This window comes from Nitrospira sp. (assembly GCA_005116745.1).
Classification (GTDB): Bacteria; Nitrospirota; Nitrospiria; order Nitrospirales; family Nitrospiraceae; genus Nitrospira_D.
The window spans coordinates 182912-240582 of the sequence record SWDS01000008.1 but is presented as its reverse complement, the minus strand read 5'-3'; the positions used below and the strand labels follow the sequence as shown (position 1 = coordinate 240582).

Annotated in this window: 59 protein-coding genes and 2 tRNA genes (1 of these 61 cut by a window edge); 42 read left to right on the top strand and 19 right to left on the bottom strand. The window is 53.9% G+C overall.

Annotated elements, in window-relative coordinates; translation table 11 throughout:
* From smc to E8D52_12965, 27 genes are all read left to right on the top strand, one after another.
* Positions 1-1130 carry the end of a chromosome segregation protein SMC gene (gene smc, locus E8D52_13095; GenBank protein ID TKB67502.1) on the top strand. The gene continues 2623 nt to the left of window position 1, outside the view, so only the last 1130 of its 3753 coding nucleotides appear in the window; the start codon falls outside the window, past its left edge; it ends in the stop codon at positions 1128-1130.
* A 493-nt stretch (positions 1131-1623) separates the two neighbouring features.
* Positions 1624-1872: a hypothetical protein gene (locus E8D52_13090; GenBank protein TKB67501.1), complete on the top strand. Its 249-nt coding sequence runs from the start codon at positions 1624-1626 to the stop codon at positions 1870-1872.
* A 792-nt stretch (positions 1873-2664) separates the two neighbouring features.
* Positions 2665-4848, top strand: a complete 2184-nt coding sequence (shc, locus tag E8D52_13085) for a squalene--hopene cyclase (GenBank protein ID TKB67500.1) — start codon at positions 2665-2667, stop codon at positions 4846-4848.
* A gap of 38 nt (positions 4849-4886) precedes the next feature.
* Entirely contained in the window at positions 4887-5672 is a 786-nt protein-coding gene (locus tag E8D52_13080; protein ID TKB67499.1) for a hypothetical protein, read from the top strand.
* A 2-nt stretch (positions 5673-5674) separates the two neighbouring features.
* Complete coding sequence (locus E8D52_13075; protein ID TKB67541.1) at positions 5675-6442, top strand: ABC transporter permease; 768 nt, start codon at positions 5675-5677, stop codon at positions 6440-6442.
* Positions 6443-6444: 2 nt separating this feature from the next.
* The gene (locus E8D52_13070; protein ID TKB67498.1) at positions 6445-7203 is read left to right on the top strand and encodes an ATP-binding cassette domain-containing protein; all 759 of its coding nucleotides are present in this window, start codon (positions 6445-6447) and stop codon (positions 7201-7203) included.
* A gap of 12 nt (positions 7204-7215) precedes the next feature.
* Complete coding sequence (gene mlaD, locus E8D52_13065; GenBank protein TKB67497.1) at positions 7216-7659, top strand: outer membrane lipid asymmetry maintenance protein MlaD; 444 nt, start codon at positions 7216-7218, stop codon at positions 7657-7659.
* Between the two features lie 73 nt (positions 7660-7732).
* On the top strand, positions 7733-8374 hold the full coding sequence (locus E8D52_13060) for an ABC transporter substrate-binding protein (GenBank protein ID TKB67496.1): 642 nt from the start codon (positions 7733-7735) through the stop codon (positions 8372-8374).
* 16 nt (positions 8375-8390) lie between these two features.
* Positions 8391-9599 (top strand): hypothetical protein, encoded by a 1209-nt coding sequence (locus tag E8D52_13055; GenBank protein ID TKB67495.1) that lies wholly within the window; start codon positions 8391-8393, stop codon positions 9597-9599.
* A 219-nt stretch (positions 9600-9818) separates the two neighbouring features.
* Positions 9819-11762: a 1-deoxy-D-xylulose-5-phosphate synthase gene (dxs, locus tag E8D52_13050; GenBank protein ID TKB67494.1), complete on the top strand. Its 1944-nt coding sequence runs from the start codon at positions 9819-9821 to the stop codon at positions 11760-11762.
* Positions 11763-11809: 47 nt separating this feature from the next.
* A complete protein-coding gene (gene ispG / locus E8D52_13045) occupies positions 11810-12994 on the top strand; it encodes a flavodoxin-dependent (E)-4-hydroxy-3-methylbut-2-enyl-diphosphate synthase (GenBank protein ID TKB67493.1) in 1185 nt (394 codons plus the stop codon).
* 67 nt (positions 12995-13061) lie between these two features.
* A complete protein-coding gene (locus E8D52_13040) occupies positions 13062-14450 on the top strand; it encodes a DUF2029 domain-containing protein (protein ID TKB67492.1) in 1389 nt (462 codons plus the stop codon).
* A gap of 124 nt (positions 14451-14574) precedes the next feature.
* Positions 14575-14649 (top strand) — tRNA-Cys (locus E8D52_13035).
* Between the two features lie 445 nt (positions 14650-15094).
* Positions 15095-16111, top strand: coding sequence for an adenosyl-hopene transferase HpnH (gene hpnH, locus E8D52_13030; GenBank protein ID TKB67491.1), 1017 nt, complete (start codon positions 15095-15097; stop codon positions 16109-16111).
* Between the two features lie 108 nt (positions 16112-16219).
* Entirely contained in the window at positions 16220-16612 is a 393-nt protein-coding gene (locus tag E8D52_13025) for a hypothetical protein (protein TKB67490.1), read from the top strand.
* A gap of 249 nt (positions 16613-16861) precedes the next feature.
* Positions 16862-17332, top strand: a complete 471-nt coding sequence (locus E8D52_13020) for an FxsA family protein (GenBank protein TKB67489.1) — start codon at positions 16862-16864, stop codon at positions 17330-17332.
* 213 nt (positions 17333-17545) lie between these two features.
* Positions 17546-18034: a c-type cytochrome gene (locus E8D52_13015; GenBank protein ID TKB67488.1), complete on the top strand. Its 489-nt coding sequence runs from the start codon at positions 17546-17548 to the stop codon at positions 18032-18034.
* 360 nt (positions 18035-18394) lie between these two features.
* A complete protein-coding gene (locus E8D52_13010; protein ID TKB67487.1) occupies positions 18395-20107 on the top strand; it encodes a hypothetical protein in 1713 nt (570 codons plus the stop codon).
* Between the two features lie 39 nt (positions 20108-20146).
* A complete protein-coding gene (locus E8D52_13005) occupies positions 20147-20947 on the top strand; it encodes a cytochrome c (protein ID TKB67486.1) in 801 nt (266 codons plus the stop codon).
* Entirely contained in the window at positions 20947-21882 is a 936-nt protein-coding gene (locus E8D52_13000; protein ID TKB67485.1) for a ubiquinol-cytochrome c reductase iron-sulfur subunit, read from the top strand. Before E8D52_13005 ends, E8D52_13000 begins: the two co-directional genes overlap by 1 nt.
* A gap of 11 nt (positions 21883-21893) precedes the next feature.
* Positions 21894-23021 carry a cytochrome bc complex cytochrome b subunit gene (locus E8D52_12995; GenBank protein ID TKB67484.1) on the top strand — a complete coding sequence of 376 codons (1128 nt, stop codon included), beginning with the start codon at positions 21894-21896 and terminating at the stop codon, positions 23019-23021.
* 18 nt (positions 23022-23039) lie between these two features.
* Positions 23040-24044, top strand: a complete 1005-nt coding sequence (locus E8D52_12990; GenBank protein ID TKB67483.1) for a hypothetical protein — start codon at positions 23040-23042, stop codon at positions 24042-24044.
* 43 nt (positions 24045-24087) lie between these two features.
* Entirely contained in the window at positions 24088-25920 is a 1833-nt protein-coding gene (locus E8D52_12985) for a hypothetical protein (protein ID TKB67482.1), read from the top strand.
* 79 nt (positions 25921-25999) lie between these two features.
* On the top strand, positions 26000-26623 hold the full coding sequence (locus E8D52_12980) for a cytochrome c (GenBank protein TKB67481.1): 624 nt from the start codon (positions 26000-26002) through the stop codon (positions 26621-26623).
* A gap of 15 nt (positions 26624-26638) precedes the next feature.
* Positions 26639-27355, top strand: a complete 717-nt coding sequence (locus tag E8D52_12975) for a cytochrome c (protein ID TKB67480.1) — start codon at positions 26639-26641, stop codon at positions 27353-27355.
* A gap of 52 nt (positions 27356-27407) precedes the next feature.
* Positions 27408-28235: a hypothetical protein gene (locus E8D52_12970; GenBank protein TKB67479.1), complete on the top strand. Its 828-nt coding sequence runs from the start codon at positions 27408-27410 to the stop codon at positions 28233-28235.
* Positions 28236-28237: 2 nt separating this feature from the next.
* Entirely contained in the window at positions 28238-29263 is a 1026-nt protein-coding gene (locus E8D52_12965) for a c-type cytochrome (protein TKB67478.1), read from the top strand.
* Here E8D52_12965 and E8D52_12960 read toward each other — a convergent pair.
* The gene (locus tag E8D52_12960) at positions 29260-30150 is read right to left on the bottom strand and encodes a 4-hydroxybenzoate octaprenyltransferase (GenBank protein TKB67477.1); all 891 of its coding nucleotides are present in this window, start codon (positions 30148-30150) and stop codon (positions 29260-29262) included. The genes E8D52_12965 and E8D52_12960 overlap by 4 nt on opposite strands.
* A gap of 85 nt (positions 30151-30235) precedes the next feature.
* Here E8D52_12960 and E8D52_12955 point away from each other — a divergent pair, with 85 nt between their 5' ends.
* Both E8D52_12955 and E8D52_12950 read left to right on the top strand, forming a co-directional pair.
* Entirely contained in the window at positions 30236-32278 is a 2043-nt protein-coding gene (locus E8D52_12955; protein TKB67476.1) for a hypothetical protein, read from the top strand.
* 98 nt (positions 32279-32376) lie between these two features.
* A tRNA-Thr gene (locus E8D52_12950) sits at positions 32377-32452 on the top strand.
* 617 nt (positions 32453-33069) lie between these two features.
* On the opposite strand, the gene E8D52_12945 is transcribed toward E8D52_12950, so the two are convergent.
* The 5 genes from E8D52_12945 to E8D52_12925 all read right to left on the bottom strand — a co-directional run bounded on the left by E8D52_12945 (position 33070) and on the right by E8D52_12925 (position 35998).
* On the bottom strand, positions 33070-33255 hold the full coding sequence (locus tag E8D52_12945) for a hypothetical protein (GenBank protein ID TKB67475.1): 186 nt from the start codon (positions 33253-33255) through the stop codon (positions 33070-33072).
* Between the two features lie 37 nt (positions 33256-33292).
* A complete protein-coding gene (locus E8D52_12940; GenBank protein TKB67474.1) occupies positions 33293-33562 on the bottom strand; it encodes a hypothetical protein in 270 nt (89 codons plus the stop codon).
* A 61-nt stretch (positions 33563-33623) separates the two neighbouring features.
* The gene (locus E8D52_12935) at positions 33624-34010 is read right to left on the bottom strand and encodes a hypothetical protein (GenBank protein ID TKB67473.1); all 387 of its coding nucleotides are present in this window, start codon (positions 34008-34010) and stop codon (positions 33624-33626) included.
* A gap of 572 nt (positions 34011-34582) precedes the next feature.
* Positions 34583-34879 (bottom strand): hypothetical protein, encoded by a 297-nt coding sequence (locus E8D52_12930; GenBank protein TKB67472.1) that lies wholly within the window; start codon positions 34877-34879, stop codon positions 34583-34585.
* 399 nt (positions 34880-35278) lie between these two features.
* A complete protein-coding gene (locus E8D52_12925) occupies positions 35279-35998 on the bottom strand; it encodes a response regulator transcription factor (GenBank protein TKB67471.1) in 720 nt (239 codons plus the stop codon).
* 644 nt (positions 35999-36642) lie between these two features.
* Between E8D52_12925 and E8D52_12920 the strand changes: the two genes are divergently transcribed.
* Together E8D52_12920 and E8D52_12915 are read left to right on the top strand one after the other, a co-directional pair.
* On the top strand, positions 36643-36885 hold the full coding sequence (locus E8D52_12920; GenBank protein ID TKB67470.1) for a hypothetical protein: 243 nt from the start codon (positions 36643-36645) through the stop codon (positions 36883-36885).
* A 53-nt stretch (positions 36886-36938) separates the two neighbouring features.
* Positions 36939-37283: a hypothetical protein gene (locus E8D52_12915; GenBank protein ID TKB67469.1), complete on the top strand. Its 345-nt coding sequence runs from the start codon at positions 36939-36941 to the stop codon at positions 37281-37283.
* 100 nt (positions 37284-37383) lie between these two features.
* Here E8D52_12915 and E8D52_12910 read toward each other — a convergent pair whose 3' ends face one another.
* Positions 37384-37716: an RNA-binding protein gene (locus E8D52_12910; GenBank protein TKB67468.1), complete on the bottom strand. Its 333-nt coding sequence runs from the start codon at positions 37714-37716 to the stop codon at positions 37384-37386.
* A gap of 387 nt (positions 37717-38103) precedes the next feature.
* Here E8D52_12910 and E8D52_12905 point away from each other — a divergent pair, with 387 nt between their 5' ends.
* On the top strand, positions 38104-38595 hold the full coding sequence (locus E8D52_12905) for a hypothetical protein (protein ID TKB67467.1): 492 nt from the start codon (positions 38104-38106) through the stop codon (positions 38593-38595).
* A gap of 553 nt (positions 38596-39148) precedes the next feature.
* Here E8D52_12905 and E8D52_12900 read toward each other — a convergent pair.
* Together E8D52_12900 and E8D52_12895 are read right to left on the bottom strand one after the other, a co-directional pair.
* Positions 39149-39736 carry a class D sortase gene (locus E8D52_12900; protein ID TKB67466.1) on the bottom strand — a complete coding sequence of 196 codons (588 nt, stop codon included), beginning with the start codon at positions 39734-39736 and terminating at the stop codon, positions 39149-39151.
* Between the two features lie 86 nt (positions 39737-39822).
* The gene (locus tag E8D52_12895; GenBank protein ID TKB67465.1) at positions 39823-40665 is read right to left on the bottom strand and encodes an OmpA family protein; all 843 of its coding nucleotides are present in this window, start codon (positions 40663-40665) and stop codon (positions 39823-39825) included.
* Positions 40666-41278: 613 nt separating this feature from the next.
* Between E8D52_12895 and E8D52_12890 the strand changes: the two genes are divergently transcribed.
* Together E8D52_12890 and E8D52_12885 are read left to right on the top strand one after the other, a co-directional pair.
* Complete coding sequence (locus E8D52_12890; protein ID TKB67464.1) at positions 41279-41815, top strand: hypothetical protein; 537 nt, start codon at positions 41279-41281, stop codon at positions 41813-41815.
* A 177-nt stretch (positions 41816-41992) separates the two neighbouring features.
* A complete protein-coding gene (locus E8D52_12885; protein TKB67463.1) occupies positions 41993-43456 on the top strand; it encodes an IS1380 family transposase in 1464 nt (487 codons plus the stop codon).
* Between the two features lie 356 nt (positions 43457-43812).
* Here the strand turns inward: E8D52_12885 and E8D52_12880 are convergent, their stop codons facing one another.
* From E8D52_12880 to E8D52_12865, 4 genes are all read right to left on the bottom strand, one after another.
* Positions 43813-44139 (bottom strand): hypothetical protein, encoded by a 327-nt coding sequence (locus tag E8D52_12880; GenBank protein ID TKB67462.1) that lies wholly within the window; start codon positions 44137-44139, stop codon positions 43813-43815.
* 543 nt (positions 44140-44682) lie between these two features.
* Complete coding sequence (locus E8D52_12875) at positions 44683-45021, bottom strand: type II toxin-antitoxin system PemK/MazF family toxin (GenBank protein TKB67461.1); 339 nt, start codon at positions 45019-45021, stop codon at positions 44683-44685.
* On the bottom strand, positions 45006-45227 hold the full coding sequence (locus E8D52_12870; GenBank protein TKB67460.1) for a DUF3018 family protein: 222 nt from the start codon (positions 45225-45227) through the stop codon (positions 45006-45008). The genes E8D52_12875 and E8D52_12870 overlap by 16 nt, the downstream gene beginning before the upstream one ends.
* 325 nt (positions 45228-45552) lie before the next feature.
* A complete protein-coding gene (locus E8D52_12865) occupies positions 45553-46056 on the bottom strand; it encodes a hypothetical protein (protein TKB67459.1) in 504 nt (167 codons plus the stop codon).
* A 502-nt stretch (positions 46057-46558) separates the two neighbouring features.
* Here E8D52_12865 and E8D52_12860 point away from each other — a divergent pair.
* Positions 46559-47044, top strand: a complete 486-nt coding sequence (locus E8D52_12860; GenBank protein TKB67458.1) for a hypothetical protein — start codon at positions 46559-46561, stop codon at positions 47042-47044.
* Between the two features lie 157 nt (positions 47045-47201).
* Here the strand turns inward: E8D52_12860 and E8D52_12855 are convergent, their stop codons facing one another.
* The 5 genes from E8D52_12855 to E8D52_12835 all read right to left on the bottom strand — a co-directional run bounded on the left by E8D52_12855 (position 47202) and on the right by E8D52_12835 (position 49798).
* Positions 47202-47762 carry a hypothetical protein gene (locus E8D52_12855; GenBank protein ID TKB67457.1) on the bottom strand — a complete coding sequence of 187 codons (561 nt, stop codon included), beginning with the start codon at positions 47760-47762 and terminating at the stop codon, positions 47202-47204.
* Between the two features lie 186 nt (positions 47763-47948).
* Positions 47949-48356 (bottom strand): hypothetical protein, encoded by a 408-nt coding sequence (locus tag E8D52_12850; GenBank protein ID TKB67456.1) that lies wholly within the window; start codon positions 48354-48356, stop codon positions 47949-47951.
* 161 nt (positions 48357-48517) lie between these two features.
* On the bottom strand, positions 48518-48934 hold the full coding sequence (locus tag E8D52_12845; GenBank protein ID TKB67455.1) for a hypothetical protein: 417 nt from the start codon (positions 48932-48934) through the stop codon (positions 48518-48520).
* Positions 48935-49054: 120 nt separating this feature from the next.
* Positions 49055-49357 (bottom strand): hypothetical protein, encoded by a 303-nt coding sequence (locus E8D52_12840; protein TKB67454.1) that lies wholly within the window; start codon positions 49355-49357, stop codon positions 49055-49057.
* A 93-nt stretch (positions 49358-49450) separates the two neighbouring features.
* The gene (locus E8D52_12835; protein TKB67453.1) at positions 49451-49798 is read right to left on the bottom strand and encodes a 4Fe-4S dicluster domain-containing protein; all 348 of its coding nucleotides are present in this window, start codon (positions 49796-49798) and stop codon (positions 49451-49453) included.
* A 531-nt stretch (positions 49799-50329) separates the two neighbouring features.
* Between E8D52_12835 and E8D52_12830 the strand changes: the two genes are divergently transcribed.
* Positions 50330-50593, top strand: coding sequence for a hypothetical protein (locus E8D52_12830; protein TKB67452.1), 264 nt, complete (start codon positions 50330-50332; stop codon positions 50591-50593).
* 110 nt (positions 50594-50703) lie between these two features.
* On the opposite strand, the gene E8D52_12825 is transcribed toward E8D52_12830, so the two are convergent.
* Positions 50704-52392 (bottom strand): hypothetical protein, encoded by a 1689-nt coding sequence (locus E8D52_12825; protein TKB67451.1) that lies wholly within the window; start codon positions 52390-52392, stop codon positions 50704-50706.
* A gap of 617 nt (positions 52393-53009) precedes the next feature.
* Between E8D52_12825 and E8D52_12820 the strand changes: the two genes are divergently transcribed.
* The 6 genes from E8D52_12820 (at position 53010) to E8D52_12795 (ending at position 57620) form a co-directional block, all read left to right on the top strand.
* Positions 53010-54044, top strand: a complete 1035-nt coding sequence (locus tag E8D52_12820) for a sel1 repeat family protein (GenBank protein ID TKB67450.1) — start codon at positions 53010-53012, stop codon at positions 54042-54044.
* A gap of 89 nt (positions 54045-54133) precedes the next feature.
* Positions 54134-54673: a hypothetical protein gene (locus tag E8D52_12815; GenBank protein TKB67449.1), complete on the top strand. Its 540-nt coding sequence runs from the start codon at positions 54134-54136 to the stop codon at positions 54671-54673.
* 109 nt (positions 54674-54782) lie between these two features.
* Entirely contained in the window at positions 54783-55058 is a 276-nt protein-coding gene (locus tag E8D52_12810; protein TKB67448.1) for a hypothetical protein, read from the top strand.
* Positions 55059-55341: 283 nt separating this feature from the next.
* Positions 55342-56304 (top strand): hypothetical protein, encoded by a 963-nt coding sequence (locus tag E8D52_12805; protein ID TKB67447.1) that lies wholly within the window; start codon positions 55342-55344, stop codon positions 56302-56304.
* Positions 56305-56373: 69 nt separating this feature from the next.
* On the top strand, positions 56374-57117 hold the full coding sequence (locus E8D52_12800; GenBank protein TKB67446.1) for a hypothetical protein: 744 nt from the start codon (positions 56374-56376) through the stop codon (positions 57115-57117).
* Entirely contained in the window at positions 57117-57620 is a 504-nt protein-coding gene (locus tag E8D52_12795) for a DUF3574 domain-containing protein (GenBank protein ID TKB67445.1), read from the top strand. The genes E8D52_12800 and E8D52_12795 overlap by 1 nt, the downstream gene beginning before the upstream one ends.
* Positions 57621-57671: the final 51 nt, after the last annotated feature.

Below are 57671 nucleotides of genomic sequence, written 5' to 3'. Positions count from 1 at the left end.
CTCGTGTGACACAACAGATCCAAGAGACGGAAGATCGGCATCGTGCATTGGGTGAGCACCTGAACAGTCTGAAGGGGCTCATTGAGCAGAGCCAGACAGAACAAACTCGTCAGGAGGGCCTCTGCCAAGAATTCAGTGTCACCGCTGGGCGGGTGAAGGGAGAATTGGTCGCAGCTCAAGAGCGACAGGCGCAACAAATGGCGGCGAGTCAAACGCGTGAGTCCGGTCTGGAAGAGTTGCGACGAGGGATTTCAGTCCTGCGAGATGCTCGAATGAGCGTTGAGGTTCGTCGAGCGGAAATCCGCACCCAATTGGGAACTGTCGAAGGAACATTGTCGGGGACCTATCAGCTTGACCCCCTCACATTGATCGTTGATCCTACGCAGTCGAGCGACTCTATGAACGAGGCTGAGGCCATGGCCGTAGAGGAGCCCGCGCCGCGCTCTGATGCCGAGTTGAAAGAGCAGTTGCAGAAGCTCCGTGACCGGATGGATCGAATGGGACCCATCAACTTAGCTGCGATCAGCGAACACCAAGAGCTGGAAGAGCGCCATACATTCTTGTCTGCCCAAGAGCAGGATCTGTCAAATTCGATCGCTTCACTGAAGGAAATCATTCAGCGGATTCACCAGACGACGAAAGAGATGTTCTCAGCTACGTACCAAGAGTTGCAGCAGAAGTTCACCGAGGTCTTCGGTCAGTTCTTCCCTGGAGGAAGGGCCGAGCTGCAGTTGGTCGATGAACCTCCTGCTGAAAATGGAGAACCTTCCGGTAATCAAGAGCCAGGTATTGAAATTGTGGCGCAACCGCCTGGGAAACGGCTGAAGAGCATCACCATGCTGTCAGGCGGAGAAAAGACGCTTACGGCGATGGCACTGTTGTTTGCGAGTTTTCTGATCAGGCCGACACCGTTCTGCCTGTTGGACGAAATCGACGCCCCACTAGACGAGGAAAATATCGGACGGTTTACAGGGGTCTTGAAGGAGTTGGCGCAGACTGCGCAGTTCCTCGTCATTACGCACAATAAGCGGACGATGAGCATCGCTGATTCTCTCTTCGGCGTCACCATGGAGGAGCCAGGGGTGTCCAAATTGGTGTCCGTCAGACTCGGCGATTTGCAACCAGTGTAGGGGCGGCCGTCTGGCGCCACAAGCTTCTGCTCAACGTAAGGATTAAGAGTTCTCGCACCTTTCTTCACTGTCCTGGTTAGACTCGTTTCGGGACGGTCTTACCGTCAGCCGTGACCTGTCTCCAGGTGACGGACACGGTTTTCTGCTTACCGCCATAGCCTCTTTTGTCTCTGCAGTGCCAATTCCCGTAGGTAGTTTGACATTTTAGTGTTCAGGAATGTCCAGGTCATATGCCGGGAAATGCTCTGGTCATCCGAAAGGGCTGCAGAGTTGTGAGGCGAGCTCCCATCACGCACTGAGAAGTGGATGCATTTATTGAATTAAATCTTAATTTGTCAAATACTTATGGGGGTGTCCGCTCTTATGTGCCAATAGTGGATGTGTAGTCAAGAAAAGTGGTTTTGCTATGAAATGGCGAATGACTCACGGTATCGTTGTTGCTTTAGCAAGAGTGTGAAAGCTGCTTCACAGCCTGCATCAACGAGGAGGGATCATGGCGCTTTCAAAAATCCAGGATAGAGGGCTCCACCCACAGTCGGTTGCTCTTGCCCATGTGACCTTGGAAGCACTGCTCAGGCCCAACTGCAAAGCGGCGGAGGGGCCATTTCAGGTGGCGTGGGGCGAGCGGAAGGAAGAGTTGGAGCATGATCCTTTGGCGTCTGCCAGAGGCATTGTCAATGGACTACGCCTGTCAGTCACGTTGTGGAGTTTCGTTACTCTCGTTGTCCTCTTGACGCGGTAACCCTTTTCCCGTCTTGTCGCACTTACTTTTCTGCGCACATCTTTTTCAGGCCCAGACCCACCGTGTCTTTGGTGAGGGCATGTTGCGAATAGCAGCATAAGTCACCAGTCGAACCAGAATCTGTTACCCTAAAAACCCATGAGCCGGTTCAGCCAGAAGATTACTCAGAAGTCAGCAATTTGAACAACAGTACATCCAGCATCCATGCGGGTTACAGGGCTGTTTGTGTTGTCTAAGTTACTGACCACTGAGTAAGGTGAACACTGGCAATGTCGGAACCACCAGCTAGGGTTCAACGTGTCTTGGCGTTAACTCTCGCCACGACGACGATAACAATGCAAATCTCAACGAGAGTCACGACTGGCCCAGTGACTGCGACGGTTGGGGACTGCCTCGAACAGCCTGAATTTCCGCATCGTTACTGCTGGGCCTATCAGCACTGATCGTGGTATCGATCAACGACAGCTTCGTGCAGGGTGGGCTGTCCACTTACCATCTGTAGCTTTGGCGGTAGAGTGGTGACGTTCCTCTCATATGTCATCAATGGGCTTTAGTAACGCCGTGACGTTCAGTTATGGATACAGTAGAAGCGGTGTTCTCAATCACCTACATCGATAAAATATATAGATACTTCAGGCACTTCTCCCACCACTCGCTTGACTCGTTTCAAATCGTCTGTTATAAGCCTTCGGAGCATCCACAGGGAGTATTGGAAAGGTTTACGAAGGGAGACCATTGCAAGATGCCGGTCTTTCACCCTCCTCAGTCCTGTCGGTCAAGTCATAAAGATTCATGAATATCATCAAGGCGTTGTTCAACCGCCTCTCTGACAGCCTGCTCTCGACTGTTCAAGGGCGACTCGATCCTGCTACGGAGTTGACTCCTGGCGCGTCGCTTCGTTTGGTTTCTGATAAACCGGTTATCCTGGCCTCATTAGATTCTTCGGCTGCTCGCCGACCCATCGGTCATGCCGTGAGCCAACCTGATGCGGTGGATGATGCAATCAGGCGGAGTCAATCATGGTTCTTCAACCGTCAACATGCCGAAGGGTATTGGGTTGCCGAGCTGGAAGCGGACACCACGCTGACCTCTGAATACGTCATGCTGCGTCGGTTTCTCGATCGGGTCGATCCTGACCGAGAGGTGAAGGCTGTCCGGTATCTCCAGGCGACACAACTGCAGGACGGTGGATGGCCGATTTATTATGGTGGCCCCGCGGAGATCAGTGCATCGGTCAAAGCATATTTTGCACTTAAGTTATGCGGGGTGTCGGCGGACGAACCGTTCATGGTGCGGGCAAAAGAACGGATTCTGGCCATGGGTGGTGTTCTGCAAGCCAACGTGTTTACCAAAATTACGCTGGCTCTGTTCGATCAGTATGATTGGGAAGGTGTTCCCCATATGCCCGTCGAACTGATGTTGTTGCCGAAAAAGTTCTACTTCAGTATCTATGCGATCTCCTATTGGTCCCGGGCCGTGCTGATTCCCTTACTCATTGTATTTGCGCATCGCCCGGTCTGCCGGATCCCATGTGAACAAGGTATCGATGAGTTGTACCCCATCCCGCGCCTGGAGGTTCGCTATTGGAAATACCCTCCGTTCAACAAGGATCAGGCCTGGTTCACCCCGCATAACTTTTTCGTGGCATTAGATGTGATGCTGAAGCTGTATGATCGGATGCCCATGCGGGCGTTACGGGAAAAAGCCCTGCACAAAGCTGCTTGCTGGATGGTGGATCACCTTAAAGGGGACGGCGGACTCGGTGCCATCTATCCGGCGATGGCTAACTCCATCATGGCACTCCAATGCTTAGGGTACGATGCCAATGATCCCCTGGTCGTCAAGGCGCTTCGCGAGATCGAGGCGTTGGAAGTCTACGATTCCACGATGGTCGATGGTGAGTCCGTTCCCACGCTCCATCTCCAGCCCTGTTTTTCTCCCGTTTGGGATACGGCGTTGCTTATGAATGCGCTGGTTGAAGCGGGAGTGCCGCAGGATCATCCTGCGCTCCAAAAAGCAGGCCGGTATCTTATGTCCCGGCAAACCAAGGCTGTCGGTGACTGGATCATCTCCTCACCGAACGCGGAGCCAGGTGGATGGTACTTTCAGTTTGAGAATGAATCGTATCCGGATGTTGACGATTCCGCTGTGGTCATCATGGCGCTCTCTAAATTGAAGATTCCCGGTCATGAGGACGAGCTGAACGAGTCTATTGGCCGCGGGATGCGCTGGGTCTTGGCGATGCAGGGATCCGACGGCGGCTGGGGTGCCTATGATAAAGACAACAACCGAGTCGTCTTCAACTATATCCCCTTCGCCGATCATAAAGCGCTCTTGGACCCGAGTACCTCCGATCTAGCCGGGCGTTGTCTGGAAATGCTCGGCGCATTGGGATACGACATGACGCATCCAGCTGCCGGACCTGCACTAGCGTTCCTCAAGAAAGAGCAGGAGGAAGATGGTAGTTGGTACGGTCGCTGGGGCGTCAATTACATCTACGGGACGTGGTCTGTCTTGGCAGGACTCAGGGCTATCGGGGAAGATCTCTCGGCACCGTATATTCGTCGAGCGGTTACCTGGTTGGAATCAAAACAGAATCCTGACGGTGGGTGGGGTGAGTCCTGTCTCTCCTATAGGGATGATAGTGAGGTTCACGGAAAAGGGGAGAGCACAGCCTCGCAAACAGCATGGGCGTTGATGGCTCTAATGTCGGCTGATGCGGTTGATTCTTTCAGTGTTGCGCGTGGGGTGCAATTTCTCCTTCGCTGGCAGATGAAGGATGGATCGTGGGAGGAAATTAGTCATACCGGCACGGGGTTTCCACGCGTGTTTTATCTTCGGTATCATTGGTATTGTCAGTACTTCCCCCTGTGGGCTCTGGCGATGTACCGTAATCTCCGTTCCCGTGGGAAGATACGGGCCGACGAACTGCGTCATCACATTCAAGGAACTGACTTGTATCGGTCCAAGCATTGACCCACGCCGATTCCTTTTCTCCACGTGCATCTGGTGCTGTGCCATCAAAACGAATCGTCATTTTTTCCGCCACCCCTTGGGAAATGAGCGCCGTTCAGTCGGCGTTCCCTCCTGGCGTTGAGCGTCGAGTCGGCGGTCGTACTGTTTTCGTGTGCACTGTAGGCGACAGTGAGTATTGGCTAGTTCAAACCGGCGTCGGTCTTGAAAAAGCGGGTCGAAGCGCTGCCCAAGTGCTTGACAACCAATCGTTCAGCCTTGTGGTATCGACGGGGTTTGCCTGTGCGCTCATCGCAGCGGATATCGGGGCACTCTTGGTAGGCCGTGAAGTGGTGTATTGCAGAAATCATGGCGACGAGCCGTCAGCGGTTCTCGATGTGCCGGGTGATGAACGGGACCTCGCCGTGACGTCTGTCGAGCCCCTGGTGCCGTCCGAACACATTGGGCGGTTTGTCTCGACCGATCACATCATTGGCAGTGCCCGAGAAAAGCAACGGTTTGCGTTGAGCACTCAGGCCATCGGCCTCGACATGGAGAGCTTCGCTTTGGCTGTCCAAGCACAACGGGCGCAGGTTCCCTTTGTGATCATCCGATCCGTTTCGGATCGTCTGGACGAAGATCTTCCACTTGACTTCAATCTGTTTCTCAGGCCCACTGGGTGGCTGAAAGGGATCGAGACGATCTTGGCCGCCCCTTCATGCCTCTTGGGTCTTGGCCGGCTCCGTCGACAGAGTCTGGTCGCAGCAGAAGCCTTAACGGCCTTTTTCAGGAGCTATGTGGCGGCGATGGTGACCGAGCGACCAAAGAAGGCACTCTCGCCGACTTGACCATGACGCTACTCGCACTCATGGGCCGATGGGCTCTTACCTATGTGGCGGAAATGGGCCGGATGTTGATCTTCATGGTGGCATCCTTCGCCTGGTTGGCACGTCCACCGCTACGGGGCATGCAAATCATCAAGCAACTCCACTTCATCGGCTACAAGTCGACGTTTGTTGTCGTGCTGACGGCTGCCTTTACAGGGATGGTTCTGGCGCTGCAAGGCTACTATACGTTACGAAAGTTTGGGTCTGAAGGACTGTTGGGTTCCGCAGTCGCGATCAGTATGATTCGCGAGCTTGGGCCGGTCTTGGCTGCGCTCATGGTGACGGCGCGCGCTGGTTCCGCGATCACGGCGGAGATCGGTATTATGCGGATCACGGAGCAGATCGATGCGCTCGACACCATGGCCATCAATCCGCTCCAATACCTAATTACGCCGAAACTTGTCGCCGGGTTGATCGGTGTGCCTCTGTTGGTCGCCATCTTCGACGTGGTGGGAATCTATGGAGGCCATCTGGTCGGGGTGGAACTGCTTGGTGTGAATGCGGGTTCGTATTGGAACTCCATCGAGTCCGCAGTGGAATGGAAAGACGTCTATGGCGGCATTCTCAAGTCTGTTAGTTTTGGTCTGATCGTGAGCTGGGTCTGTTGCTATAAAGGCTTTTACACCAAGATGAGTGCCGAGGGGCTCGGCACCGCCACGACAGAGGCGGTCGTGTTGTCGTCGGTCTTGATTCTCATCTGGGACTATTTCCTGACATCATTGTTTATGTAACCATGCTGAAGCTCGTCGGTGTGACAAAGATGTTGGGAGGACAACCGGTGCTGCGAGGTATCGACCTTGACGTACCAGAAGGGAAACTCACGACGATCATTGGACGCAGTGGGGAAGGCAAGAGCGTGTTGCTCAAGCACATGATCGGCTTGCTCCAGCCTGACTCTGGAGAAGTGTGGGTCGATGGAGTCGAGATTTCTCGGCTCCGCGGCCATGCACTCAATGAAGTGCGCAAACGGTTCGCGATGTTGTTTCAGGGCGCGGCGCTGTTCGATTCACTGACGGTTTTCGAAAACGTGGCCTTTCCACTCCGAGAACGACTTCGAATGAAAGGGCCGGATGTGGCCAGCCGTGTCGATGAAAAGCTGGAACAGGTAGGTTTGGCTGGAATGGGACACAAGTTTCCAGCGGAATTGAGCGGAGGGATGCGGAAACGTGCAGGTCTAGCCCGTGCGTTGGTGATGCAACCGGAGATTATCCTCTTCGACGAACCGACGACGGGGCTCGATCCGCTCATGGCCAAGTCAATCCATGATCTGATTACAAGCATGCAGCGGAAGTTTGGGTTTACCGCCGTGATGGTGAGCCATGAGATTCCAGAGATATTTGGGATTTCAGATTATATTGCGATGTTGAAACATGGGAAAATAGCCGTGATGGCAGAGCCGGCAGAATTTCAACGGACGTCTGATCCTGAAATCAGAGAATTCATTTCAGTTGGCGGGACGATGCCGCTCACCAAGGTGGTGTCTGCGGGCTAGAGGAGTGCCATAATGGAGAAAAGCAGATTGGAGCTGATTGTCGGTGTGTTTGTGCTGGTTGGGATTGTCTGTCTGGGCTATCTCTCGATAAAACTTGGCAAGTTGGAACTCATCGGGGGAGATGTCTACGAAGTGGATGCGCTGTTCAATTCAGCCACAGGGCTGAAGTCCGGGGCGGCTGTGGAGGTTGCCGGCGTTGAGGTTGGCCGAGTCAAGGCAATCAGACTGAAAGAGGACCGGGCGATGGTGAGGCTGGCGGTTCAAAATGGGACGAAGCTCTATTCCGATACTATTGCCTCGATTAAAACTAGAGGGATCATCGGTGAAAAATACCTTGCGCTCTCGCCGGGAGGAGGGGGAGACCCTCTGAAACCGGGAGATGCCATTCGTGATACGGAATCAGGCCTCGACTTGGAGGAGTTGGTGAGTCAATACGTTCATGGTAAGGTCAACTAACCAGACTCTGTCTGTTGGGTGTGGCGGGAAAGACGAACATAAATATATAATTGGTGGCGGAGAGAGGGGCGCGATGATAGCGATCGGAAATACGTGGACTAAGTGGAGAGGCCGCAGCTCGTGGTTCACGGTGCTTATGATGGTCATCTGCATCGGAGTGGTGGCGGTACCAGGGTATGCTGGGCCTCCTACCGATTCCATGAAATCGACGATCGATGAAGTGCTTCGTATTGTAAAGGAAAAGGAACTTAAGCAGCCGGCGAAGTCAGAGGAACGGCGACACCTACTTGAGAAGGTGGTGTCGGCTCGATTTGACTATACGGAAATGTCCAGACGGGCGCTTGGAGCTCCCTGGAACCAGCTGACTGATCAGCAAAAACAGGAATTTGTCGATCTCTTTCAGACGCTGCTGACTAATTCGTACGCGGACAAGGTCGAAACCTATTCTGGCGAAGGCGTGCAGTATCTCAATGAACGAACGGAGAAAGAGTACGCGGAAGTCAGGACCAAAGTGCTTTCGGGAAAGACGGAGATCCCGCTTGACTATCGCTTGGTCAATAAGGCAGATGATTGGCGGGTCTATGACGTCGTCGTGGACGGAGTCAGTCTGGTGAACAACTATCGCGGGCAGTTTACGAAGATTCTTCGTGCCTCTTCTTATTCAGATCTCGTCGATCAGCTCCGCAAAAAATCCGACAAGCTCAAGGCGCCATAACGTCGTTTGCGGAATCATGAGTACGTGTATGCGTAGCCTTGTCTTTTGGATTGTTTTTCTGCTGTTGTGGAGCCTCTTCCCTATTTTCTCCGACCGCGCTGGGGCGGAAGTAAAGTATTTTCCGATCCCCGCCGTCAGTTCCAGTAAAAACGACGGCAATGACATCGGAATGATTGTGCCGGCCCTGATCACGGGACCGGACGGGGATCTCAAGTATTTAGTTGCGCCGATGGTGGTCTACAATTCGATCGTGGGCACCCGTGGAACCGTCAATCTGTTCCGTTATGAGCCGGGTGGAAAGGAGCTTCGAGGTATTGCGTCCTGGACGGAAATAATCGAGCGGAAATTCTTGCTGAGCTATGTCGACCCTGGTTTCAGTAATGGTCGGTATAGCATTGGGTTCAGTGCCATGCATTTCAAGAATGCCACCGTGCGTTTTTTCGGGCTTGGTCCAACCACGGTAGAGGGGCAAGAGACCAACTACACGGCCTCTGAGACGAGGTTGAACTGGAAATTCGGTGTCTATGCGAACGAGGTCACGCAAATCGCGGTCAGTCAGCGGTTGCGGCACATGCAATCGATTCAACAGGGCGCCACGGAACTTCCCTTTTCCGGAGATCTGTTTCCCGATGCCCCAGGTGTGGGAGGGGCAACGATTCTCGGCCAGCGGATCAGTTTTCATTATGACACGCGGAACAATTTAGTGACTCCCACAGATGGGATGGCGATTACGGCGTACGCCGAACTGAACTATAACTTTAAAAATGGAGCCGACCCTCTGTATTCTCGGTATGGTCTCGAGATCAAAAAGATGTTTGCGAGTGAATCAAAACGAGCGATTTTGGTGATTCGCGGCGATCTGCAAGCCACGCTTGGCACGGATGTTCCATTTTATGAGCAGAGCTCGTTGGGCGGACAGAATAATCTGCGCGGTTTTGGTTTTGATCGGTACATTGATAAGCAGCTGATTGCGTTCAGTATTGAAGAGCGGATTCATATCGTACGAACGCGTCTGGCCGGGGTCATGGCGGATTTTGAGATCGCACCGTTCATCGATACCGGACAAGTCTTTAACTCATTTAAGAATGTGAGTTTCAAAGACTACCGCATTACCCCAGGAATCGGATTTCGAGGAATCATCCGGCCCAATGTTGTGGGGCGGATCGATTATGGGTTCAGTAAAGAAGGGGGAGCTATTTTTGCTGGGCTCGACTTTCCGTACTAACCGGCACCATCCGGTGTCCGTACCAACATAGGACAGTCCAGTTCATGTATATCAAGGTCTAGAAGAGAGGACGCTCGCCAAGGCACATTTCATAAGTGCTTGACTTCATAAGGTTCATGTGTGAAAATCCGCTCAAATTTAGCACATGGACACACAGGTGTCTATTGGTCCTGTGCGTAGGACTGCTGCCGATGGGGCAGCGAACGAAGGAGACCATCTATGTCCCTACTGAAGACGATCCATAGTCCTGCTGATCTGAAGCGGTTGTCTCCGGACAAGTTTCCAGCGTTATGCCAGGAGATTCGTGAACAGATTATCGGGGCGGTCTCCAATGTGGGCGGACACCTGGCCTCAAATTTAGGCGTCGTCGAACTCACAGTTGCGTTGCAATACCTACTCGATACACCGACCGACAAGATTGTTTGGGACACCAGCAATCAGTCATACACCCACAAACTCCTCACTGGTCGACGTGAACAGTTTCATACGCTTCGCCAGTACGGTGGATTAAGTGGATTTTGTAAGCGGGAAGAGAGTGAGTACGATACCTTCAACGCTGGGCATGCGGGGACCGGTGTGTCTGCTGCCTTTGGCATGGTCGAAGCTAGAGAGCAGTTAAAACAAAGGAACAAGGTTGTCTGTGTCGTCGGTGACGGCGCTATGACGGCGGGGATGACGCTTGAAGGGCTGCATCATGCCGGAGGGCTCGGAAAAGATTTTCTCGTGATTTTGAACGACAATCAAATGTCGATCTCGAAAAATGTCGGAGCCATTTCTGCCTATCTGAGTCGAACCATTACCGGCGAGTTCTATGGGAAGATGCGTGAAGAGACTGGTCAGCTATTGGGGAAGATTCCTCACATCGGCTCCGACATGCAGAAGCTCGCCCGCCGAGCCGAAGAGCTCGCGAAAGGCGTGATTCTTCCCGGATTGCTCTTTGAAGAACTTGGGTTCCAATACAGTGGTCCCATCGACGGCCACAACTTTGAGCATCTCCTTCCGACGATCGAGAATGTGCTGAAGATGAAGGGACCGGTCCTCCTTCATGTCATTACGAAGAAGGGGCTTGGCTACGAACCGGCCGTGAAGAATCCGGTCTGGTTCCATGCCTGTCCACCGTTCGTTCGGTCGACTGGCGCACCGGCTAAGAAAGCCGCACGTCCTTCATACACGGCGATTGCGATGGACGCCTTGGTCAAGTTGGCCCGTGAGGACAAGCGCGTTGTGGCCATCACGGCGGCGATGTGTGAAGGGACGGGGCTGACGGCATTTGAAAAGGAATTTCCAGATCGTCTCTATGACGTCGGCATCGCCGAGCAGCATGCGGTGACGTTTGCTGCGGGGCTTGCGACGCAGGGCTTAAAGCCGGTTGTTGTCATGTATGCGACCTTTCTCCAGCGGGCCTACGATCAGGTGGTGCACGATGTGGCGACGCAGAACCTTCCCGTCGTGTTTTGCATCGATCGCGGCGGGCTCGTCGCCGAAGACGGGACGACGCATCATGGCGCCTTCGACTACGCCTATATGCGCCACGTTCCCAACATGGTCGTCATGGCGCCAAAAGATGAAAATGAATTGCAGCATATGATGAAGACGTGCGTGCAGCATGAGGGCCCAATTTCTGTGCGCTATCCGCGCGGCGTCAGTCTCGGGGTCACGATGGATGCGGCGGCCCAGGCGTTGCCTATTGGCAAAGGGGAGTTGATCAAGGACGGGACGGACGTAGCCATTATCGCAATCGGTGTGTCGGTCTGGCAGGCGCATCAAGCCGCCGAGCGTCTCAGCAAGGAAGGCGTGTCTACTGCCGTGGTGAACGCTCGATTTGCCAAGCCGCTGGATCACGAACTCATCACGGATGTCGCAAAGCGTGTTCGCTACGTCGTCACCGTCGAAGAGGGGTGCAGGATGGGCGGATTCGGTTCTGCGGTGCTCGAAACGTTGTCGGAGGCCGGGATTAGCGATGTGAAGACAAAGGTTCTAGGCCTGCCCGATTGGTATATTGAACAGGGGCCACAAGATTTATTGCGAGAACGGTATGGTTTGACAGCTGAAGGGATCTATCAAAGTGTGAAGGAAGTGATCGGCAAAGCACCCTCTGTGAAATCATCACTCACAGGTTCGGCGCTGGTCGGCCATCCTCATGGAGATGAACAGGGGAGCTGATCAAGACGGTGAGGGGTAAAGAGTAAGCGGTAAGAGGGTCACGACAGATGCATATCGCCAGGCGAAAAACTCGACAGATTTCGGTCGGCACGGTGAAGGTCGGAGGCGATGCTCCTGTGTCTGTGCAATCCATGTGTTCGACAGACACGCGCGATGTGACTGCAACGGTCGCAGAGATTCACCGGCTTGAAGCCGCCGGCTGTGAAATTATCCGTGTGGCTGTGCCGGACGAGGAAGCTGCCGCGGTCCTGCCTCAGATCAAAGCAGCGATGACGGTGCCCTTGATCGCGGACATTCACTTCGATCACCGCCTTGCCTTGAAAGCTGCCGCAGTCGTTGATTGCGTCCGCATCAATCCCGGCAACATCGGCGCCTGGTGGAAGGTTGAAGAAGTCATCAAAGCGGTCAATGATCATGGCATTCCGATTCGAGTTGGTGTCAACGGAGGCTCGCTCGAACGGTCGTTGTTGGAAAAATACGGATGGCCTTCGCCTGAAGCGCTTTCCGAATCGGCGCTCAACGCGGTGCATGCGCTGGAAGACGTCGGCTTTACCAATATGAAGGTGTCGCTCAAGGCCTCCGACGTCAAGCACGCTATCGATGCCTACTGGCTCTTTGCGATGCAGTCCGATTATCCTCTGCACATCGGCATTACAGAAGCCGGCACGGCCATGACTGGCGCTGTGAAATCATCGATCGGGCTTGGTTACCTGTTGTCCCAAGGCATCGGCGATACACTTCGGGTCTCGCTCGCTGCTGATCCGGTGGAAGAAGTCAAGGTTGGTTTCGAAATTCTGAAGTCTTTGGAGCTTCGGCATCGTGGGATCAATGTGATCGCCTGTCCGACGTGCGGACGCGTGGAGATTGACGTCGTGCGCATGGCGAACGAGCTGGAAAAGAAACTTGGCCACATTAAGACCCCGTTGAACGTGTCGGTGCTCGGCTGTGTTGTGAATGGCATTGGAGAGGGTAAAGAAGCCGACATCGGGATCGCCGGCGGTGAGGGCAAAGGTATTTTGTTTAAGAAGGGTAAGCTTGTTCGCAAGGTTCCCATGGAAGAATTAATGGATACCCTCATTGAGGAAGTGGAGCAGCTTGCTAAGGAAAAAGAGGCGGAAGGGAACGGTGCACCTACCGCGTCTTCGACGGAAAACGGTTGGGAACCCCTTATTCCTCAGTCGGATCATCTCTCAACGCTTGGAAAAGAAATACCGGTCTTGCCTCGCAGGTAACAGCCGCTGTTAAGGCCTCTTCTCACCTACGAAATCTAACTCCAGGCTTCTTCTGGAAAAGTAGCGATTGACGTGTTCTCCAAGGGTCATGTATGTGTGCCGGTGGACTATGGAATCAAAGCCGATCATTCACTGGGTCAATGACTTTGTCAGATCCGTTCTCTTTCTGAGGCTGGTAAAGGTCGGCCTCGCGATTGCGGCGATGGTGCATGGCTACATCATCTCCTTCGGGCGCTCATTTCACTTCCGTGACATCGATATCCATCGCGAGATCGGACGACGCTTTCTCACGGGGGACTATCTCTACGCCAATGACTACTGCTACATGTATTTACCGACTACCGGCATCTATTTCGCCCCCTTGCTCGCTCTGGACAGAAATCCGAGCTTAGCCTTGCGCTATGCCGTCGCTGTCGGATGCTTAGTCATCACCACCATGTTGTTCCACCGCATGTTGTGTGGCAGGTCAGACGCGAATGTGTGGAGTCGGCTCTTGGTCGGTATCGGTGCAGGGTTGTTGACGCTACAATTTATCCTGAACGATCTCGACGACGGAGGTCCGCATCTCATCCTGCTGGGTATTCTGGCCGGCGGCAGTTACGCAATATGGGTTGGGAAAGAACGGCTGGGAGCAGCTTTAATTGGACTTGGCATCGTGCTCAAGCTCACTCCAGCACTCTTCGTGCTTCTGTTTTTTTGGAAGCGGCAATGGCGAGTCGCCTCGTACACGGTACTTGCCACGGTTTTGTGGGTTCTGTTACCCCTCTTATATATGGGACCCACAAGTTGGTGGGAGCATCATACTGAATGGACCAGGAATACTGTGTTATCCGTGCTTGATCGGCAGGCAGAGGGTCGGCAGGAAAATGAACTTCAGAAGGCGAACCTCTCGCTCCGCCATACCATGCTGCGCTACCTGGTCACATACCCACCAACCCATCGGCTTCGGCAGGTGGATCCAGGCTATCAACCGGTGTTAGATCTGCCGTCTCTGGTTGCGAACGGGATTGTTGGGGTTGCCGCGATCAGCCTGCTTGGATTATTTGCGTGGTCAAGTTGCCGTGCGTTTCAAGGGCCAGGAGATCCTACATGGGCACGGGATTGCGCTGGGACCTTGGTTTTGGCCTTATTGTTCTCTCCTATCACCTGGGATCAGCACCTGGTATGGCTGATCCCAGCGGCCTGTGTCGTTGTCGCGGCAGCAGCTCAGGTGAGCGGCGGGTTGAGTCGTTTGGGATACATCATGCTGGCCGTGTATGTGGTATTGACCATGGTGCTGAATTATGAAGTCGTGGGTTCAGTAAGATGGGAGGCACTGAAGAGCTACCATCATCTTGGTATCGCGATGTTGATCTTGTACGGATTGCTTCTCAGCAGTAGGGGCGGTTTGAGCGATCAAGGATTGCATCATGAAAAAGTGCAATCAAGCTCGTCTCGTATGGTCCGCGAGGCATAGCCCAGACGCCCGGGAATGTCCAAGACGCTCGTCTCGATTCTCGGAGAAGTTGCCGGTAGGTGAAATATCAGGTTCGCGCGTGTTGTGTTCTAGAAAACGAAGCGACTATAATGCCGACCTCTGAGGCGCCGTACCCAAGTGGTAAGGGAGCAGTCTGCAAAACTGCGATGCAGCGGTTCGAACCCGCTCGGCGCCTCCATACCAACCTCCTCCTAAACTACTGACTCTTTATCGCTTTATTGTCATTATTGCTGGTGAAAAAGCGTCTCCAGTGTTTTCCTAGGCGTACCATTTACATTCTCGATTAAGGGAAACTGCAAATGGAGGCATTTTTCAACTTGTGGGCACAAGGATCCATATTGCATCGAAGGTACTTCTCCTCGTGATGGGATGCAGTTTCGAATGATTCACCAAGATAGCTCTTACGTTCAGACCTGACCTGCATGTGAAGTGATGGCATGGTTCCCGTCGACTGTGTGGTGCATGGAAGACCTAGGCAGGGCTATCTACAGAAATTGACGCGTCTTAGGTGAGATGTTACAATCACGACCATTCATGTGCTTCCAAAGTGCGGCTACGGCTCGTAGCTGCTCATATATACAGGGTTACATTAACAATAACGCGAGCGAGTGAAGGAGAGCGGAATGGCTGTTCCGATTTCCCAAATGTATACAGTGGCGACGTATGTGCTCTCCCAGAAGTTGAAGGGAGTGAAGCGATATCCCTTGGTGTTGATGCTTGAACCGCTCTTTCGATGTAACCTAGCCTGCGCAGGCTGTGGGAAGATTCAGTACCCTGAGCATGTCCTCGACAAGCGGTTAACCCCTGAACAATGCTGGGCGGCGGCGGAGGAATGCGGAGCGCCCATGGTGAGTATTCCTGGGGGGGAACCACTCATTCATCCTGAAATCGCAACAATCGTAAAGGGTTTGGTAGATCGGAAGAAGTATATTTATCTTTGCACGAACGCCATCCTCTTAGAGCGGAAGTTGGACGAATATCAGCCTTCGAAATACTTGACCTTCAGTATCCACATGGATGGACTCAAGGATGAACACGATTTGGCTGTCTGTCGCGATGGGGTGTATGAGGTGGCAGTCAAGGCGATCAAAGCGGCACTCAAGCGCGGTCATCGCGTGACGACCAACACCACCTTGTTCGATGATGCGAATCCAGAGCGGGTCAGAACATTTTTTGATGAAATGATGGCCCTTGGCGTCGAGGGGATGACCATCTCCCCAGGGTATAGTTATCAAAAAGCTCCAGATCAGCAACACTTCTTGAAGCGGGAGCGGACGCAAGAGCTTTTCTCCAAGATCCTTGCTCACCCCAAGCCAGGTTGGCAGTTCAACCAATCGCCGTTGTTTTTAGATTTCCTTATGGGGCGACGTCAGTACGAATGTACGCCCTGGGGGAATCCAACGTATAACGTGTTTGGATGGCAGAAGCCCTGCTATTTGCTCCAAGAGGGCTATACCACGACCTTCCGGGAGTTGATGGAGTTGACGGAGTGGGAGAAGTACGGAACTGGTCGGAATGAAAAGTGCGCCGATTGCATGGTCCATTGTGGCTATGAGGCCTCCGCAGTTGAAGATACGTTTAGTACGGCCTCTGGATTTGTTCGGACTGCCAAACTGACATTATCGCCTACATCGCGATAGCAGTGCTCATGATGCCCGCTTCGACTGTTCAGTGATGCGAGCGTCATCCTTGGTGTGTCAGAGTGGACAGCGCTTCACAGAATAGACGTGACGAACGAGAACCTCACCATGACTGACACAAAAAATCATATAGCGAGCATGACCGATTCTCTCGAAGGGCGCCTTTTCACGCCGAATTCTACTGTGGAAATAACGGAAGCTGTTGAACTTGCGTTCGACTATCGTGGTGATGTGACGTTAACGCTCCGTTCTGGCGACTCAGTCACCGGATATATTTATAATCGACATACCGGAACTGCTGATCCTTATCTTGAGCTATTTTCCGCTGACCGTCCGGATGCTCAACGCATTCCGTATGGAGATATTGCCACGATCGCCTTCACCGGGGAAGACACCGCAAACGGAAAATCGTGGGAGACCTGGGTGTCCAAGAAAGAGTCTGAGCGTCGAACGGAGGCCGAGAAAATCGAGGCGGTCACGCGTACGAAGGGCTATCTCTGAAGCTCCTGCCATTTCCACTGATTCTGAAAAATAGAAATTTCAAAAGACCTTTGTGTATCAGCGAAATCACCACCCATTTCGTTGACAAAGATGGAATGCTGTGTTAGAAACGCCTGCCCGAAACCTAGTGTGCTCGTTATACAGCGAGTGAGTATTTCTTCAAAAGAGCGAGCGACGAGTCAGCAGTCAAGTTCGAAGCTTGCTAGTCAAAGTCTAGCGGCATTGTCCGTCCTGAGTTGCTGTCTCGTCATGAGCGTCATGTTTCCACCGGTGGCTCTAGCCACGCATGAAGCGGACCATCGTTTCATGGTCGAGGGGTATGTGTGCGGGCCGGATGGGAAGGGGGTGTCGAGTGCAGACGTTCTTGTTAAGGACACTAAGATTTCATACGGTCAGGTTGTGCGGACGGATGGAGATGGCTACTATAAAGCGATGTTTCATCTGCACAATGACAATTTCGGTGATCCCCTTTTGGTAGAGGCGAGAGGGGAGCAGCAACACCTTAAGGTTGAGTTCGACCAAAAAGATTTAGAGAGTGATCGGAAGATCCGCGTTAATTTTGGAACTGGTTGTGAGGTGAGTGGGCCTCCTCTCTGGATTTGGTGGGGGGGCGGGGCGGTGGTTGCAGTAGCTAGCGGTGTTATTGGGATGAAGCTGGCTCGTTCTCAGCGGAAGCGAGCGCGGGGTAAGGTGAAATCGCAGGGAAAGCGAAAATCATAATCGCCGATCACGGCCTTGGAGGCTACAGAGTGTCTCGCCGAATCGGTTTATGTGTGGCGGGGCCTTAGTGCAGAGCTGTCGACGAAATTGTAACCAGAACGCTTTTGTTAGAGGTGAGATGCCTCGGCGGAAGCGTTTTTTTGTTTGTCTGCCATTTTTTCAACCGCGTCGTCTTGGCGAGAATCTTTCCTAATGCCAGAGTGAGAGTTTGTCATGAATATGAGGATAAGATTGATTCACGTTCTGTTGGTTATGGGTCTCGGACTATTATCGAGTTGTGGTGGAGAGCAAGGCGGAGAAGGCCCGATTGTACCGCCACCTCCAGCTCCTGCAGAATATGCTGATAAGCGTATGCCGGCAGGTTGGTGGGGCGATGCTCAGAAGCTGGAAGAGGGCCACAAACTCTTCATCGGCGAGACAAACCCTGATGTGAACTGTGCCAGCTGTCATGGGAAGGACGGAAAGCCTGTAAAGGCAGGTGCCACGGATTTCCGAAATCCTGAACGCATGAAACTCTATTCAGACTCCGTTTGGTTCTGGCGCATCTCCGAGGGTGTAGCCAATACCAAGATGAAGGGTTGGAAGAGCAAGCTCTCAGAGGAAGATCGATGGAAGCTCGTGCTCTATGAACGGAATTTTGCACTGTCTGGAAAAGCCTGGAATGAAGAGAAGAAGCAGTGGGGTGAGGTTGGTGCGAAGTGAGTGGCAGGATCGCTTGGGTTGCTGATGATGGAATGTATTCACGCCGTCGGCATCCGGAAGTCTATTTCTTGCTAGCGCATCTAAGTCTATGAATCAGGCTTCGCATTTTTCGTGTCTTGTTCTGGAATTTCCTAGATAACGGCTGGGAAATTTGCGATGCTCGGCTGGCTAGTAAGTTCATATCTGTTGACAATTTGTGTGAGGCCTGGCCCCCAATAGTTCCCTAGAGTACTAGGGACCTTGTCGGTATAGTCACTGAGGCTCAGATTGTTACGTGAAGCTCTCGTTGGGTATATTTATGTATAGTCAGAGTGAGGCTAATATTCTTGAGTATGTTCTTAAAGTAGGGGGCGAGGCATCGTGAAAAAACTGTCGAGCGGTCTCCTGGCTCTCATGGTGTTGTTCGCGCTGTGTGTAGCAGCTGCCACCAATGTCTACGCTCAGGAGGTTGGGGCGTCTTCGGTGGAGTTTCCGTACACCGGTAATCGAACGGCTGTATGGATCGTCGCTCAGCTCCATATCTTGTTTGCTGCGTTCATCCTCGGTGCGCCAATCTTTGTCGTCATTTCGGAATGGTTGGGATATCGCAAGCAGGACCCACGGTATGACCGTTTGGCGAAAGAGATCACCAAGGTCACGGTCATTCTCTTCAGTATGACGGCGGTGACCGGCGGCTTCTTTGTTTTCGTCCTCCTTGCGGCCTATCCGCAGTTCACCACATCGTTCATTAATCAATTTTATGTGGTTTTTGCGATTTTATATCCGGCGTTGTTTATCGCCGAAACCATCCTCATGTATGCCTATCTCTATACGTGGGATGTGTGGAAAGGTGAAAAGAAGGGGCGTCATATCGCACTGGGCGTGGTCTTGAATCTCGTGTGTTTGCTGATCTTGTTCGTGATCAACGGCCCCACATCGTTCATGAATACCCCGCCGAAAGCCGAGGGGGTTTCGCCCCAGGATTTTATCGCCGCGGCTACTTTGTGGGATAAGATTGCGAACCAAAGTTGGTTCCCTCTGAGTCTTCACCGAATCGATGGGAATGTGGCGTTCGGCGGGTTCATTGCCGGGCTGATCGCTGCCTATATGTACATGGCGGCGAAGACGCAGGAGGAGAGAGCCTACTATGATTGGATGGGTTTCGCTGCTATCTGGATTGCAGTGGGTGGCACACTGTTGCAGCCGTTCACCGGGCTTTTGCTGGCCTACGAAATGTGCGATTACGATTTTTCATTTTGCCCGTACATGATGGCCGACCAGCTGTCCATGTTTTTTGAAATGCAAGGGGTGATGATCGGGCTTCTGTTCTTGGGAATCAACTATTACAGTTGGCTCAGTGTCAAACGAATCGAAGGTGCCGAAAATGTGCGGATCACCATTCTGGCTCCGATCGTTCTTGTGGTTCTCCTTCCCGCTACCATGTGGGTGATGAATAAATATTGGATTCCCGATCCAATGTCGTTGGCGTTCCTGCTCCCTCTGGCACTGTCGCCATTTCTGTTCGGTCGGTTCATTCCCATGACGGTCTCTGCGCGGACTGTCATCAAGATCGGTTTTATCGTCATGCTCGCGAGCGACGCCGTGTGGCTGACTCCTGCCGGATTTGTGGCGACGGGATCCGATATGCCCGATGAGCTGAAACTGCCTGAAGGGTGGGATTTTTTGTCGTCGATGCCAGCAAAGCTGTCTGCAATCTTGACGCTGGTATTCGTGACGGTCGTCAATTTTGTCTTGTATAACCGAACCATCAAACAGGGCACGATTCTCTGGGGGAAAATCGATTTTGTCTCGCAGTTCGTTCTGATTTTCTTGGCGTTTACCTCAACGTGGATTATGGGCTTGATGGGAGCCGTGCGGTCGTTGCTGAAGAAGTATTTCCATGCCTATAGCTTGGTGTCGGACTTGTCGGCGGAGTCATTTACGCCGACGCTCTCCTATTCGGCTGGCTGGATTACAGTGATCACCGTGTTCTTTATTGCCATCGTCAGTCTCGCTGTGCTGATCGCTCTTCGGCCTTCTGTTTTGAGGGCCCGAGAGCCTGAGGGGAGTCCAGTCCCCGTCGCAGCCAAGTAATCACAGTGCAAGACACTTACTGAGGCAACGGGAATTCGCATGGGGAATATATTCAAAAAACTAGGTATTGGATTGGCGGTCGGTGGAGTGTTAGTTGGTATCGCGCGATCGCAGGCAGTGCCGGCTGACTTTCAAGTGCTGTTCTTTGTCGTCGCGCTGATCGGGGCGATCATCTTCGTGCTGCTTGACGCACAGCCGATCGGAACCATGAGTGGTGGGAAGTCCCTTGTTGCCGTCGTGGCGTTTTGGGTTCTCCTGATTACCGCTGGCGTAGCCGGGCCTTCGTTGTTACCGCAGTTTAATCCAGAAGACGAAAAGGCAAAAATCGGCAAACTTCTTGAGAAGGAGCGAAAGCAGTCAGGACAGGGGAAGGCGGATGAACTGATTGCTCGGGTGAAGGCTCTCGATGCGCAAGTCAAATCGCTTGAGGATCGTCTGAAGGGTCTAGGTGGAATTCAGGCTGCGTCGACGCCTCCAGCTGGGGAGAAACCCCCTGCCGTAGCGAGTGCAAGCGCGGGTGATTTTATGAAGGTGGGCGAGGAGCAGTGGCAACTGCAAGAGTGTTACAACTGTCACAAGCTTCGGGGTGAGGGTGGAAAGAAGCGAGGTCCAGAATTGGATAATATCGGCACGTTATTAACTGTCGATGAGATTCAAGAGAAAATTTCGAACCCCAAGAGTTTTATGGCCGAGGGGTACGAGAAGGAATGGCAGAAGGGCATCATGCCCAACAAGTTTAAAGATCTGATGGACCCCAAAGAGATGCAGGCTCTTGCTGCCTGGTTAGGGACGTTCAAGAATACCTCGGTGAATACCCCCAAGCCGATCAAGAAAAACTAATGCTGCAACCGAAGCTGAAATCCAAGGTTCAGTGCACCGACCTCAATATCGGTGAAGTCACAAAAGTCGTGCTTGATCCGCTTTCCCATGAGATCAGCCACATCGTGGTATCGGTGAATGGGAGCGGTGAGCGACAAGTTGCCATGGGCCATGTCCAGGTTGTGACGGACGATCTTGTGCAGTTGTGTGCGCCGTCAACGGAGATCTTGGCGTTACCTCCCTTTAAGCGAGATGACTATGTCACCACGCATGAAGTGGAGATCTCACATCTCGAAGACCATATCCATGTGACCCCGGGTGAGGTGCTGGTTCCTCTGCCGGATCTTGAGAAAAGCGTTAAACGCCGCACGTTTTTCATGAATTTTACCAATGTCATTGGGTTTTTGATCGGTCTTCCGATTGCCTATCCGATTCTCCGCTTTCTCATGAAGCCAATGTATGCGGATTTCGACAATGAATGGCTGAAAGTGGGGAATGTCAGCAAGATCAAGCAAGCAGATGTTGGTGTGCAGTTTAAGTATAAGAAAAAGGTCAAAGAAGCCTATATGCCAGAGGCTGAAGTCGATAAAAATGTCTGGGTGTTACAGGCCACTCCAGAGCTTCTAGGAAAAGTCTATCAAGGCAAGGACGCCGAATTCCGTGATGCCAAAGGAAAGACCATCTGGACCAATAAGCAAGATGTTCCCTACCTCGCGTTCTCCGGCAAGTGCCCGCATTTAGGGTGTGCGTTCAAGTGGCGACAGCATAAAGTACTTGGACAAGTCTTTCTCTGTCCGTGCCATCTCAGTATTTATGATGCCTCGGGAAAAGTGCTCGATGGCCCGGCCCCGCGCGCTCTTGACGCCTTGCCTGTGAGGGTTTCTGCAGGGGGAGAGGTTGAGGTCATCGACATGGAGTTCAAGGCCGGTACGAAGTTGCAAATTCGGATCATTTGAAAGCTGGCGATATGGATAGTAAGCATTCATCCCCTGCAACGATTTCCGATCATCAGCCCAGCACGATCGAAAAGCTTGTCGCTTTCCTAGACGAACGTGTTGGTCTCAAGGAAATGCAGGCCAAGATGCTCAATGAGCCGCTTCCTGGTGGGTCTCGTTGGGCCTACGTGTTCGGCTCTATCCTGTTGTTCATCTTTGCGATGCAGGCACTGACGGGCACGTTGCTGATGTTCTATTATGTGCCGACGGCAGACCACGCCTGGGCCAGTACGCAATATATTATTCACGACGTTGATTATGGCTGGTTCCTCCTGGGCTACCATTTTTGGGGGTCCAGTGCGATGGTGGTCTGTGTGATTGCCCACATGTCGCAGGTATTTCTCTGGGGCGCGTATAAAAAGCCGCGAGAGTTACTCTGGATCGTCGGGCTGGCCCTCTTCGGTGTGGTGATCACCTTCGGATTTACAGGCTATCTCTTGCCTTGGGACCAGCGGGCGTTCTGGGCGACGACGGTTGGTGTCGAAATTTTGGATAAGACCCCCGTTATCGGCGATTTTATTGCTCGATTTCTCAAAGGGGGCCCGACTCCTGGGCAGATGACATTGAGCCGATTCTTCGTCCTGCATGTGATGGTTCTCCCGGCTGCACTTATGGCCCTCGCCGGACTCCATCTCTTTCTGTTTCGCGTGGCCGCTCCCGCTGGACCCTTTACCGGTACAGTGGAAGAGCTCAAGGCGAAGACCGACTACTTCTTTCCCCGTCAGATTTGGAAAGATATGGTTGGGATGGCGTTCGTCTTTGTCAGTATCTGCGCCTTGGCTCTTTGGGAACCAGTCGTCCTATTGGACGAGGCAGCGCCAGACCCTGGGGACTATCATCCTGAACCTGAATGGTACTTTCTATTTTACTTCCAGCTGCTCCGGTTGAAACTGTTTGCGGGTGAGTTCGGTCAATTTATGGGGGCTGTGGCGTTGCCGGTTGCCTTCATGGTGTTGCTTGTCGCGCTCCCGTTCATCGACAAGGATCCCGAGCGGAATATTTTCAAGCGACCGATTGCTCTCATCAGCTGGATTGTGATCATGGTGTTTATTCTCTTGTTCACGGTTGCATCGGTGATTAACCGAGAGTTCCTGGATTAGTCCTAGGACAGATTAGCCATGGCTGAAGATCGCGAAGCGATGTCTCCGACGAAGATTGGGTTCAGCATCCTTTGGGCCGCCTGCTGGACTGGGATTCCGATTAAGGCGGTCTTTGCGGTGCTTGCCATGACGATGGGTTTGGTGCATTTTGAAGGAAGATTCGGCCTTGCCTTCTTGATCGTGTTTGCCAGTCCCATGACCGTCTTCGCCGTTCCCATCATCATCGCCATGTTTGAGGCGCAGCTTGGTGAAGGGATCGGTCTACCGATTATTTTAGGGATGTCGATTCCCGTCGACATTTGGGCGCTGGGACTCGTTGGGAGAACGTTCTTCTTAGAACGACTTCGGAAAGAGCCACCCCATGATGGACTTGGTTTTGCGATCTGGTGGAGGGCGGCGCTCATTGGGACTTTCTTTTTTCCGCTCCTCTGGTGTATTGTCAGCCGGGTCACGGAAATTGCTATTACGGCGTCGCACTCGATGGCTGAAATGGAAAGTATGAGACATCTCTTCGACACGGGTCTTCCTATCGCGGAACGAATCGGTCTTGAGCTCACGATTTGGGGATCTATTTCGTCTGCAGTCTTGATCGTTTTGGCGGTCATCGGGATTTCCATTCTTGGGCAGAGCATTCGGCGCATGGCGGAAATTGCCCGTCCGGTGTCTGAAAGTTATCAAGGGATCATTACCCGTTGGGATTTGATGCGGGTGCCGACCGATCAAGGGCTGATGTTGATGTCATTGGCGGGCGTGGGCGTCGTGTTCTCACTGATGTTTTGGTCGATACTTCCCGTAACGACTCCCCATCCACATGAATGCTGTAAAAAGCCTGACGTGCGGGTCGAGCCGGTCTTCAAACCGGTCGAGTCGTTGAGCAGCAGTGCTCAGCGTATAGCGACGCTTGCGGCACAAATTGGGGCCATGGAGCAACAAAAGGTCGCCACAATAGATCAAAAAGAAAAGGGCAAGGGGAAGGCCGAAGGTGAAAAGGCTAAGGACTCCTCTGCCAAGACGAAACCGTAACTTACGAGGTGATGAGGTGAGGGTCATACAGCAAGGGGTTAGTATGGTTCAACGAGCTCTCCGGGCCGTCGGGAGTCACGGCGAATGGCTCGCAGGTCTCTTGTTGATGGCGGGATGGCTAGCCCTTCCTTCAGTCGGGATTGCAGCCGAGGGAACAACAGCGGGTCCTACAGAGTATCGCGATATTCCTTACGTCGGCAGTCGGAATCTTGTTTGGATCGTTGCCCAGTTGCATCTCTTATTGGCCGGGTTCGTTTTAGGTGTGCCAATGTTTGCCTGGCTGTGCGAAGTCATTGCCTGGAGGGGAGGCGAGAAGCGTTATGACAAGCTCGCCAAGGAGTTTACCAAACTCCTGACGTCCGCCTATTCGACCACCGCGTTGTTCGGTGGCATTCTGTTGTTTCTATTGGTGGCGTTCTACCCCAAACTGATGAATTATTTGACAGACGTCTTTTTCCCCTCCTTCTTGCTCTATTGCCTCCTGTTCTTATTAGAAACGGCGACGCTGTATCTGTATTGGTATGGGTGGGATGCTATGCAGGATGGCAGGAAGAAGACCTTGCATGTGTTTCTCGGGTTTCTCCTGAACTTCTTTGCCTTATTCATTATGATTATCCCCAATGCCTGGGCTACGTTCCAGTCCAGCCCGGTTGTGCTTGCAGACGGGACCGCCTTTGAGAGGGCCTGGGCGGCAACGTGGAATCCAACCTGGTGGCCGATCAACATCCATCGCCTCATCGCGAACGTCGTCCTTGGAGGTTATATCTGCGGGGCCTATGCCGGTGTCCGGTACTTATCGGTGAAGAGTCCTGAAGAGCGAGAACATTACGATTGGATGGGGTATGTCGGCAACTTTATCGGTGTGTTCGGTCTGCTGGCCCTACCATTTGCCGGCTATTGGCTCATGCGGGAAATCTACCAGTACAACCAGCAGATGGGCATTACCCTGATGGGAGGATTTCTGTCCTGGCTCTTCATCCTCCAGGCCATGTTGATCGGGGTTCTGTTCCTCGGCTCGAACTATTATTTTTGGCTGGGGATTACCTATCGAATTCCCGGGTCAGAAAGTAAATATCGGCGGGCCATGTTGATGATGTTAGTTAGTCTGTTGCTGTGTCTTGCCGTGTGGATGACCCCGCACTCCCTTGTGGCCAGCATTGAAGAGGCCCAGAAAATGGGAGGAGCCCACCACCCATTACTAGGAGTCTTGGGAGTCATGTCGGCAAAAATGACGGTATCGAACCTCATGATTCTTATTACATTCATGAGTTTCGTGATGTATTGGCGGGCAGGGAAACAGGATACAGCAGGGTGGGCGAAGCTGGCGAAAGCGGTCATGGGTGCCGTATTGGTGTTGGCCAGCCTTGCGGTCATCGTCCTCGGCGTCTGGGGGTATTTCGTGCCGGCGATTGTCCGCATCAATTATTTCTCTACGTCTCAGGTGCTGATCGTCATCTTTGTCATTCTGACGATCACGCCGTTGACGGCGCTGTTGCTCAAGAGCGCAAAAACGACGACAGAGATGGTATGGGGGAGCATGCCGCCACGCGCTGGGTATTCCTTGGTTCTCAATGCCATCATGGTCATTCTCCTCATGACCTTGATGGGCTATGCGCGGTCCTCGTCACGTGTCCACTGGCATGTGTACGGAGTCATGCGCGATACCTCGCCCTATGCCTATTCGCCGGCGCTGGGTAGCGCGTCGTTTATTATGGCCTTCTGTACGTTTTCCTTCTGCCTTATCGTGGCGTTTATCTTTTGGGTCGCGACAATGGGCGATAAGTCCAAAGCGGCTCCAGGACCGGGGAAGGGAGAGCTACCGCACGGCATTCCGGCGATGGCCGGAGGGGCTCCAGAAGAGCAGTCTCAGCGATAAAGAGAATTTTGAGTTTTGATTGTGAGTTTTACGTCCGGAACGAAAAACTAAGAACTCAGCACTTAACATTCGAGGGCCCATGAGTGAAGTCGCACAACTACAACTAATCGCACTGTCCATCATTGGGATCGGCATTCTGATCCTGTTGTTCATCAAGGCCGTGTTTGTGAGGGTGACGGGATTCGTTGCCATCGTGCTGGGGTTGTTTGCACTGATGTCGCTTGCCGTACCTCAGCTGGCCTCTCTACCTCCTGCCGAGGAAAAGATCGATATTGCCAATATTAAGACACCGACTGATATTGCTGCCATCGGCCAGACGGTCTTCTTCAGTAAAGGCCAATGTGCACTGTGTCATTCCATCGGGCCAAGTGAATCCGCCCGTTGTCCGGATCTGAAGGGAATCGGCGCTAAGTTAAGCAAGGATTTCCTCTTTGAAAGCCTAACGGATCCCCAGGCGTTCGTGTATAAGGATTACCGCCATGGTGGCGTGCCAAAAGACTATCCAGCCACGATGCCAGCTATCAATAAGGATCCGATCGGACTCTCGAAGAATGAAATATTGGCCATTATCGCGTTTCTGCAGCAAATGAGCGGGGAGCCGATCTCTGTCAGCACGTCGGAGCTTGATATCCCTGGGAAGGCCCCGTCTGCGCCGGTGAAGGCCGCGCAAGCTGCGCTTGTTGCCGACGCACACACGAATTAGGGAGGAAGGATTGTTATGGGAGCGTTAGGGAAGCCAATCATTCTCATGGTCGCCATGTATGCGTTTCTGAAGTTTGTGTTGCCTAACATACCTGGCTCTGCCCCCCTTCCCTCCAGCCTCATATTTCTGTATCTCTTGCTAACTGCAGGCGGCATTTTCATGTTTGAAACAGTGAGCGGTGAATCGAAGGATGCCTTATGGAATCCGATTCAACGATTTCTGACCGGAGAGAACATCGGCGGTCTGCAAGCACTTCGCTATGGCGTGTTCATTCTGTTTCCGTTGCTGGTGGGCTGGCAAACATACGGAAGTACGGCGGTGAGCGACCTCCCTCCGACGGAAAGCCGAACGATTCATCCGGCCCCACCAGGGGAATACACGGGCCTGTCAAATCCTGTTCCTAAAACTCCTGAAAATATTATGCAGGGGAAGGGCTTTTACGCCGCCTATTGCTCACCCTGTCATGGTGGAAACTTTGACGGGAAGGGACCGGCGGCTCGTGGATTTATTCCGGCACCTGCCAATTTTGCCGACCCCACGACGATTGCCATGTTGCAAGAAAGCTATCTATTCTGGCGCATCAAAAAGGGTGGCGTCGGCCTTCCCATTGAAGGTGCACCGTGGAAGTCCGCTATGCCTCGTTGGGAAGTCGAGTTGCCCGATGAATGGATTTGGAAGATCATCTTAGGTGAGTACGACGGCGCGCATCAATCCCCACGAACCTGGGAGTAGCGGGAAAGAACAGCGTAGATCGATCTAGTTGTGGAGGGAGCACGAGGACAGCATGAAACCGGCGAATCGCATCATGAAACGGGTTTTGCGGGATGGAACGGCAGCAATCGCAGCAATGATTATTGGTGGAGCATCGCTTGGCTATGCACAGGAGAATGTCTCAGTTCGAGCAACCCTTCTGACTGGGGGCGTACCCGTAGATGATCCAGGCGCGGCAGTTTGGAGCAGTGCGCCGCCTGCTACATTTCCAATGTCACCGCAAGTCCATTGGCAGAATCGTATTCAGGAAGTGACCGTTAAGGATGTCATCGTGCGTGCCTTGCATGATGGTACGCAAGTGGCGGTGCTGGTTGAATATACCGATCCTACTCAGGATCCTGATGACGCAGCAGCACTGGAGTTTATGGTGGGTGATAAGAAGGCACATTTCGCCCATGGCCAGCCCATGCTCCAGGTTGAAGGCGGACCGGTCAATATTTGGTTCTGGAAAAATAAGACCGGCAAGGCCCTCGACATGAGTGCGAAAGGTTTTGGGACATTAAAGCCACAAGAGCATCAGGATGTGACAGCCAAGGGCGTCTATTCCAACGGGACATGGAAAGTCGTATTTGCGAGGAAATTGTTGACCGGGCATGCTGATGAGGATGTGCAAATTACGGCGGGACAATTCATGAGTATCTCCTTTGCTGTATGGGACGGACGAAAAGATGCCGTCGGCGAATTGGTTGAAAAGGGGTCTCAAAAAGCGGTCTCGTCTTGGTGGTATTTCCGAGCCGATGCCCCGCCTGATTATTCCGGCTATATGTACGCGGCGATCGCTGCTGTATTGGGCTTGGGGTTTCAGTTTGTCCTGATCCGAAAACTCAAGAAAGGGCAGTGAGCATGAAGGCGCCAAGGCTAGGTATCATAGGATTGGCAGTGGGCGTGATCGGAGGCTTGGCTTTCATCACTGGTGGCTGCGCCAACGAACAGGAAAAGCGTGGGCATGAACTCTATACCCACTATTGCAGCGATTGTCACGGCGAGAGCGGGAAGCAAAACGAAGGGTTTAATTGGTCGGCTATGCCCGATCCAAAGCCTAAGGATTTGTCGAATAAGTCAGAAATGAGCACATTCAAGGATGAGGAGCTCTTTGCGACTATCTCGCGGGACATGCTGGACACCAGTGAGGAAGGTGGAGATACGATCGGAGATGACGACTTTGCCGTGCCCACGATGCCGACCTTTAAATATACGCTCTCTGAGGATGAACTCTGGTCGATTGTTGGATATGTGCGCACGTTGCACGGAACGAAGATGGAGTTTAACGTCGCGGCACGCAAGGCTTCCTTGGAAGAAGGATTGAAGACCGCTCAGGCCAAGTTTGAACAGGCCAAGCAGGCCTATGAAGCCGCCGAAAAGAAAGCCAGCGATGAAGCCGATCGGAAGAGCGAGCAGTTGAAGAAAGATGTCGATGTGGATGAATCCGCTTATGCGGCTGAACAAGCAACAATGGGGCAAGCCAAGAAAGAGATGGATGTGGCCCAGGTTGCCCTCAACAATTTCTCTACGAGAGCGGGAAAGGGACTCAGTATTCCTAGGCCAGATCTGACGGTCAAGCCTGCAGACGTTGCAAAATTGGTCGATCGTGGCAAACAACTCTATGAAAATAAGTATGGTTGCAACGGGTGCCACAATGTCGGCGGTGAAGGCGGGAAGATCGGTCCCGCGTTGGATCGAGCCGGATTTCGGTTGAATGCCACGTGGGTGTATCGTTGGCTCAAGAATCCACAGGCGATGGATGCGCACACACGGATGCCCGCCTTGGGTTTGAATGATGCAGATGCCAAAGCTGTGACGATGTATGTGGCCACCTTACGGGCGACAAAGTCTGAACCTGTAGCCGAGAAGCCGGTCGAAAAGCCTTAACCCACTAACCCGACGAGTAATCCGAGAAGGATGGCAGCGCCTGCCCAAACGTGTGCGCGAAACATGGCGAACGCGTGGGTCGGTGTCATCGGTCTTTGCAGGCGCATGACCTGGAGTATGAAGAATACCGACACGCCCAAGAGCGCTGCATAATATGGCCACCCGAGCTGAGCAAACCACCCTGCGGCGATTAAGCACACCAGCATGATACTGAACGCCAATCCCACGCCGTGGTGAACCGAATCCCCGAAGTACAGCGCGGCTGACTTAACCCCAACGCGTCGATCATCCTCCTGGTCTTGGATCGCGTAGATCGTGTCATAGGCTATGGCCCAGGCGGCGGTTGCTCCAAAGAGACACCACGCTGAGCTCTCCAATTGTCCTCGCACTGCAGCCCAAGCCATGATCGTTCCCCAGCCGAACGCGATGCCAAGCATGGCTTGCGGGATATGAATCCATCGTTTGGAGTATGGGTAGAGGGCGGCCAGAAATACCGCAACCGGGGCGAGCCAGGTTACGATCGGCAGAAGGAAGAAGAGGAGGCTTGCCGCTACGACAAGCAGCAGGCTGAGTAGAATCAGTGCATGGCGGCGTGACAATTCGCCAGAAGCCAACGGACGCGTCTTGGTCCGTGCGACTTGCCGGTCAAATGTTTCATCGGCTAAATCGTTCATAATGACGCCAGCGCTTCTCATGAGGAACGATCCGCCGATGAAAATAACTAAGAGGTGAGGCGGAGGAATCCCTCGAGTAGCCAGCACGAGGCTCCAGAGGGTGGGCAGGAGTAAGAGATAGGTACCGGTCTGGTTTGGCAGCCGGATCAATCGGGCAAGTGCAGACCAAGAAATTCCAGAAGAAGTAGATGAAGACACGACCGGATCGGACATGCCGCGACCTTAGCCTAGGTGAAATGGGCTGTCAATGCGGCTTCCCCCGGTTGTGACGCCAGCGTGAATTCGGTATAACCACAACGTGAATAAGCTACAACCTATACTGACTGTCTATTGCCAGTCCTACCGTCACATTATTGCCTCTTGTGTGGCACTGATCCTCGTCCTGTCAGGTGTCAGCTGTTCGCTGCTCAAGCGAGGGAAGGAGCCGGTCAGTACTCAACCGATTCCACTGACGCCAGTGATCTGGTTTTCCCCCAGTGTGACCACGGCTGAGCTGCCATATCACGATGGTTGTGGCGAGGTGAGATCCATGTCCCTAACGGATGCGCTTGTCACCTCCGTTCCGACGAAGTTGACGGGAGTCTTTACTGGTGTCGCGGCCCAGAGCCACGCAGATGAACCCATTGCGTCAGATGGAGTGGTTGAAGTTGGAGTGGGTGTGAGGCGGATCGAGCTCGCCGTTCCAAAACGAACGCCTGGAACCTATCCCGCAATGGTCACGGTGGGAATTGAAATGATGTTTTTGGCGCGCGAGGGAACGTTACTCTTCAATAAGAAGTTCGAAGGTACTGGCCAGGGTACGGTAACAGTTGGCCAAGAGCCCTGTCAGGTCGAGGGGATGACGTCGATAGTTCAAGAGGCCATTGATTCGGCGACCAATGGATTGGCTCAACAGATCGGGCAATCCGCGCAGATCCGGGAGTACGCTGTCCAAAGAGACACACGGGTTCCACTGGGGTCACGTCCACGCTCTTCCGTGGAGCCGTCGACAGCGGGCCTTGTCGCATCGCTCCCCGCGGTGATGGAGGCAACGGATAATTCACAGCAGGTGGCTTCGAGTACGACAGGTAGGCCAGCGCAACTGAGTTTTCGTGCCATTATCCGAGATGAAAACGGAGACCAATTCCTCCAGCCTGACGAATCCATCACGATTCAAATTGAAGTCAAAAACGAGGGCCTGGGGGAGGCAAAAGATGTGATGGTGTTAGTTGAAGGAAAAACCGACTTATCGGCCTTGTTCCCCTCTGAAGTCCACCTCGGCATGCTCCAATCGGGAGAGATTAAACGGACCTCGATGACACAACGGGTGACTGCCTCTCAAGAGTCCCTCCAGGGAGAATTAACGCTGAACTTGCGGACGACTAGTCCGGTGACGTCCGTTCCGCCACCCAAGGTCTTTAGTTTTGGGATCAAACCCAGAGGCATCAACCCGGCTCTGGTTCCGAATGTCGACAACCTGCCGAACTCTCTGGCGGCATTCCATCAGCCGAAGGCCATCATCATTTCGATCGGCATCGGCACGTTTAGAGACGAACAGATGCCGGCGGTTAAGTATGCGCGCCACGATGCGGAAGTCATGGCTGAATATCTGCGTATCATCGGCGGTGTTCCAGGTGAGCGCATCCGCATATTGCTTGACCGCCAGGCCCTCGAACGGGACCTGGAAGACACGTTTGAGCGATGGCTTCGAAAGCGGGCGGACCAAGAGACCGTTGTGTATATATTCTTTGCTGGGCGAGCACTTGTAGATGGCGGGACCGGTGCGATCTCGCTTGTGCCATATGATGGGACGCTCTCCGAGGCGAAGCAGCAGTTATACCCACTTGTCCGGCTTCAGGAAGCGCTCTCTCGATTGCCAATCCGGCGGGCGATTCTGATGTTTGATGTCTCGATGGATCCGTCCCCTGGCGCCGGTCTTGCCGACATCCCTTTGCCTGCCTGGGAATCCCCTGTCAGCGAGGCCAGGAAAGATGTGGAGATGTGGATGGTGGGTAATCGAAGCTTGCAAGAAGCCGATCCGTATGACGAAGGCAAGCACGGGTTGTTTACCTATCATCTGTTAAGGGGTTTGCAAGGTCTCGCTGATGTGGATCGAGATGGAACGGTCATCGCCGGTGAACTCTGTACCTATGCTCGTGGACAGGCGGCTCTGGTGGCTCGTGAACAATTCGGGAACAAACAAGATGCGCTCTGTCTACCCGGGACTGGCCGAGGAGGAATGGTGCGAATCCATCCGCTGGCGAGAGGTCATAACCCAAAACCTAGTCCGATACAGAAGCCCCCCCACCTTCCTGCTGATTCATCAGTCGCAGGCCCCAATCCGATTCATATTGGGCCATAGAAATATTGATTGAGCTCAATCTGCTTTATTGACAGGCTCGCCGGTGGCCGTTATCATGCCGGACTGAGATTCAGTCTCCCCGTCTGTCTCACCAAGGTGCCGGCGTAGCTCAGTTGGTAGAGCAGCTGTTTCGTAAACAGCAGGTCGCCCGTTCAATCCGGGTCGCCGGCTCCACACCATATCTCGTGCCATCCCGCTGATTCGTCTTCGTCGTATCGTCGACGTCTGTGGATAAACGTCTCCCATGATTCGCATTTCTAGCTGAAATAACTTGCTGGTGCTGTTGGTAGGGTATTCGGATCCGTGGCAAGCCGAAATGGTGAAGCTAGGGAGGAATGTGGAGCGAGTGGCCTCCACATCCTTGGAGAAGAAGGATCTGCTTTGGCGAGTAAGGCCCAATAAAACGAAGGAGCAACCCCTCTAGGGTTGTGGAGGCCTATCCGTGGAGTGCGAGCCGATCATCGTGAGATCATCGCTCGTCTGATGCCACTGATCAGAGAATAGATCGTCAGCAATGAACGGATCGCACGAGTGAAGCTACCTGCCCTTCAGATATACGATCACACCGCCGATCCCGAGCCCAATAATTACAGCAAAAAATATGATGGTATTGATGTCCATGATTTCTCCTTATTATTTAGTGAGATAGTTATCTTAATTGACATGCTGACTCCTTATTGGAGCAACCAGTCCGTGCTGAGTCAGGTACTAGTTCAGAACATGCGGCCTCGATTCAGTGAACTATGGTCGGCAGGCATCACAAGGACATCATGCCACGTGCAGACTGTCCATTAATAGAGCGGATCTTGAGGCCCCCATTGTAAGCCCGCGAGGTCAGGGTCTTCACCCTCTTGCTCTGGACGGTCGACTTTGGCGGCCTTCCGTTGCACACGGCGCTCTTCCTTGTCCCGTTGCTTCTGCAGACGCGCTTTCTCACGGTCCCGCTTAGCGGGTGTGGTTTTGCCTGTTCCTCCGATGATGCCCTCCTTTCAGGCACGACTCGCCTAGATCAAGCTATTGCGAGGTGCTACCGCGCTTGCGGGGAGCCGCTGACGCCTTGGACCCAGGCTTTTGGCGTCCCTCTTTCTCGCGAGAGCGAGAGAGTGTATCAGGGCTCAATCCCTGACTTGCGGCTGAAGTGATCTGGCGACGAATATCCTCAATCGACGGTGCCAATGACGACTGGGTCGGATCTTGAAGTCCCAGCATCTCCCAACGGACCTTGGTTCGAAGAATAGCTCGCTTCCGCCGGTGTGGGGCTTTGGTCCCCCATGATGTATTCATTGCTTCTCCATCGTCTAAGATTGAAACCTATGAAATATGTAGTAGGAAATTCATCGTTCACTCACTGCGACTTCTCGATAGACGCAGGTACTTTAGACGCAGGCACTTTGCCTCCAGTCGTCACGAACCGATCATCCGGGAAAACCGCTCGGAGCCGGTCGGTGACCGATCGGCGATACAGTTCGGATTCACGAGCGAGGAGAACCATATTTTTGTTGTCAACCAGAATATTGAGGTGATTCTCCGAGACGAGCAGTCGTGTACTGTCTCCCACATTCACGCGATATTGCGTTTTCCCGTCCGGGTTACGTTCTGATCCAGAGACGATCTCCGTTAAGCCGTCAATGACCCCATCATAGGCCTCCGAGCGATGACGTACTTTCGTACCGTCGGGGATGCGGACCCAGCGCTCAATGGATGGCTGTTGATTCGTTTTAGTGGTACTCATGGACGGTCACTCTGATTATGGGTATTCATCTGTGTCTTCTCCTAGATGCGAGGGCACAAGGTTGCTCAAGTAGGGCCTGTCTAGCCTGCACCGATTTCCAGTGCTTCATATGACGGTGGAGGGTCGTGACGACACCGATGTCGGAGCCTCCGTCGCGTCCATTCATGACTTGAACACAAAGGTCGTTGTCCGACAAGCTCGCCATAGATTGATCAATACAATCGCGCAGAAACGAAACAGGGAGGGAGGAGCGCGAAGTTCAGGACTCCTATGGCCGTACTCTACCATATGTCGATCTAGATTGCGAATCCTATCACCCCGCTCCGTGCTTCGTCGCTGAACCTTGTCGGATGCTGGTTCGCTTTGCTGACTGAGGACTAAATCGGGACGCGGTTGCCATCAAGGTCCACATTGGCGCACGATCAATGAGCACTCCAAGCCGTTGGTGTGGACCAAGCTCGCCGGCAAGAGTCTGCCCAGCGTGGGGCGCTGTTGTTCACGAATGCCTGACTTGTGTCCCTGCCAGATGGCTCCTGTGGATGCGTTCTCTCATGCTTAATGAAGAGGATAGGTCACGAGCGCTCTGATGATTGCGGTCCATGCCAGATTAAGTACGGCGGCTTCTTCATGGACTCGGCTGCACGAGGGTAGAGCCGGAGGGTGTAACTATAGGCCTGTTCTTGGGCCGTCAAACAGGTCGGTGCCGAGAGAAAGTGGCTGGCAATGTTCTGGAAGGCTGTGCGATCCCCCTCCTCTAGGACGGTATAGACTGAGCACGAGAAGTGACCTTCCTTTGAACATTCCGTGCTGATTGCCAAATATGACCCATCAGAAAATGTCATCAGGGGTTGTAGATTCAGACGGCTCATCGGGACTCCTTCCGGTTCACTGCAAGGGCAGGGAGTACTGGGATGTGGGAGTACGGACCTGCGTCAGTTAGGAATGACCGCAAACGTGCAGCCGGTCGTAAGGATACGACAAAAACGGTTACCGCTAACCAGCTAGCGGATTAGGTAACAGTATTCCTACGCCAGGGTATCGATCGCGCGAATGCAGTCTGAGCAAGGGAGGCGCGAAGAATGAGATACATATCAATAGTAGCATAATAAGAACCATGATAGCGAATGCGGAACGCATAGGGCGCACATCGAGAGCGATAGACCAGTGGTATGAAGCGGAAGGGAAATGTCTGAGAGAAGGAAATTCAGCGGATGGATTCATGGCGTACACCGATTGGGTGAGAGCGAAGCCGCCTAAAAACGGGATGGTTACTGAGCCCGGAGGTAGGTGAGAATGGCTTCGACACGGCCACTGACGGAGAGCTTTTGATAGATATGGTGCAAGTGTGTTTTGATAGTCTCGACTGAGACACAGAGTTGGTCGGCCATTTCCTTATTGCTTCGGCCGGCTGCGGCGCATGCCAGTATCTCTTGTTCTCGCTCAGTTAGGCTGGAGATCAAGATGCCGCGTTCAGCATAGGGATGTTTGACGGCACCGGGAACGGCTCGCACGACACGGTCAGGCATCATGGGCGATACGGCCTGCTCTCCGTGAGCGGCAGCCCTAATAATGCAGAGGAAGTCCGTCCAGTCGGTATCCTTGAGGATGTAGCCAAACGCTCCCGCTTGCATAGCTCCCACTATCCGGGAGTCTTCATCGTATCGGGCTAATAGCAGGATTCTGGTATTTGGCAAGTGGTGATAGATGCGTTTTGCCACCGACTCCACGTCGAGATCTGGCATGTCGACGTCAAGGAGGGCAATATCGGGTTTATGCTCCAGTGCTAAGCGATACGCCTCATGCCCATCCGTCGCCTCAATCACACTGGCGACATCTTGCTCTCGCTCCAGAAGGAGCCGCAGGCTTTGTCTGATCAGTCGTTGAGTTTCAGCAATGAGCAGTCGGATGGACCTCGGGTGTACTCCACGATCGATACGAGGTCTGGTGTTTCTTTGGCGGCGAAGAAGCGCCTTCATTTCGCCGGTCATAGGATTGACCTCGCTACTACTTCATGGTTTGCCGCCTCGTTTCCGAGTTGACTCGCAGTTTGTCCCACAAGTACTTCACGTGACCCACAATGATAGCGATGGTGTTGTAACGGTAGGACATAACGACGTCCTTGCCATAGCAGATACTCGCAGGCATGCGATGTCACATCGGAAAGAAATAGGGTCGTGAGGCTCACAAGCCCGATGACAGTGCGTGAGAAGAGGCTCGTGAGGCGAGTGGCGAGGGACGAACTCAAGAAGAGGACATCCGTGCCTCTGCATATTAATCGGATTTCACGTCGACGGAAGATCATAACGTACCACCTCCGAAACGAAGGCGGTCGAGGAGTACAGCACTCACCCTACGCCCTGATGAGAGCCTGGTCAAGGCCACGTGTTTCCCGTCTTTGTCTCCGTTGACAGAGTCTGAGTCTGTCTTGTAGGCTATTAAAATGACGTACTAAGCCATCGCTGACTATCTTATCCCTCGCGCGATTCCTTCCCATGCCGTTCGTGCGCGTCTGATTCCCCGGTCGTCGCCGCTTCTGCGCCTGAGTTTCCACGGTCGTCTCTCTGCCCAGCACGCCGGAGGCGTCTTGCCGTCGAGAGGAGTGGAGACCTCATCTTCTCACCAAGGAGTCCATATGAATAAGGAACAATTCGGGCAATTCTGGGAGCAACTCAAAACGCCACTCAGGACTAAGTGGGTGAACATCACGGAGGCGGACCTCATCGAAATTCAAGGAGATCTTGGCAGGTTCGAGACAGTCCTCCAGAAGCGGTATGGGGAGCTCCAGAAAGGTGAGGTGGCAACATGGGCGAACCGGCGCTACTCCCATTGGACGGGGAACTATATCGGATATAAAGATGCAGCCCCAGCGGTGTAGGCGAGCAGTTATTCGGCGGCAGAACAATGGCCGTATTTACTGAGGGAGCGAACATGAAGCGAATCGTGATCAACCGGAGCTATGATGAATTCTGCATCAGCCATAAGGCACTGAGCAGGTTGCGTGAACTAGGCCAACCTCAGGCGCTGGCGGAGACGGATCGCGGGTCCTATTGGCCTCAGGCAGCTGGGCCACGGGAACCGAGCCTGAATCAGTATGGGAAGCTCATCCCACGGGATGATGAGAACCTGGTTCGTGTAGTGGAAGAACTTCTGGAAGCAGCCGATGGACATGCGGCGAAGCTCAAAATAGTATCCATCCCTGACGATGTGAACTGGGTGATTGCCAAGACTGAGGGTGGTGAACAGGTGAGCGAAGTTCACCGTACGTGGGGATAAGTGTAGAAGTTAGATTTAATGAAAAGAGCATCCCGAAGGGATTGAAGGGGCGCTTCGAGTGAAGCGCCCCTTTCGTATTCAGGCAGAATGTGTATCGGGATTAATAGCGGTTGCGGTCGCGTCCGCCACCACCACCACCACCGAATCGTGAGCCGCCTCCACCCGCACCACCGCCGGAACGTGGCTCCATTGGCTTCGCTTCATTCACGGTCAATGACCGTCCGTCCATCTGTGACCCGTTCAGGGCAGTGATGGCTGCCTTCGCTTCTTCGGCGGTCGACATCTCTACGAAGCCGAATCCACGTGACTGACCCGTGAACTTGTCCGCGATCACGCGGGCCGATTCGACCGTGCCGTGCTCTGCAAACAGGCTGGTGAGTTGAGATTCGGTTGCCGAGTAGGGCAATCCGCCGACATACAATTTTGAACCCATGGGGGTTCCTCCTTCCAAAATGATATTGTTCAATACACGAGAAGGACTTCAGAGGGGAAGGAGAGGGCCGAAGACGTAGTTGATGAACGGCTCAGGTCAGGCTTCCGATCAGATTCTCGGCAGGAACAACATCGGTGACAGGCCGTTGAAATTCGTGTTTCATGCGAGGCCCTCCGCTATGAAACATCGACATCTTAACAGGTGTATACAGGAATAGCTACCCTGAGTACTCGGGGAGGTCAGGACTGTTATCCGCCAGGAGGGGCGTGAGGGGTTGACGCATTCCCCGCAAGACCATCGCGTTCCTGTACTCCAAACGGAAAGCATCTCTGTCGCAAACTCAGAAATGATTGGCTGAATGGGTTGCTGGCAGTAGCATACAAAATCATGATGAGCCGTCGTATCGTAACAGTCCTGGTGCTGGTATCGGCCATCGTCGCTCCTGCGTTTGCCCAGGCCGACTTCGTCGCGCGGGTCTTGATCGTCCACGAAGGAGATCGCCTCACCATCTACCATCAAGGCCGAAGGGACATGGTGTATCTTCGCGGGGTGGATTGTCCCGAGCTGAAACAGTCCTATGGGAAACAGGCGAAACGTGTCACGGCTGCCTATATCGCCAACCGTGAAGTGGTCGTGCGAAACTTGAAGCGAGATCGACAGGGTCGGATGACCGTTGACATCCTACTGCCGGATGGACGACAGATCACCCATGAACTAGTCAAAGAAGGGCTCGCTTGGGTGCCACCGGGCGGGTCAGGCGATCAAGCCATGAAGGATATGGAAGAGCTGGCCAGAGCCGCGGGGACAGGTCTGTGGTCCGAGTCAAATCCCATCCCACCGTGGAAGTGGAAGTCCACGAGGCCTGCTCACCACAAGTAGAATTCTTATTCCACATCTTCTGTGGACAACCATGTGAACAAGTCTCATTATTCTGCAAAAGACAGTGCAAATGGCGTGTGTATTCAGCAAAGTGCCTATTTTGCAGGCATCCGCTTCAATATGATTGTGCCACAAGTAGTAGTGGTATCAGGATAATTTATTTCATTTCTTGCATATTCCTAGGAATATTTCTTGACATGATCTAGGATATCTACGCTGATGATGGCGCACATGCCACTAATCCCATGGTTATCCACAGGATTGACAGATTTCTGGGGATGACGGCTCTCAGCAACAGGAGCGAGGTTTCTTTTCTGTCAAGGGGCTGAGGAAGAAAAGACGGCTCCATTGAGATGGGGAAAAGATCTAGAGACCAATTTCCCAAGGCCAGAGCCAAATGGCTGGTCGCAGGCACAATCGTATCCTTTTCTGAGAGGAAACGGTTTGTTAGAGTCCCTATTCCATCGGTCAAGGAGTCGGCCCGCTAGCTTCTGATGGAACACCTCGTGTCTGGCATACAAGGAATAAATTTTTTCGAAAACCTATAGTGAGACTAAGTGTTCGTAGGGCGGTTTGAACTACGGGTGTGGTGAGCGTGGTGAAGCCTGAACGGCTTGTTTGGAGGCACAGGCTCTTCGACAGACACAGAGCGAACCGATTCTGACACGAACGGTCGGGATGCTCTACTGGCCTGAGCCTTGTGCTGCCCTCTCACTTCTGCCACCACCACATATCTCAACGGACCATCGGGCAGTATGGCATCAAATGGATAGCAGGTGATGAGGACGAGTCTGGCCTGCTGATGATCGAGTGCGATCGTGCCGGATCGTGAATCCGCCATGCGACGCTCTGAAACAACGTAGTGCAGCCTCTTCCCCGTTGCGGTTTGAATCACGATTTCATCCTGCCGATGCAGTTTTTTGAGAAAGCTGAAGTGTGTATCACGGTGGCCGGTGAGGATCGTTGTGCCGACCGAACCAGGCAACGCACTCGATTCAGCATAGCCAGGGCCGAAGGCGAGCGTGCGCCCATACGCGCCGTTCAACACGATCAGATCGATGTTCTTGGAAGGGACGGTTAAGCGCGCGACGGGCTGGAGAGCACGGCAGTTTCCTGCCAGGAGAGATTCATTGAGCAGGATGTCCTCGTCTGGTTAGGCTAAAAAGGTTGAGTCCAGCAGCAGAGGCTTGGGGACGATCTCCGTTGTCCCCAAGCCTCACCGATTAACTACCTGCCCTTTGTGGGCTTAGGAATGAGGGCTGGCTCAGACCATGAGGGAGGAAGGCTTTCTCCTGTCGTGCCATCTTCACCTATGGTAGATGACGAATCGATAGTGGTCTCGGGCGAATCGGACGGAGTGGTCGGGGTGAATGGAAGTACCATATGTTCTTGGCCGATCTTGCGGACTTCGAGATGCACGCGACGATTCATGTGCCGGCAGACGTCGCTGGTGTCGACACAGAGGACAGCCTCTTCGCCCAAGCTCACCGTTTTGATCCGGTGTTCGGCAATTCCCGCATTCAGCAATTCTGCCTTGGCCGTCTCAGCCCGTTTCATGCCAAGCTGCATATTGTAGCTCGCCGATCCCTGCTGGTCCGTATAGCCCTGGATCAGCACGCCATAGTTCTCATGCTGCTTCAACATGTCGGCTTGGGCGGCGAGGTGAGCCTTCCCTTCGTCGGTCAATCCCTTCCGTCCGACTTCGAAGTAGACATCGGCATGAATAATCTCCGGGGTGGTTAGGACCGGAGCCGTGATCTGGGCGGAATGGGTAGATGATGCCCCGGTCTGGTGTAGAACTGAGGATTTCATGAGCAAGCCAGGGACGCTGGCATGCTCGACCTTCTCCGTGGTGGGAGAAGCCGTCACCTGGTCGCCGGTTTGGCTATAGAGCCACGCGGCGGCAAGCAATCCTCCAAGGGAGAGGACGACTCCGGCCAGGACAATGACTTCTTTTGTGTCTCTCTCTGGCCCCTTGATCGTGGGGGCAATATTTCCTGACGTTACCTGTGATGCGCTCGGTTGCATGATGAAATCCTCCTTGTGGTTAAACGCACACATTGAACTCACGATTTGACACTCAGTCCTCAGCACTTGGCTCCGGTCTTTTAAATTCACCTCCTTTTCAGTCTAGGTGCCCGTGGCCTGTTGGTCTAATGCTTGAGCAACGGCGATGCCGAAGAGGAACAATTGGAAAGTTGTAAGGAAAGTTCAGGGGTTAAGCGATTAGGCTAAGCATCAGAGCGATGCGGGGACGCGATGCCCATCCCGCCATGCGGGGATGGCCCCGCAAGAGGGAGGCGGAACGACACCCCCACTAGTTCCTTGCTCCCCGAGCGCGCACACGAGGTCTATCTAATGATCACATTGCGGGCGGTGCTCGCTCGACGGGCGCAGTGGAACCAGCACGGGTGCCATTCCAGAGGAGGGGAGCGACGAGCAAGCTTGGGAGGAGCTGTTTAGATGCTGTGGTCTTGCGGGGTGATCTGTTTGAACGTCCTGGCATTCAGCAGATAGCGGTACTGGTGACCGTAGGGACTTTGCGGTAGACTCGTGCCACCGATTAGGCTGGATAGGTACCCCGGACAGCTCCGCGGGGAATCCTGTCCCCGGTGAAAGGTGTCTGTCAAATCCAGGCCACCCCCAATGACCCGATTGCCTCTTTTGGAGTGAAACATTCACCATGAATACTGTGGTGTTGCTTGGGACAGCGCATTCCATACAGCGCGGGGAAAACGCACCGACCGTGTTTGGAGCTGTACTCAGGGGCGAATGTGAAAAATACAATATCAAGGCTATAGCAGAAGAGATAGACAATGATAAGCCTACTGTCGCATACATGCTGGCGAAAACCCTCCATGTAGAACACTTGTTCGCTGATCCCGATCTTCAAGAAAGAGCCAAACGAGGTATTCAATCCGATTGTAGTTATGACATTATTCAAGAATATCGGAATCGGTATCCAGGAATTGGAATGTGGCCAGATTTGCCGAGTGAAGAGAATCTTCCGGAGAAAGTATGGAGTGAATATGACAGAAGGACTAAGGAGTCACATGGTATGAGAGAACAAGTTTGGCTTGAGAAAATAATTCAATACGATCAATGGCCACTTTTATTCATTTGTGGCGCTAATCATTTTCGAGGGTTTTTCAATCTGTTGCGCAACAGTGGATTTCATGTAATTGAATCTCATGAGGACTGGGCACCCCTAACTCAATGACAGTCCAATTGAAGCGTCTCAATGCAAAATAAAAGTCTGGGGTCGCGTCTTGTTCTGTGCATGATAGTGAGCAGGCTTTGGAGGTCGGCACTTGTACGCTTAGCCCGGATTCCGCAGTTGATTTGGAATTGAGGTAGAATCGGCGGCCAGATTCTCTTGGCAACCCAGGAGGTTGGCATGCGCACTCGTCCAGCTCCGGCCTCACCGCTCTATCCCAAGCTCCGCTTTGCGTTCACCGACCATCCGATCACCGTCTGGGCCGGAGCTATCCTGCTGCGACTGTACTTTGAACTGATCGGGTTGCGCGCGGCACTGATGCCCCTCCTCGTCTCCTTCACCAAGACGTCCAACAATCAGATTGCCGCGGTCGACGTGCTGCTGGCCTGGTGGTATGGGCTGGCCCTGGGTGCTGAGCGGTTTGAACATCTGACTCGCTATCGACGCGATCCGCTGCTGCCTCGGCTGCTGGGGCTACCGCGGTTTCCCTCACCCGATACGGTCCAGCGGTTCTTCAGGCGGTTCACGTATCGACGGACCACCGAAGTGTCGGAGGCCCTGATGCGGCTGTCGTTGCAGAGCCTGCGGCCGACGCTGCTGGGCCATACGCTGGATCTGGATTCCACGGTCTTCTGTCGATATGGCGCACAAGCTGGGAGCCTGAAGGGGCACAATCCGCTCAAACACGGCCGTCCTTCCCATCATCCACTGGTGGCCTGGTTGAGCGAACGTCGACGACTCTTATGGGCCACCTTGCGGGCCGGGCATGCGGGGACGGCCAACGGCGTGCGAGAGTTTCTCGCGCAAGCGCTGACCATGTTGCCGGCGGGGCATCGAATCGGACTGGTGCGGGCCGATGCCGGCTTTTTTGTGACCGCGTTCCTGACCGCATTGGAAGCCCGCGACTTGCCCTATATCATTGTGGCCCGGCTGACTCCGCTGGTGCGGAAGCTGGTCATCCACCGCATTCCCGAAGCGGACTGGCAGCCCGTCACGCGCGGCATTGCGGTCGCGGACGTGATGGCGACGCTCTCGGCCTGGCGGGGCCAGACTCGCCGGTTTGTCTGTCTGCGTCAGACCCTGACGGAGCGGCCCACGGCCAGTGGGCGGCGGCTGATCGAGTGTCCCGGCTACACGTACCGCGTCTTCGTCACCACCGTGCCCTTTGCCGCCGAATTGGTCACCCGCATGTATGCGGGCCGGGCCGACTGTGAGAACCGCATCAAGGAACTCAAGGAAGACCTGAGCCTGGACACCTTCTGTCTCCAGTCCTTCGACGCCACGGATGCCGCCTTCCGCACGGGCTGCGTCCTCTACAATCTATTGATGGGGTTTCGGGAAACCGTGCTTCCGTCGTGCTGGTTTGAACGGCGGCTGCGGGCCGTCCGGGATCGGGTCTTTCTCGTCGGGGCGGATCTGATTCCCGATGCGCGACGGCTGCGCGTCCGCTTCGCGGTGCCTCCGGAGGAACGGCCCGAATTTCTCCAGCGCCTTCGTGCGCTCGCCGAGGGGCTCCCGATTGCGGCGCAGTTGGAGTGGGAGCTCGCCGACGCGAATGAGCCGAATCAGACCGCTGTGCACGTCGCGAATGTCCCGGTGCCGACAAGTTACCCGTCACCCCACACGCCAAGAGCCTCCCCGTAAGCACCTCTCTACTGCGGAATCCGGGCTTAGTGAGCCTCGGCCTCACGTTACGCTACTAAAGAAAGGAGAGATCAGCTCTAAGTTCTATGCTCGGGTGTATTAAAAGCAATGGAAAGTAAGTCAGACCTTTGTTGTTGCTGCGAAATTGGGTAGGCGCATGGGTGCGCACCATTCGACCATCAGGTGCATCGTACCCTCATGATAATTGGTTGATGCACGAAACTAGATCTGCCCGCAGATTGCTGACTCCAGATTTCTGTGCTTCGCTTGGTGTGATGTGAGGGGCAAAGCTACACTAGCAAGTCTTGGATGGATTGGACGATCGAAGGTGTGACATTCGACGGATTAGGCGAGAGTCAGTATTCTACCTTTCCTGGTTCACCATTAAATTGGCCCTTACAGTGATACCCTTCGCCCTTGATCCCATGAATCGCAGCCAACAGGTGATCCGGATTTACTTTCCCCGCATCCATAATAACGACGACATGGCTTTGCATTGCTTCAAAGTCGACCCCGAGGACCCCCGACACTCGTTTCAAGGCTTCCCCCAGTTCATAGCTATGAAATAGGCAGTATCTCCCACTCAACTGAATCACAACGCGCTGTTGTGCGGCATCGACAAAGCCTGGGATGACTCCGTATCCCATGACGACGAGAAGCAAGAGACTGAATAATCTCCTCATTGGTCTCCCCTCATCTACAAGACTTCCTAAACCTTGAAGAATCTCTCAGCTTGGCGAAGTCTCCTAGGAAAATCTATCACATCTTCTGAATTTGTCTTGCCGTCTCGTTTCCTCGATTCTACAAACTCAGGGCGGCTACTGGAGTGATTCCCTTAATTGAATTCGCACTAATCCTAGTTGTGTAGTCGTACTCAACCACCAGAAATCATTGGATTATTTAGATTTAGCCGGTGCAGTATTTGACTGAAAGAAACCCATAGGAGGAAGCAATGGAGCATAGAAGCGAGTTCGATGGAAGGAAAAAGACTGAGGTCGGATCTTGTATTGTGCATGCGACATGGAATGGGCATAGGGAAATCAGTATGAGTCGAGGATCTGAGTCTGTTCGGCTCGAACTCTGACGTCACGAGGAGCCTCACTCTTCCGCACGTGCACGCTCTCGGTTACTCGCACGCGATCCCCATCCTTCGGCAATGTCTCTGACCACTATGGACGCAGCTCTCCAAGGTAAATTGAAGGAGCGCAGACGCCGTTTTTTCACTATCAGACGATGCCAAGAAAGACGGCTAGTGAGCGATCGACCCGCACCATGAGTTCGTGGTCCAACGCTCCAATGCGGGAGCCGAGGGTCTCTTGCGGGATGGTGACGATCTTGTCGATCATGATCTGTGAAATATGCTGAAGGCCATTGGAGGAGGAGGGCTCAACGGTCAGTCGGAATAGGGGAGCGTCCAGAATTTCGGTGGTCAACAGGCAAATCGTCACGCTGCCGAGGGCGGAGAAGAGATCGGATTGTAGAACGAGGGCAGGGCGTGGTTTGCCGCTATAGTGACCTTTGGCCGCGACGGTCACGACATCGCCACGTTTTACGCGCTGTCCCAATCGGCGATCTCCGAGATGAAGTCAAGAGTGGGCTTTTCCTGGGCCGAGCGAGCGGCGAGCCGCGCCTGTCGTCGACATTCGCCCGCGAATCCCTCGGTGCGAGTATCAGGTACCCAAATTTGAACCGGCCGCAACCCCTTGCGGCGCAAGCGTCTGCGATAGCGGTCTTGCTTCTCTTTCGGAGTCAGGTTCGTCTCAGTAGACATGGAAAGTCTCCTCCTCATCCGCTCTCCATAGTAGGGTATCACATTTCTCGGTAACATGTGACTTAATTCTGACGAGCACGCTGAGAAGCGGGAAGAGTTTGTCTCCGAAGAGAGGAGGATTGGGGGCACGTGTTGTTCTGTGTATGCCAGTGCCGATGACAGGATGGATCAGACTGCGTATCGTATCCGCTGTGTTCCTTGTCTCAACTTCTGCGAACTGGGTTAGGCCATGGGTTTGCACACTTCGACTATCAATTGCACCGTACCCTCAGGGGAATTGGTCGACGCACGAAACAAGATCGTACTCGTTGACTTGGCTTCGGCCTTATTGCGGAGTTGCGTGAGAGCCAGTCGGTGAGCCGGAGAACGTGCCTGGCTCGACGAGTGTGCCTACATTGGTGAACGGCAATCGCCCCTCCGCGCTATGGAGCACGCCTTTGATGTCGTAGGCCAATTCCTGTTTCTGAGAGAGGTTGAGCAGTTGGCGCATGATGTCGAGTGTCGAGGTGGTGGTGTCGATCGTCATCACGGTATCACCTAACCGAGGAATCGTCACTTCCTTGCTCCCCAGGCCACGGGCCAGACGTTTCCCGTTCAGATTCAATGTGAAATCGATGCCCGTCAGGTGATAGTCGAAGTCGTTCGGGTTGCGGACCCGGAGGTCGACACGGAGACGCTGTTCGAACAGCGTCGCGTCCAGGGGCGTAACATTGGTAACGAGCACCTCTGGAGACTCACCTTTTATGAACCAGGAGGCGCAGCCGGGAAACAGTAAGACTGCGGCGAATAGGAACAAGAAGGCTCGATGAAGTCGCATAGGCGACATCATAGCAAGAATATTTACGGGAAATCGATGTTCAGCGGGTGGTGTCAGGATATTCAGGGGCACAGCTGGGGTTGCTATACATGCAACACAGAAATGGGTATGGGAGAATCAGTGTCATTCAAGAATCTGCATCGCGGTTGCCTGAACTCTGACGTCACGCGGATCTTCGCGCTTCAGCACGCGTACGAGATTGGTTGGAAATTATCGAAGAGAGAGTATAAGGGGCGGGCCCCGTCTGCGGCGCTCTAGGACCCGTGGTTCCTAGCTTCACCATCACAGCCCATTGAAACGGCTGCGGTCACAGTGTACGGTTCAAACCCTCTCGTGGCGTGTGATGCGAACAGAATTCGAGGAATCTGACTCCAATGCGAATCAGGCTTCAGATGGTTTGGCGTCATGAAGGCATCTGCCGCCCGTACTCTTGCCACTCCCAGCGTCCCTCGATCAAGGAGGTAGGAACAATTTCCTGCCATTCAGAGTTGTTCGTTGAATGAAGGAGCACGTCATGCGCTACTCTCGTGCTACCGCAGTCGCCCTTGTTCTGCTGATCGCGGTATCCGCGCACGCGCAGCAGATGGATCCTCATAAGCTCAAAGACCAGCTGACCGGAGACGCCAAAGGGTCAGCTGCGAGCAATCCGCAGTGCAAACTTTTCACACAGGCCGAGATTGCCGTCTATGTTGGCGTACCGGTTGGTCCTGGCGAGAACGCTGCGGGCGGTGCGGGGTGCAGCTGGCACGACACAGACTACGAAGCGTCTGCAACAGTAACGGTTGTCCCTCCGAACTACTTCCCAGAGCCCAAGCTGGTGAAGGGGTTCAAACGCTTGCCCGATGTTGGGAACAAGGGCTGGGTGGCGCCGGACGATGGCTGGTCAGCGGGAGCGCTCGTTCAGGATGTGGCGATTGTGGTGGGGATTTCAGGGAAGACTTCGACCGAAGCCTCAGTGGTAAAGTTACTTCAAGAGGTGATCAAGCGCCGAACGAAGTAGTGTCTCCTCGCGATGATGTCTGCCGTTTCCCATCCAGCCTGCGTTAGAAGTGTTGCGATCAGACCCCAGATTTAACCCCCGTGCTGAGGAAAGCAATTCGTCGCGCTTTCATGCGAGGCGTTGCGAGCCATTCCGATCCATGGGCATCTGTGGCGCTTCATCGTTTAGTCTGCAACTCCACGTTCACGAGTTTTATTTCTGAGAGATCTTCGAGCCGCGGGCACCAACGTGTACCGGCACGCCACAAGGCCGAGTCCAGTTGGGCATAGATCGTTCCGGGGTGCTCATAGTGAATGCCATACGCGTGTGTGGCCGCGCATCGACAGGGAAACACAAACGACTTCCCCGAGTCGTCGGACTCCACTTCAATTCGTGTCACGGCCAGATCAAATGTGAGCCGGATCTTGAACCAACAATGCGCATGATAGTCCTCGACCTGCATCGATTGCTGATAGCACTCCAAGACATCACGGACGGTTGTCATGGTCAACGACGTGTTTCCCGAGAGGACCTCGGCTCGCTTATCGAGCACCAAGGCTTTGGCCAGGGACAAGGCGTGTCCTACGTGAATCGGGTTGAAGAGGTCGAACGCCGACTCATAAATGGTGATGTTGGGATGTACCTTGAATTCGCGGAGAGATCCTCGCTTGGCCAGCTCAAGGTTCCAATAAAAGTCCACGGCTGGGGATTGGCGGAAGCGAAAGGTCAGCAGGCTCATCGTTCAATCCCCATCATCAGGGCTGACTGAATCTGAAACCTTCAAGGAGGTACTCTGTCACGGTTAATCGTGGCGCAATACTATACCATCTTCTGCTCTCGTTTGGATGGGAGTGTGAACTTCGCCAGACCGGCAGGGACACCTGAGGCAAATTGAAGCTCTACAATCTTGCGAGTGCAGTACTCGCTAATAGCAATTCGGGGAGGACGGCCAACCCCCTGGGGGAGGCATACAGTTCATGGGACGTTGCGGGGGGAGTCTGACCGGACCATCCGGTCGTGGTTCCGCCTCGTGGCGGTAGCCTTTCGCCAGCGCCTCATTGACCAGCGTCTCGATGTCCGTATCGGACAAATCTGGGTACTCGTGTCGAAACTTGCGCTCGAGGACTGGGCGGGTGGTCGCGATATACCGTTCACGAGACTGTCGTAGCCCTTCGCGGGCTTGGTGATACAGTGCCTTGCGTTCCTCGGTCCACACACTACCCGTTTGGTCGAAAGTGTTGTCAGTTCTGGACTCGGGGTCCATCCCATGATCGAGCTTGGATCCGGCACATCCAGCGAGCAGGGTGATGAGTAAAGCCATTGCGAGTCGCATGACACGGCCTCATAGGGGGGCGAGATCAGTCGATACCGCTTGGACTGACGATCTAGTGCCGTTAGGTCGCGTCTTGTTCTGTGCATGCCAGTAAGCCATGACTTGAGGGGCAGGCCCCATTTCTTCAGACCGGTCGGCATGCGGGTACCGCTGAATCAGGGTTACCTGGGCTCTGATGACACGCCCACGAAGTAGAGGTGCTTCTCTCCGGTGAGATGTTGCGGCTGGACGATATAGTCGCCTGTCATCGAAGGAACCCAGATGGACTTTGCCACCGCCAGGTTTCCTCCCGTCACCGCCCAAGCGAAGCCGCCCACAATACCCCCGCCGATCGAATAGACCATTTTCGCGGCGCCATAGGGAATGGTGAGCGCCCAGCAAGCTGCTTGCCGTCCGGCTGCCTCAGGGCTGGATAGATTCGATGGGGTGGACGGGCTCGAGTGCGAGGGGCTCGTCTCGGATAGGTCGTCACCATGAGCCCGTACAGATTCCCCTGGCAGGACCACTAGTGCGCAAAACGCAGCTCCAACAAGAAGCCCCCGCCTGACCTGCACCCATAGAAAGCGATTCGTGCTCATGGCTGTTCTCCAGTGGTGAGACCTCCAACATGCGAGACGAGCACAAGTGTTCGCTTATGTGCTCCTGGGGTTCTGGGCAACGGGAACTCCGTGATCGGGGTGTGTTCCGCGAAGTTTGGCCTATAGGTCGTCTTTGGGAGATTCCTCGCTCTGTTTGAGCCAGAGTTCGAGTAGTCGTGTCTCCCGTTCAGACTGGGAAATGTGCTCCAGCGCGAACGCACCCGTCAAACGATCTTCATAAAACGCCCGTTGCTTCGCGTAGGTTTTCTTAAAGGCTTTTGTCTTGAGGACTTTCCACTCAGCATCGGATATTCCCGCGTGGGCACGCAAGAGGTTGATCTCGATGGCTTGGAACGCAAAGACCTTGGCTAACACCTTGATGACCGTGGCATTCGTCAGGAATCGTGGACCCTTCTCAGCCATGACCCATCGTTTCGGTTAGGCCGCCGGCACAGATGACTGTGCCGGCGCGTTCTCAGCATGTTCACATGGCACGGAATCCCAAAGTGGATAGGGTCAGTTCCGCACGCCGCTCCACACCTTTGCCGGATCAATCGCCTTGTCAGGATTGAGGGTCTTCGCTCGTTCCAGGAGGACATCGGTCCCTTCGGGATACAACGGATCAGAAATACAACAATTATCGACCGGACAGACAGCCGCACATTGGGGTTCGTCAAAATGGCCGACGCACTCGGTGCATCGATCATGCGCGATGATGTAAATATTATCTCCCACGCCCTGGCCGTCACCGACATGGAGCCCCTTTTCTTCCGCGCCGCTGCGCGTTTCGAAGATGGCCTCGTTCGGGCATTCCGGTAAGCAGGCGCCACAGTTGATACATTCATCGGTAATCAGCAGTGCCATGATTCGAGCCTCCTTAATTCTGTAAGATGTAAGAGGGTGCTGAACGTTTTCTTTATCGTATTTCCTGCACGCATCCTTGTGTGAACCACGAGGCGTATTGAATCAGGCAGTCACGCTATCAGACGCGCGCTTTTATAGATCAACGGGAGCCGTATGTTGCACTTTCATACGCGCTTCTGTCAATGAGGCGGTTTGAAAAGGAGAGGTTTTTGAGGCAGAAATAAAAAGGGGTAGGCGCCTCTAGCGGCGCGTAACCTGCTTTGTTTCTATCACGGTGAAGCATCAAGCGCGATGCCTTGTCACTGGGAATGCATCGGGTCCCTGAGTAAAGGTTGAGGTTGGGGCTAGTTCTATGTACCTCCACGCGATAAACTAGCCGTCATATCCTGACCGTGGCGCATTAACATCCTTGGAGCGCGCTCCCATTCATTTCACTGTGGGATCTCATGTCCGATAAGACTTTTTTCTCGACTGCGAGCACCACAGAAGTCACAGCGGTATACGTCCACCTTTCACAAAGGAGCACATCTCATGGCAGACGTCAAAGAGCAGATCACGAACGCATTGGAGCATTTCAAGCAGCAGCGCGATGAGCTTCAAGTCCAGCTTCACTTGGCGAAAGCGGACGCGAAGGACGAATGGGCTCGTCTGGAGAAGCAGTGGGAGGAAACGAAGCCTAAGCTGGAAGCGGCACGGGAGGAAGCCGGGAAGACGGCAGAATCCGTTGGCGCGGCGTTGGGCCTGGCGATCGACGAGCTAAAGAAGGGCTATGAGCGGCTCCGAAGCCGACTATAACGAAGGCATCGTACACGCAGCGACGAGCCACGATGGGGTTTCAGTGAGGAGTTGAGGGAGGCAGATCCTTCCGTCTTTATCCTCATCAGTTTCGTGCTTTCACCAAGGGGTTACCGCTTGATGAGCGCATCCTTGGAGCTCTTACCGCTGTGTGTTTTTCCGTCGCCCACAGTGCTCGCTGATTCTGATCCCTGGGTCATCACGATTTCCATGCGTCGGTTCTTATTCCGGCCTTTGTCCGTCTCATTCGTCGCGATTGGCTTGCCATCAGCATACCCCGCGGATTTGACTCGGTCGGCTTCAAGTCCTCCGTTGATGAGGACCTGGCTGGCATGTTCGGCCCTGGTCCGGGAGAGTTCGAGGTTGTCCCGAAAGCCCTTCCGAGGATCGGTCCGGAGCGGCGTGTTGTCGGTATGCCCAGCAACCTCGATGCTCTGGTAACGGAATCCCTGCAAGACGACGCCGATCCGCTCAAGCAATGAGGCCCCTCCGAGGGTGACCGTCGCGTCACCGGTGGAGAATAACTCACTGGTGGCCAAGGCGAGGGTTAATTTATTCCCTCGCTGCTTCAAAGTCGCACTGCCTTTCTTGAGTTCAGGCTGTAAGAGATTCGCCAGGCTTTCGCTGATTTTGCCGAGGTCGCTATTTGATGAGAAGGCTTCGCCCTCATCCGCGCCTTCAGGGTCGGATCCGAGCAGGGCGCTGAAGGATAGATTGCGATCGACAGATAGCAGAGAAAGGGAGGGAGGGCTCTCTTCCTGAGCGGCTGTCGGCGCGGCTGGTTTGGACGAATTGAGTTCAAACTCCACCAGCAATTGCTTAGCGCGCAGGAGTTCCGCGTCTTTCGCCAGGAGTTGAGGGTTAAGATCGGCCAGCTTTTGTGTGACTTGTTTGAGCTCCTCCTTGACCTGCGTCAGTTCTTGTTCTTTCTTCGTTGTCTGTTGTTCCACATCACTGGCTCGGCGCTTGGTCTGGGCCAGTTCCTGTTCTTTCCCGGCCAACTGTTGTTCGACTTCACCGGCGCGACGCCTTGCCTGAGCCAGTTCTTGTTCTTTCCCCGCCATCTGCTGTTCGACGTCACCGGCACGGCGCTTCGCCTGGGTCAGTTCCTGTTCTTTTCCCACCAACTGTTGTTCGACTTCAGTGACACGGCGCTTGGCCTGAGCCAATTCTTGCTCTTTCCCTGCCATCTGCTGGTCTGCCTCGGCTGTGCGGCGCTTAGCTTGGGCCAGCTCCTGTTCTTTTCCCGCCATCTGTAATTCGACTTCCGTGACGCGGCGCCTAGGCTGTGCTGGGTCCTGTTCTTTTCCCATCGCGGCCAACTGTTGTTCAACTTCGATGACACGGCGCTTGGCCTGCACGAGTTCTTGCTCTTTCCTAGCCAGTTGTTGTTCGACTTCCGTGACGCGGCGTTTGGCTTGTGCTAGCTCCTGCCCTTTCCCCGACGTGGCCATCTGTTGTTCGAGTTCAGGGATCCGGCGTTTGGCCTGGTTGAGCTCCTCAGTGCGTGCCACAAGATCTTCTCGAAGCTGCTTGGAATTCGTATGAGCGTTCGTGATCTGGGTTGCGAGCTCAGTTTCCTTGGCATGGAGCTGGAGCACGAGCTCACCGATTCGTTGCTTGAGCTGTCGCTCGAGCTCCTCGATTTTTTGTGTGGCCTGCTGAAGCTGGGCCTTCGTCATGCTCAATTCGTCCTGAGAGGACTGCCGGTCTGACTCTTCTGCGGCCATCGCAACCGAGGCGGTTCCGCAGAACATGACGATGGATACAAAGGCAGCGGCGGATAACTTGATGATCATGTCTCACTCACCAATAGAGAAGGTGCAGGATTCAGAATGAATTCGCGCTCCACCAACGGCATGCCCGACACTCATCTATCCATGAAGTCCGCTCGCGAGGCATAAATGGAAGCACCTCAATTGACAGCACCGAGGTCGGCGCGTTTCGCGCTTCATGAAAGATAAAGAAAAAGTGGAAGGCGATCCTATCGCCTTCGTAATTCGCTTTGCAACGGGGTATGTAGGGTCATGATACATGTTGAGTAGCTCGACGGCGACGGGAGATCGACATCGCCACGCTGCGAGTCATGGACATGAACTACGGTGCACGGGGGCACGACGAACAGCCGAATGCTGTGCTGTCGACAAGTAAGGAATAGGGAATCTCTCTTGATATTGACGGTCTGGAATCCGAATAGTGGCAACAGTATAGTGTCAACAGTGCTTATCATAATGGCATCGCTGTGTTTTCTCAGGGTAATTGACCACTTGTTCATGGACGGGTCCACGATATTGAGACCGAATTCCGGTGACACGTGATGTCACAGATAGGCCTGGGCTCACCGTCTTGAATCTCATCGCTCGTCTCGCTAGACTTCGTCCCGCTCACGTCTTCCCGCATTTTTGGAGGTTCCTCAATGACGGTTCGCCGGCTACTTCACGCGTTCATGGTCTTTGGAGTATTGCTCTCAGCAGAGATGAGATCTTCGGAGGCAGCCGATCAGCCGCAGCATATGAAAGCCATGTGCGAGAAAGGCACGGCGACAGCATGCAACGCTCTCGGATTGTTGCATATGAAAGGTGAGGGGGTGAAGCAAGACGACATTCGAGCTGGTGCTCTTTTCAAAAAAGCCTGTGATGGCGGCGATGTGGGTGGCTGCTCCAATCTTGGCGTGATGTATGCCGAGGGAATCGGGGTCTTACAGGACGACGCTCAAGCTGCTGCCTTCTCGAGGATAGGGTGTGACGGTGGAAGTATGAAAGGCTGCTACAACCTTGGCGTGATGTATGCCGAGGGAACCGGGGCTCCACAGGACGACGTTCAGGCCGCCGACTTCTACAGACAAGCCTGTGACGGAGGGAATGCGAAGGGCTGCTACAACCTTGGCGTGATGTATGCCGAAGGAATCGGAGTCTCCCAGGATGACGTACAAGCCGCTAGTTTCTCTCGGAAAGCCTGTGACGGTGGAAGTATGAAGGGCTGCTACAACCTTGCTGTGATGTATGCCGAGGGAGTCGGAATCCCACAGGACGATGTGCAAGCCGCCGGTTTCTACCGGAAGGCCTGCGAAGGGGGGAATGCGAGGGGTTGTTACAACCTTGGTGTTATGTATGCCGAGGGGACCGGGGTTCAAGGGGATACCTTTCAAGCTGCTGACCTCTATCGGAAAGCCTGTGACGGGGGGAGCCTGAGGGGCTGCTCCAATCTCGGAGTGATGTATGCCCAAGGAACCGGGATCAAGCAGGACGATATTCGCGCCGCCACTCTCTACAGGAAGGCCTGTGATACTGGGGATGCAAAGGGTTGTATCAATCTCGGCATGGTCTATCAAGTCGGGAGAGGCGTCAAACCGGACGATGCCGAAGCGCTCAAGTATTATGGGAAAGCCTGCGATCTCAGAGAGCCCAAAGGCTGCACGCATTACGCAAAGTTGAAGACAGGGAGACGGTGAGATGGCGTGGACGTGGTAGGCGGCGGTCCACATGATCGCAGGCATCATTCATGGTTGTGGCCTGGTGTGTATTGAAAGTGAGGGTGACAATGCGACGACTGCTCCTTGGCCTCTTACCCTTGGTTTTGGCTGGATGCCCAACGACGACGGCTATAGTGGTTGGAGCCCCGGCACTCCTATCCAAATCCGAGTTCGATGAACGACGGACGGAAACCAAGCAGCAGATCGAAAAGGGACTGATTTCCAAAGACGCCGGTGAAACGAGTTGCCGGCAGATGCTGAATACGGCTGATCGGAATCATGCGGCGCCACCGCCTGTAGATCCTGCCGTCTGCGAATTTGGATCGTTGGCCGATAAACTTTATGAACTCACCAGATCCGTGGAGAGCGGCGCGTTGACCCCGGATCTCTGGGTAACCAAGTGTCAGCAACTGGCTGGGCAGTCTTCCGGCAAGGATGATTGCCGATACGACCCATTCGCTGATCGGATTATCCAATGGCGACGGGTAGTTCACGAAGGCAAGGCATCGAAGGAAGGGGCCGAGATGGACTGCCGCAACTATGTGCAGCAGGTTCGCCAACATCCGATTCCTGGCCCAGAGATCAAGGAGGACGCCTGCAAATTCTAGTAGGTCATTGAATCCGTCCTCCAGCTTAGTTCTTGCGTGGCTCGGAGGCGTACCGTATGAGACAACGTGCGTTTCCTGTTTCTTCTGATTGCACCTGGGAGGAGACCTCATGATATTCAGACGACCAGAACTTGAAAAAGATAATCCGATTGCTCCTCAACCGTATATCGGCCCCCGAAGACGGCTGGCAATGGCTCGCGCGGCGGCATCTGGGGAATTGAGCGAAGTGGGCGATATGCGAGACACGTTGCAAACTTTGACGAAGGCAGCGTCTCGCTTTGTGAACAGTCTCCCGAAAGCGAGGAAAGTCGATACAGGGCTGAAGGCCTTGCGGGATGCGATTGCGCAAGCCGAGCAAGTCATCTCTGTGAAGACGCCTCTCTGACTTCAGGAGGCGTGATGGTTGAACGGGGCAGGCACGCTTGAGAATTCTTCTGCGCCGCGAGTCAACGGCAAGAGCAACCCCGGATCTCTTTCGATACGACGGTCGAATTGTCCGATACCGCGTGTTCTTGCCATCCTCTAGTGTCTATCGTCCCGCTATTGCGTAGATAGCTGGAAAATAAGAGAAGACATATTTTAAGTAACTGAGGTACAGGCCTTGCGTGAATGCAGGAAGTATCAGCTATGCCTGTGACCGATCCCCAACTGTCAGGAGGGGTGTGATCATGGCCGATGCATTTTTCACCATCAATGGCAATGTGCGGGTGATCGGTTCCATCCGTCGTGGGGCGAACGGCCAACCGCAATCGCTGGAGGCTTCGATCTCGGACGGAGATACAGCCGGGATTCATATCGAGGGGAGTGGCTCGGTTCGTTTTCTTGGGGTGGATACGCCCGAGAAGAATTTCCCACTCGCCGGTTCCTCTGCACAGCGCCGCCTCGATTCGGCAGAATGGGAGGCCTATCTGACCGATCCATTCCTGCCGCAGTTCGGACCTTTTGATCTCGATACTGATCTTGCGAACCATCTTCGCACTCGTATTGGAGTCGGTGCCGGGATCAACCATCGCGCCCACGGCGACTTTGCCGAACGAGCCCTGATCGGGCTGATTCAAGCTGACATGGATGCACTGGGGCAGACCTCCAGTACATTCGGGTACTTTCTATCCTTCTCCTTTGAGGTCTTCGATTCTTTTGGACGGTTCTTGGCATTTATCAATCGGAATCAGCCAAATGGAAACAGTCCTGGGCCACGTCCCCCGACCTACAACGAACGAATGCTCGAACAGGGGGCAGCCATGCCGTTCTTTGTGTGGCCGAATATCGATCCGTTCCGCGAATCCCCCTCGATTCTTGATGCGGTCATCGCGCCCGGTACTGCGAGTCAGGTTGCTGAGACAACCTCGGGGCTGCACCGTGCGCGTGAGTTGGTTCGACAAGCTCGTGCGAAAGAAATCGGCGTCTTCAATCCATCCAATCCCCTTCGCTTCGAGGCGTTTGAGGTGCGCTACCTCGGGCGACGTGAAGCACCCAATCGTGCAGTCATCGATTTGAGCCGGAATGGTGATGTCATGCTACAGCCGCAGCACTATTTCCGTATTCCTCATGCGGAAGACCGGCTGTTCATTCCGTCGACCTTCGTGCCGCTATTTGTTTCGCGTGGGTGGCGTCTTGAAGGTTGGGCGTAACTATCGCGGTCCATGCCGTAGGTCTGCCCCGCGTAATCGAATGTGGGCGGGGGCTATGTGAAGCACGGCATGTCTCTCGTGGCCTTGGATTGGATGATGGCTGAGGCTGAACGGTGCGGGCTACGCTTTATTCAGGCGGATCGCGAGTACGTGCACACACATCAGGATGTCCACGACGAGCTCTATGATGCCCGCGCTGGATTAGGTGTGTATTATCGGTGGGAACCGCGCGACCTCGTCAAACTCTGTGACGCCCACAACATCGCTTGCCCGAAGGTCCACATCAGCGTATTCGAGCGTATCGCCAACGGAACCGGAAGGTATGCGCCGATCAACCTTCCTCATCACTATGAGGTGGTCCGGACGAACGATGAGCGGTCATGGCCGTCGGATCAGACTCTGTGGGCGATTGAAAGACAGGTGCCGCACGGTGCACATTCAGTCGCTGGTCCGCCGAAAAACGAATCGTTACTTGAGGGCATGGCTGGAACAGTCAGAAGTGGGAAGATGTCGTACTATACCTTCGTCGCGGCCTCGATACCAGCCGTCGGTTGGTGGCATGCGTTGCCACCGTTTCCACAGGTTACCGAGGCTCTTGCTCAATGGTGTTCGTATCCCAATCTCATCATTGGCGCCATCTATGCCTGTGTCGGGTTATTGGTATGGGGATGGTCCAAGCGAGTCGATGGGAGAATGGAGTCGGCGGCTCAGAACTATTGGCAACGCCGTCGGGAAGCGCTACGAACAATCTTTTCCGACAGCCAAATCCAACGAGGGTCTGAACCAGCACATAAGGTGGCAAGAGTGGGGTGATGCTTGACGGAGTCAGCGCATCTGCCGACGATGAGATCTTATTATTCATCTGTTCGGAGAACGGCGATCGCAGAACTGCGATAAACATGCAAAACCGGTATCGAACTTTGGTGGTGGCTCTATTTCTTCTCGTGTCGCTTGTGGGCTGTGGGGCGATGCATGCGAGTCAGTGCGGCGACGACGGCCGGACGGCGATGCAGGAGTTACTGTACTTCGGGACAGATACGCCATCCGGTCACGTGACGCTGGAAGAGTGGACGCAATTCCTGAGCGAAACGGTGACTCCGCGCTTCCCGGAAGGCCTCTCGACCTGGCCGGCGTCCGGCCAATGGCGTTTAGCTTCAGGTCAGATTATTCGCGAGCCATCTTATGTCCTGAGCCTTGTTCATCCGGATGATCCAGTACCGAACAAGGCCGTTCAGGACATTATTGCCTCCTACAAAACACGCTTCCAGCAGGAAGCGGTGCTCCGGATCACATCGCACACATGCATGTCTTTCTAGGGCCTGTTAACACTACTGACCCTGTTTATGCGATACTGCGCATATGGAACT

Excerpts from the sequence above, each read along its gene's own strand:
- mlaD (TKB67497.1), top strand. The coding sequence starts at position 7,216 with ATGGAGAAAAGCAGATTGGAGCTGATTGTCGGTGTGTTTGTGCTGGTT.
- shc (TKB67500.1), top strand. The coding sequence starts at position 2,665 with ATGAATATCATCAAGGCGTTGTTCAACCGCCTCTCTGACAGCCTGCTC.
- E8D52_13000 (TKB67485.1), top strand. The coding sequence starts at position 20,947 with ATGCTGCAACCGAAGCTGAAATCCAAGGTTCAGTGCACCGACCTCAAT.
- E8D52_12850 (TKB67456.1), bottom strand. The coding sequence starts at position 48,356 with ATGCGACTCGCAATGGCTTTACTCATCACCCTGCTCGCTGGATGTGCC.
- E8D52_12990 (TKB67483.1), top strand. The coding sequence starts at position 23,040 with ATGGCTGAAGATCGCGAAGCGATGTCTCCGACGAAGATTGGGTTCAGC.
- E8D52_12855 (TKB67457.1), bottom strand. The coding sequence starts at position 47,762 with ATGAGCCTGCTGACCTTTCGCTTCCGCCAATCCCCAGCCGTGGACTTT.
- E8D52_12880 (TKB67462.1), bottom strand. The coding sequence starts at position 44,139 with ATGAGGAGATTATTCAGTCTCTTGCTTCTCGTCGTCATGGGATACGGA.
- E8D52_12930 (TKB67472.1), bottom strand. The coding sequence starts at position 34,879 with ATGAGCCGTCTGAATCTACAACCCCTGATGACATTTTCTGATGGGTCA.
- E8D52_12830 (TKB67452.1), top strand. The coding sequence starts at position 50,330 with ATGGCAGACGTCAAAGAGCAGATCACGAACGCATTGGAGCATTTCAAG.
- E8D52_12810 (TKB67448.1), top strand. The coding sequence starts at position 54,783 with ATGATATTCAGACGACCAGAACTTGAAAAAGATAATCCGATTGCTCCT.
- E8D52_12800 (TKB67446.1), top strand. The coding sequence starts at position 56,374 with ATGTCTCTCGTGGCCTTGGATTGGATGATGGCTGAGGCTGAACGGTGC.
- E8D52_13075 (TKB67541.1), top strand. The coding sequence starts at position 5,675 with ATGACGCTACTCGCACTCATGGGCCGATGGGCTCTTACCTATGTGGCG.
- E8D52_12870 (TKB67460.1), bottom strand. The coding sequence starts at position 45,227 with ATGTCTACTGAGACGAACCTGACTCCGAAAGAGAAGCAAGACCGCTAT.
- E8D52_13070 (TKB67498.1), top strand. The coding sequence starts at position 6,445 with ATGCTGAAGCTCGTCGGTGTGACAAAGATGTTGGGAGGACAACCGGTG.
- E8D52_12885 (TKB67463.1), top strand. The coding sequence starts at position 41,993 with ATGCGCACTCGTCCAGCTCCGGCCTCACCGCTCTATCCCAAGCTCCGC.
- ispG (TKB67493.1), top strand. The coding sequence starts at position 11,810 with ATGCATATCGCCAGGCGAAAAACTCGACAGATTTCGGTCGGCACGGTG.
- E8D52_12865 (TKB67459.1), bottom strand. The coding sequence starts at position 46,056 with ATGATGTCGCCTATGCGACTTCATCGAGCCTTCTTGTTCCTATTCGCC.
- E8D52_12890 (TKB67464.1), top strand. The coding sequence starts at position 41,279 with ATGAATACTGTGGTGTTGCTTGGGACAGCGCATTCCATACAGCGCGGG.
- dxs (TKB67494.1), top strand. The coding sequence starts at position 9,819 with ATGTCCCTACTGAAGACGATCCATAGTCCTGCTGATCTGAAGCGGTTG.
- E8D52_12805 (TKB67447.1), top strand. The coding sequence starts at position 55,342 with ATGGCCGATGCATTTTTCACCATCAATGGCAATGTGCGGGTGATCGGT.
- E8D52_12915 (TKB67469.1), top strand. The coding sequence starts at position 36,939 with ATGAAGCGAATCGTGATCAACCGGAGCTATGATGAATTCTGCATCAGC.
- E8D52_12820 (TKB67450.1), top strand. The coding sequence starts at position 53,010 with ATGACGGTTCGCCGGCTACTTCACGCGTTCATGGTCTTTGGAGTATTG.
- E8D52_12860 (TKB67458.1), top strand. The coding sequence starts at position 46,559 with ATGCGCTACTCTCGTGCTACCGCAGTCGCCCTTGTTCTGCTGATCGCG.
- E8D52_12920 (TKB67470.1), top strand. The coding sequence starts at position 36,643 with ATGAATAAGGAACAATTCGGGCAATTCTGGGAGCAACTCAAAACGCCA.
- E8D52_12910 (TKB67468.1), bottom strand. The coding sequence starts at position 37,716 with ATGGGTTCAAAATTGTATGTCGGCGGATTGCCCTACTCGGCAACCGAA.
- E8D52_12825 (TKB67451.1), bottom strand. The coding sequence starts at position 52,392 with ATGATCATCAAGTTATCCGCCGCTGCCTTTGTATCCATCGTCATGTTC.
- E8D52_12940 (TKB67474.1), bottom strand. The coding sequence starts at position 33,562 with ATGAATACATCATGGGGGACCAAAGCCCCACACCGGCGGAAGCGAGCT.
- E8D52_12985 (TKB67482.1), top strand. The coding sequence starts at position 24,088 with ATGGTTCAACGAGCTCTCCGGGCCGTCGGGAGTCACGGCGAATGGCTC.
- E8D52_13015 (TKB67488.1), top strand. The coding sequence starts at position 17,546 with ATGAATATGAGGATAAGATTGATTCACGTTCTGTTGGTTATGGGTCTC.
- E8D52_13090 (TKB67501.1), top strand. The coding sequence starts at position 1,624 with ATGGCGCTTTCAAAAATCCAGGATAGAGGGCTCCACCCACAGTCGGTT.
- E8D52_13005 (TKB67486.1), top strand. The coding sequence starts at position 20,147 with ATGGGGAATATATTCAAAAAACTAGGTATTGGATTGGCGGTCGGTGGA.
- E8D52_12975 (TKB67480.1), top strand. The coding sequence starts at position 26,639 with ATGGGAGCGTTAGGGAAGCCAATCATTCTCATGGTCGCCATGTATGCG.
- E8D52_12980 (TKB67481.1), top strand. The coding sequence starts at position 26,000 with ATGAGTGAAGTCGCACAACTACAACTAATCGCACTGTCCATCATTGGG.
- hpnH (TKB67491.1), top strand. The coding sequence starts at position 15,095 with ATGGCTGTTCCGATTTCCCAAATGTATACAGTGGCGACGTATGTGCTC.
- E8D52_12795 (TKB67445.1), top strand. The coding sequence starts at position 57,117 with ATGCTTGACGGAGTCAGCGCATCTGCCGACGATGAGATCTTATTATTC.
- E8D52_12935 (TKB67473.1), bottom strand. The coding sequence starts at position 34,010 with ATGAGTACCACTAAAACGAATCAACAGCCATCCATTGAGCGCTGGGTC.
- E8D52_13060 (TKB67496.1), top strand. The coding sequence starts at position 7,733 with ATGATAGCGATCGGAAATACGTGGACTAAGTGGAGAGGCCGCAGCTCG.
- E8D52_13055 (TKB67495.1), top strand. The coding sequence starts at position 8,391 with ATGAGTACGTGTATGCGTAGCCTTGTCTTTTGGATTGTTTTTCTGCTG.
- E8D52_12970 (TKB67479.1), top strand. The coding sequence starts at position 27,408 with ATGAAACCGGCGAATCGCATCATGAAACGGGTTTTGCGGGATGGAACG.
- E8D52_12995 (TKB67484.1), top strand. The coding sequence starts at position 21,894 with ATGGATAGTAAGCATTCATCCCCTGCAACGATTTCCGATCATCAGCCC.
- E8D52_12925 (TKB67471.1), bottom strand. The coding sequence starts at position 35,998 with ATGACCGGCGAAATGAAGGCGCTTCTTCGCCGCCAAAGAAACACCAGA.
- E8D52_13020 (TKB67489.1), top strand. The coding sequence starts at position 16,862 with ATGAGCGTCATGTTTCCACCGGTGGCTCTAGCCACGCATGAAGCGGAC.
- E8D52_12815 (TKB67449.1), top strand. The coding sequence starts at position 54,134 with ATGCGACGACTGCTCCTTGGCCTCTTACCCTTGGTTTTGGCTGGATGC.
- E8D52_12905 (TKB67467.1), top strand. The coding sequence starts at position 38,104 with ATGATGAGCCGTCGTATCGTAACAGTCCTGGTGCTGGTATCGGCCATC.
- E8D52_13025 (TKB67490.1), top strand. The coding sequence starts at position 16,220 with ATGACTGACACAAAAAATCATATAGCGAGCATGACCGATTCTCTCGAA.
- E8D52_12960 (TKB67477.1), bottom strand. The coding sequence starts at position 30,150 with ATGTCCGATCCGGTCGTGTCTTCATCTACTTCTTCTGGAATTTCTTGG.
- E8D52_12965 (TKB67478.1), top strand. The coding sequence starts at position 28,238 with ATGAAGGCGCCAAGGCTAGGTATCATAGGATTGGCAGTGGGCGTGATC.
- E8D52_12835 (TKB67453.1), bottom strand. The coding sequence starts at position 49,798 with ATGGCACTGCTGATTACCGATGAATGTATCAACTGTGGCGCCTGCTTA.
- E8D52_12840 (TKB67454.1), bottom strand. The coding sequence starts at position 49,357 with ATGGCTGAGAAGGGTCCACGATTCCTGACGAATGCCACGGTCATCAAG.
- E8D52_12845 (TKB67455.1), bottom strand. The coding sequence starts at position 48,934 with ATGAGCACGAATCGCTTTCTATGGGTGCAGGTCAGGCGGGGGCTTCTT.